A 47,142-nucleotide genomic window follows, 5' to 3' on the forward strand; every position below is an offset into this window, starting at 1 on the left:
TTCCTTGGTGGTGTCGGTGGTACCGGCGATGGTGGTGTTGATGCCAAGGCCCAGTTTCTCGCCTTCCTGCTCCGGCACGCCGACCACGTTGATCATGGTCAGGAATGCGCTGGATTCCTGGATGCGGGTTTCCAGTGTCTGCTCGACAGACGGGGCGACGGTGAATTTCTCACCGGCGTTTTCAACGTTGTTCAGCTCACAGATTTTCTGGGTGAACTGTTTGAACTTCACGCGGGTTTCGTTACGCATTGATGATGCTCCTTAGCAATCGGTGGATACGGTGGTGGTGCCATCGCCACCGGTGGCGGGATCGCGCTTGTGGCTGAAATCTTCCTGGCGTTCCAGCGAGGTTTTCAGGTCGGCCAGCTCTTTCTCTGTGCCTTCCAGCTTGCTGGTCAGTTCGGTGATGGTGGTGGCCTGCTCTTTGAACTGCTTTTGCAGGTCGGCGCTGATGGTGGTGACTTCTTTGGCCACGGCTTCGACGGCCTGATGGACGTCGCTGAACTGCTCGGCGGTGGCCTTTTCGCCCGGGGCCAGCAGCTCTTTGATGCGGCTGAACAGGCTGGGGCCTTTGTCGCCCTTGTCGCTGTCGTCTTCAAATTCGATGACGGTTTCCAGCGCTTCGGTGAACAGGCATTCCTTGTGCTGCTTGCGATCGCCAAGCGGGTTTACCTTCGCTTTGCTGCAGAACTGGAGCATTTCGGTGCCGAGGCTTGCCGGACTGTCGGTGACGGCCAGACCCATGAGGTAGGCGCCTTTTTCGTTCAGGTTCGGGTGGATTTCGACGGAGGTGTAAACCTTCTGGCGATTCTTGTTCAGCTCGACCAGCTCGGGGGTCGGGTCAATTTGCACAAGCAGGGCCAGACGCTTTTCACCTTCCATATCGACTTCTTCGGTCTTGGCGGCGGTGATGTCGCCGTACATCTTGAACTGACCGCTCGGGTCATAGCCCCGGATGTGCTCCATATTGACCCGCGCGCCATAGGTGGACTGGTTGTAGCGCTTGGCCATCTGTTCAATCCATTCACGGGTGATGGTGCGCCCGTCGGTCGTGCCCCCTTCGACGGCGACGCGGAAAAATTTGGACTTAGGCATGAGCTGGGATCCCTTTGGTAATTGGGTTTCTGGTCGGGCTCATGGTCTGGCTTGTGCGCTAGATCCTTCAATCTGTTGCGGGTGTGTGGCGGCCCCACACACCCGCAGGGCCATCCGTTCGGCATTGACGGGCGGTAGGCTGTCGCCATGACTACAGCACCCTTACTTTTCCCCCATATCGAGCCCAGACGGCAGGCCATGCACCTGTTCTTTCAGGGCTATCCGCTCCGCGCCATTGCTGAATTGCTGCAGACTCCGGAGGGGACAGTCTCGACCTGGAAGAAGCGCGACGGCTGGGATGACATCAAACCGATTGACCGGGTCGATTTCGCGCTGGAGGCGCGGTTGTGCCAGCTGATCGCCAAGGAGATGAAGACCGGCGGCGATTTCAAGGAGATTGACTTGCTGGGGCGCCAGCTTGAGCGGGTCGCCCGGGTCAACAAGTACAGCAACGGCGGCAATGAGGCCGATCTCAACCCGAAGGTGGCGAACCGCAACAAGGGGCCGAAGAAGGCGCCCGAGCGCAATGTGGTGGAGCCCGAGCAGCAGGAGCGGCTCATCGAGCGGTTTGAGTCGACGATGTTTGGTTATCAGCGGGTCTGGTATCAGGCTGGCCTTGAGTACCGGATCCGAGATCTGCTCAAGTCGCGCCAGATCGGGGCGACTTACTTCTTTGCGTTCGAGGCGTTTATCGATGCGCTGGTGACTGGCCGCAATCAGATTTTCTTGTCTGCCAGCAAGGCGCAGGCCCATGTGTTCAAGCAGTACATCATCCAGTTTGCCAAGGAGGAGGGGGTCGAGCTGAAAGGTGACCCGATGGTGTTGCCGAACGGTGCGCACCTTTACTTTCTCGGCACCAATGCCCGCACGGCCCAGAGTTACCACGGCAACATCTACATGGATGAGTATTTTTGGATCCATGGCTTTCTTGAGTTCCGCAAGGTGGCGTCTGGTATGGCGATGCACAAGAAGTGGCGCCAGACCTACATTTCCACCCCTTCCAGCCTGTCACACCCCGCTTATTCGTTCTGGTCTGGTGCCAACTTCAACCGAGGCAAGGCGAAGGCTGACCGGGTCGAGATTGACCTGAGCCATACCAATCTTGCCAGCGGCAAGCTGTGCGCCGATGGCCAGTGGCGGCAGATCGTCACAGTTGAGGATGCGGTGCGCGGTGGTTGTGACCTGTTCGACCTTGAGCAGCTGCGCGGCGAGTATTCCGAGGAGGAGTACCGCAATCTGCTGATGTGCGAGTTTATGGATGACACGGCCAGCGTGTTCCCGCTCGCCACGCTGCAACGGTGCATGGTTGACAGTTGGGAGGTGTGGGATGACTACAAGCCCCACGCTCTGCGGCCGCTCGGCAATCGTGCGGTGTGGATCGGTTATGACCCGGCGAAGGGTGGGCAGGGGGATAGCGCAGGCTGTGCCGTGCTGGCGCCGCCCTCGGTGCCTGGCGGCAAGTTCAGGGTGCTGGAGCGCCACCGCTGGCAGGGGATGGACTTTGATGCGCAGGCGCGTGCCATTCGCGCCATGTGCGATTGCTACAACGTGACCTATATCGGCATCGATACGACCGGGATCGGGGAGGGGGTTTATCAGCTGGTGAAGCAGTTTTATCCGGCGGCTCACTCTATCCAGTACAACCCGAGCGTGAAAATCCAGATGGTGATGAAGGCGCAGGATGTGATGAACAAGGGGCGGCTGGAGTTTGACAGCAGTATGACTGACCTGGCGCAGGCGTTTATGAGTATTCGCCGGGCTGTGACCGCTGGCGGCAAGCTGCCGACCTTTGAGGCGAGCCGCTCCGAAGAGGTCAGCCACGCCGACATCGCATGGGCAACCATGCAGGCCCTTCTACATGAGCCGCTGGCAGGCGCCAACGGTACCAATACCAGCATGATGGAGATTTTTTCATGAAAAAGCGCCGCAATCAGCGCACTACCCCGCCTGTGACGGCGACCCAAACGCCCGCCGCTGATGCGATCGAGGCGTTTTCCTTTGGCGAGCCGGTGCCGGTGCTGAGTCAGCGGGAGGTGTTCGATTACCTGGAGGCGATGCACAACGGGCGGTGGTATGAGCCGCCGCTGAGTTTGCAGGGGCTGGCGCGGGTTTATCGTGCCGGGGTGCATCATGCCTCGGCCATTCAGGTGAAGCGCAATATCCTGCGCTCTTGCTTTGTGCCCCATCCCAAACTTAGCCTGACGGCGTTTACCGGTCTGGCGAATGACTATCTGATCTTCGGCAATTGCTACCCCCATGCGGTGCTCAACCGGCTGGGCGGGGTGCTGCGCTATGACCATCTGCGGGCCAAGTATGTGCGGCGCGGGCTGGATCTCGATGCCTATTGGTGGATTGCGCAGCCCGGGAAGGAGCAGCAGATGCCGATCGGCTCGGTGGGCCATGTGATGGAGAGCGACATCAATCAGGAGATTTATGGCATCCCCGACTATGTTGGCGGCCTGAATTCTACGCTGCTGAATGAGTCGGCCACGCTGTTCCGGCGCAAGTATTACGAGAACGGCAGCCATGCCGGGTTCATCATGCACATCACCGACGCGGTGCAGAACGAGGACGACATCAAAAAATTGAAAGAGGCGCTGCGCCAGAGCAAGGGCCCCGGCAACTTCCGCAACCTGTTGCTCTACACCCCGAACGGCAGCAAAGACGGGGTGAAGCTGATCCCGGTGGCCGAGGTGGCGGCCAAGGATGATTTCCTTTCCATCAAGAACGTGAGCCGCGATGACCAGCTGGCAACCCATCGGGTACCGCCCCAGCTGATGGGGGTGATGCCGAACAACACCGGCGGGTTCGGCGATGTGACAAAGGCCGCCCAGGTGTTCGATGTGAACGAGGTGGACAGCCTCAAGGCCAGCCTGCTGCAGATCAACGACTGGGCAGGGGAGGAGGTGATCCGGTTCAATCCCTACAAGCTGGCGGTCGGTGAGACGGCCAGCCATAGCGACCGGCTGATCTGACCCAGCCCCATAGCAAACAACCCCGCCACATGGCGGGGTTTTCTTTTGCCTGGCTACCATGCCACCAGAGCGATTGCGCGGCCCGCTGTTGAGGCGGCGGCGCTGGTCATCCCTTCACCTTCGCGGATCCTGTCACGCGCACCCTGAGCGGCTGGCACAGCCTGCTGCCCCCTGCCAGCACCCAGCGCGCGCAATCGGAACCCCGCCCCGCCTGCCCGCTTTATGTGTGGAAAACCATGCAGATGAACGACGGGGGGAGGGGAGCGGCTCCCCGCGCCAGCACTGGCCGCGCGGGGGATAACGGATCCTTTTTGCGATCTTTCACTTTCCGTCAGATCCTTTCACGCTTTCAGGGGGAGAAGTCAGTCAAGAATTGGAAAGGTTATGGAAAGAGGGGGGCTGTAATGCGGGTGTAATACAAATAGTGTGACCACACCCTGGCGATTACTTTGTCGTTTGCCCTCACCTGTAGCCCCTTGGCCAATGTGAACTAGTTAGCCTTGGCCAAGGGGCGGCAGATGGTTGAGGAGACAGGTAACGCAGTTACGATCTTGATTGATTTTCTACTGACGTTGTATTTCGTCGGGTACTTTGGATTGTTAAGCTTTACTTTTGAACATCCGAAAGCACTTGTTCATAGGCTTTGGGTATCAGAGTGCCATCTGTTAACATAAGCATTATCTTGCTCACAACTGCATATTTCAACTCGCCATCTTTTCCTTTTTTGCAATGCGCCATCAATCCTTGATACTTATTCTTTATTAAAGTCTCCAAATCGTGGCCATTCATCCTCAAATACTCGCGATCCGTTAATAATTTTTTTCCTGATACATATAATAGCTGGGCATCTTTTTTGTTTTCTCTTCCTAGAATTTTATAGATAAAACGGTCAACCAATTCTTGGAGGTGATCGTCGTTATTTAGGCATTCTAGCCAATTAATATCTTGACCACATAAATCAACCATTTTGTACAAATCAGGATTGCTAGTATGCAATAGCAATACTATAGATATAGGATCTAGAGTTATATTCTCGATAGAGTACGCATAATCTGGTGCTAATACAGCGATATGATGTAATGGACGATTTTTCAAATCCCAGTCGATTATACCCCTAACCGTTTCATTATCACTCTGTTTCAACGCCTCTACCTGTCCAATAACCTGAACACAGTTACCAACTCCATTTACTGCCTCAACAAATTCCTTCAGGATAGCATCATCATTTATATTAAGAATTTTTTTAGTTTTCTCGATTATTTGCTGTTCTGGCATTTTGGGGCCCGAACTAACAAAGTTGAGAGAGATTTTTGAATCAACTAATGCTGAACTATGCACAAGTTTCGAAAAAATTGCTTGGTATACATCTGCATCGTATTGGCTTTCCACAAACACTTGTCTGCGGTTTTCTGGATTAATTGAGATTTGAGTAATACCATCAAGAAGTTCGGCTATACCTTCATCTTTTGTAATAGAAAAGATTTTATTGTTGCACAGCATAAATGTACTACTTTCAGGGGAAAGTGCAACTGTCGTTGGAGAGTGAGTGGTAATTATTATTTTCACAGAAAAACGTTCAGAGAATACCTCTAGTACTTTGTACATTTTTACAACCATTTTAGGATGCAAAAATGCGTCAGGTTCATCTAATAATAATAATTTTGGAGCTGTAATAGCAAAAGGCTTATAATATTGGCTGTTAAATAGGGTTAGCGCCAACCAGAGGAGCGTTTTTTCTCCTGATGACAAGACATTGATTGTCACCGGTTTACCTGTATCTCTTTGAATTAGAGTTGCGTTGTAAGTATAACTTAGAGACTGTTCATCTGGTGTAGAAAAATGAAATTTTCCGTCAAATGTTGAAGCAATTATTTCGTTTATTACAACCCAAGGGTTATTTCCAAACGTTTCAACAAACTGCTCATCCGTTAAGTAGGAAACATCTTCTTGTTCATGCTGCGCAAGATAACGATGGTATTTATTTAAACGTTTGCGCTGTATATATTGATTGCAGATTAAAGATAGATTTTGAAACCCAAGTACGCTATGAAAAAACTCTTCAAAGTATATTCTAATTTCATTATGTGTTAGTTCACTGGCTTTCTTACCTAACTGCCGAGAAATTGAATTGCACAGTTTATGAAGATGCGCGTAGGGAATACCACTTTCCATTACTCTGTCATACATCATAGAGGTATCTAGAGAGAGAGGCATATCTAATTGACTATTGACTCGATCATACATCTGGAGAGTAGACGTTATTTTTGTTTGGAATCGAGCATCATTATATTCTTCGCCAAAACTTGGGGTTAATTTTGCTTGCTCCACTAATGTTATTTCTTGAGGTGATAGTTTTTCCCCATTTATTTCTGCAATTGATATGTTATTTTGAATGCTTTCCAAAAGTCGTGTTTTACCACATCCATTCCTACCTGTTAGAACGACGAGGCTATTATGAAAAACAAAGGGTTCTGAAAGAATAAATCCATTATGTTCATTATTACTAACTAGATTAAGGGACACTGCTATCTCCTTATGCAACTTAAGAGTGATTAGATGGATGGCGGTATTAATCCGAAAATAGAGCTTTCCGTATAACTTCGCCACAATATGTAACCACCATGGAAAATCACTTTTAAATCATGTTATTACCCTCACATCCCCACTGTCTAGGTGTATTCTCTGGCCCCTCTCTTTTGGCGCTACCTTTGCTACGTTGCAAAAACACAGCCAAGGAACTGCAATCGAAAGATCCATCAAGCTTCATCCTTTAGAACAAGTCAGGAATGTGATCGAGGCGACATTTATCATATGGTGTTGATGGCCAAGAGATAGGGTGGGGAAGCGTAGAGAGATAAGGGAAAGGAGAGGGGCCTTCTGGTACTCATACCAGCAGTCCCTCACCAGTCACATTACCAACTTATTGTTGTCGGCAGGCGGTGCAGGTGGGGGATCAGCCTGTTCCAGTCGCGGTTGCCGTGGGTGGCGGGCTGCACATGGCGGGTCTTGTCGGCCAGGATGCGCTGGGCGGCGGCCAGGGTCATCGGGTATTCGTGAATGATGGAGTAGTAGGTGCCGGCTTCGCGGTGTTCGGCCACTTCGAGCAGGGGATAGATGCGGCGGGCAGCCCCCATCATGTAATCGGCGGCGCGCCAGAGCCACGCCAGCGAATGCAACTCGTCGTCGGTCAGAACAGTGAGGGGCTGCGGCTGGGCGGCGGTCTCTCGGTCCAGCACATCGAGCACCCAGCGGCGGAACTCCTTGGCCAGTGCGGTGCGGGAGAACATGGCGATCAGATGGGCGCCGCGCAGGGAGAAGATCCGAACCGGGATCGGCATGGGATTTCCCGGGACCGTCAAATTGACGGTCCCGGTCATACCTGGGGTAAATTCGTCCGCATTGCGAGTGTAGATGCGACTGACGGCGTCTTCTCTGGCATAGCCAAGGGCTTGGGCGATCTGGGCGGCGGTCAGCCAGGGTTGGCCGTGATGGGGGATAACGGTGAACTGGATGTCATGGAAGCGGATGCTGTTCATGATGCGTTCCTTTGGGTCAACAAAGTAAACGTCACCAAAAGAGGTGCAAATCTCGGTCTGGTGACGAGCTGAACAGGGTTTGCACTACCGGGACCCAAAGAGACCGGCCAGCCCGAGGGCTGCCCTGCCCAGCCCGCCATAACTGAAATCGCGGGTACAACTGGGCCGCACAAAAAAACACGCCGGCGCGTGTTGTGCGCTTTGGGTTTGGCGGGGTGCAAATCCCGGCAACGGATTTTGCCGTTGCCCGCGCAGTATCGCGCAACAGCGCGACACCAATCAACCCCCAATCAGCCCCAATAAGGCGGGATAAGCCACAATCACCCCGCCCAGCAGCACAACACCGCCGGCAGGGTACCGGTTCTACACAAGGAAGGGGACGTTAGTTTCGGCAGGAAACATACACAGGGCGCCTTAGGCGCCCTTGGTCATTCGCTACTTGGCTGCATCGCGCTTCTCAATAGCATCACGCGCACCTTGGGGTAACTGATCGAACATGGCATTGATTTCATTTGGCCTTGTTATGAGTTCAGCAACTAAGAAGTTAATCATCTTGAACATCATGTGTGCGATTTCTGGGGTGTCCTCTATGTTTAACTCCCCAGGGTGGGCTGCGTTATTGCCAGCTACTCGACAGATATCCAATGCCCTCTGGACCTCGGTAGAAACTCCTTTGGCCACGATGAACTTGATATCGTCATTGATATTCTTGCCTACTGCCCCGAAATGGACCATCAGCTTCTGAAGGCACAACCGTAACAGGGCAGCAGCCCCCCGAGGTGAGCGGCCAACGATATCCCTCGCTTCTTCATACTCGGCTTGGCAATCCTCAGGCAAGTCATGGTGCATCGGTTCAGCCAAGCTACTATTCGGGTCAATCAAACGCTCTTGGTACCAAAATGACTGCAATCCACAATGTGCACAGCTTGATGCCTCAAACTCGGATTGTTGGTAGTAGTTGCCTAAATCGAGCATTAACGTGGTCCAACTCTGAGAGGAATAAACCTGACATCGCGGGCAGTGATAATTTTTTCCATGATAGACTGGCGGGTAGTATTGAGATTTCATATGTCCATTCCATGTGGCGGGTATGACAGTGTTTCATCTAGGGCTTATCGCCTAGGCGTATCGGCTGGAAATTGATGGTCAGGGATAGTGACAAGGTTGTCCACCTGGCTCCCCACACAATTTGATCCGCAGCACACTGGCGGTAGCGGGAGTTAGAACTGCTGGGCTCAGATAGAAAAATGGGCCCGAGCGGGCCCATTTTAGTCAACCGATCAGTTTCAAATCGGCCTTGCGACGTTCTTTCAGTGCGTCATAGAAGTTCTCGTGAGGGCCGACGCTCAGCAGGTAAAGCTGCAGCTCTGCGTCTTTCCAGGAGTAGCCCAGTAGCACCAACTGCCCCTTGAGCTTGAACTTGTGCACCCGCAGGTACGACAAGTCCCCCTTCTTCTGTTCGCCAATCTCGGGGTCATCGATGACCCGGTCGATCTCGTCTTCCACTACTTTCAGGTCATTTGCAGAGAGCTTTTTGAGCTGCTTGCTAAACAGGCCAGACTCAAAAACCTCAATCTCGTTTTGTTCTTCTGACATAGCGGGTTACTTGCCCTTCTTTGACTTGCTCCGCAGCAAGCATCACGTCTTTGATGAAGCTAAAAGGCAGGTCTGGGTTGTCCTCGACCATGCGGCCGATCTTTGACCAGTACTCAATCTGCTTCGGCAAAGAGCGATGTGCAGCAGACGCGTGGATTTTCACGTCGGCGATGAAATCATCGTCTAAGCGTACTGTTTGAGCCATGTTTTTATCCTAGAGATTTGCATCTAACTGATTGAATGATTTAGCGTTTTAGCGTTTTAGCGTTTTAGCGTCGTATGATGTCGTTTTATGAGTATTGGTTCAGATGTTTTATTGGACTATAGCTCGAAGCCCTTTGACTTCACGGTCAACTATAAGCAACAAAATGTTGCATGTAAAGACAAGTTGTCTCACTCTCTTCCCGATAACCTGCATTGTGACCGGTCACAATGCTATGGCTTTAGCCGCAGAGTGGCATTCTCTTTCAGCGCCAACAGTTCACTTCATACCCTTTGTCTTACTCAACGCCCAGGCGCACCCGCACCTTGGCAATCTCTGCGCCGTGGCGCAAGGTGTAACTAGTCACGTGCTATTGACCGCCTTCATCGATCCATTGCCAGATGGCTCGCTTGCGTTCCGCATCGGTCTCATCACTACTGGCCCGATGGCGTGGAGTTAATCCCTCATAGCTCCAGCGGTTCATTGCATTGACGCCCGGCGGATTGTGGCGATAAGGCCGGTAATGTGTTTGTTCCGGCTGGTTTACTGCCTCTGCTGCATGAAGTCCCAACCAGCGGCTGGCATCTTGGCGATTATCAGGGTGCAAGATGTTTACCCAATCGCGGATCTCTTGGGGTGACCACCCTCGTTCGAGTATCAGATCGCATCTGTGGCGTAGGGTTTCCTGGTCAATTTTGGTTGCTGTGCTATTCGTCATTTGACCGTGCTCTCTTGTGCTTTATCAGTGGTTGTTGACTTGGCAAGAATTTGGCCAGTTGGCTTGGTGAAGGTGGATAGCATATTGCATCCTCCATCCAATCCACGGTCTCTTTTAATTCATGCAATGCCACTTCTGCATCTGCGAGTGGTAACTCATTGATAAATTGCAGGTCATCCCCAACTAGCGCCGCCCCACGTACTCGTAGACGCAGCATTTCTTCCCGTTCCGTGTGCGCCGCCCGCAGCCCAGCCTCTACTTCTGCGGTCAGCTGGTCGGCTACCGCATCGCCTGCCCCTGGCCAGTTGCGGGTCACAATCAGCCGATCGCCGACCAGTCGCACATATTGGCCGTCGGCGTTGATGATGCAGCCGTGCTGCAGCAGGCTGGCATTGCTCTCGTCTAGACCCATACGAATCAGCTCCTTAGCCAGAGCGGATCCTTTAACCCCTGTTTTGGATCCTTCCGTACAGTTATTGACAGAACTCCGAGTGGCGCGGCTACCGCCGCTTGACTGCAACTCGCTGCGCTCGCCAAAGACAACCCCTGCACCGCTGCTCTGGTTGGCCTTGGTGCCCTTCTTCACAATCTCCCACCCCTCAAAGCGGGTTTGTGCCAGCTTGTTGAGTTGCTGCGACATAACCCCCATCAGGCGCAGGCGGTCTTCCCCGTAGCGGGTGGCCTCACTCTCCAGTCGCTTTGATAGCTTGATCAGGTGTTCAGCGCGCGGCAGCATGATGCCGCCCATAGCCTTGATGAAGTCGCCCCAGCGGCTACCGTTGACGGCTGCCCTGGCTGTTTCAAGAATCTCGTCCCACTCGACCACCTGATCGCGCAGGCGGCGCAGCTCGCGCCAGACGGTGACTGATGGCCCTCCGACTTGCTGGAACTGGCGGATGCGGTGACGGCTGGCCCATGCGGCCACGCCAGTGGTGGAGGTTTCGACGGCTTCCTCGGCTTCCTCGTCCCAGCCGACCCGGTGGCCGTCGATATTCTTGGCCACATATTTGGCGATGTAGCCGGTGGCCGAGCCCTTGCTCTCGTCGATGATCTCCCACGCTACCCGCGGCTTGATGGCCTTGATGGTGGCTCTGTCGTTGATGTTGATCAGCGCCAGCGCCTTGGCCGCCTTGTTGCGGATGCGGTTATGGTTCAGATAGTCGAGGGTTTCAGTATTCGGCATGCCCAGCTCATGGCGATCGCGCTGGGTAAAGTAGAAGGTGAGCAGCGTCAAAAATTCTTGCTGTTGCTCTGGCTCAACAAAAAACAGCGCATGCCAGTGCGGGGTCGCGTCGTGGTGCGGCTCGGCGATGCGGAACCCGTAAGTGCGCAGGCCCCGGCGAGCAATCGCCGCGCGGAACTGTGCCCACTGGGAGCAGAGCATTTTCTGGGTCTGGGTCGGGGTGCTGCCGTTGTATTTGTCGTTCTGGAAGGTCTTGCCGGTCTTCTGGTTCTGCTTCCATGCGTGGTATTGGCTCGGGGCTGTCAGAGTCACAAAAAGGCCAACGTGCCCCTGTTCCTTGGCCAACTCCTCAAAGCCGCGCATGCGCACCATCAGCTCGCAGCGGCGCACCATCGGGTTTGATACCGAGGCCATCATCGCTTCGAGCAGATCGCACTCCTGCCCCAGCGCCTCATTGACCACCTTGCGGCTCTCTGCCCAGTGGTACTGGGCAGTTTTGCGGGCCAGATGCTCACGGCGGGCGTGATGGCTTGCGTAGGGGCTAACCCCTTTGCGTACCTGTCCGGTGAAGATGGCGATCAGCTCGCAGTAGACATCCCACGCCCTGGTTATGCGGCGGCGCCACCACTGCTCATCCAGCAGACGGATCATGATGGAGGCGGCATTGCCTTCAAACTTGGTCACGAAGGGCGCCAGCGCTGCGCGCTCTCCCTCGGCCAGCTCGCGGCCCAGCAGTTTCACATGATTGGCGATCGGGTCTGTCGGCAGGGGCGGGCAGAAGTGCCATGCCTTGGCTTGGCCTGCCAGCGCCTCCAGCAGTTCGGCAGCGCGCACTGCGCCGTTTGCCGTCATATCGGCCAGTATGGTCTGGCAGCGGCCCGCCCACTCGGCGGCAATCATGTCCCGGCGCAGCTCGTTGCGCAGCTCATGCGGCGGTACAGGGAAGCGCTCGGCAGCCTGCTGGCAAGCCGCGCTCATATTGCGCAGCCAGATCGCAGCACTGCGCGGCTTGGTGGCATAGCGGGCCAGATAGGTTTTTGCCAACGGCTTGGCAACGTGTTGCTCAACCAGGCTCAGGCGGTGATCTGCCCAGGCCATATGCTGCTGATGCTCGGCAGCCAGCAGATTTGGCGGCAGTGTGACCCCGCCAAGGTGACGAATAATCGGCTCGGCCATTACCAGCACTCCCCGCAGACACCGCGCTCATATTGGTGCGGGCGCAGTCTGTCTTTGCAGAAGATGCAGTGCGGCACGTCGCGCATGGTGCGCAGCGCAGGCGAACGGCACATGGCGCAATAGTTGAGCTTTGTCAGACCGGTTGCCAGCCGCACAGGGCGAACAACGGTGAACTCCCCGCAGCAGTCGCACACGGCGCGGTTATTGGTAGTTTGCTGCGAGCCATTGAAGGCAGCAGGCCAGCATTTCTCTACGCAATATGGATAGGTGCGGATGCCCTGACGACCCATCACCGGCTGGCAGACGGCCATCTGGCCGCAATGGGTGCATGGCTCAAGCGTGACTTGGCCGGTTGTGCTTGTTTGTGCTGCATGGCTCATTTTCATCACCCACACAGCCCGTATTTGCTGCTGCACACCTCGACGTCGATCGCCTTGGTGACCAGGTCGTAGGTCTTGCCACCACGACCGGTGCGAGACCATTCAACGGCATCATGGACTGACCCGCCGATCACATTGCCACGCGGGCCGAGCATGCAGGTGCCGCTGTATGCCTCGACATCCACCACGAACGAGCGATGCAGGAGCCTGGCGTTGACCCCCAACTTGAACGGAGTTTTTCTTGTCACCTTGCTGACCACACCATTGACAACATCCTGGTGTGACCAAGCAAGGCCAGCCTTCTTGCGGCGAACCGCCATCGCGCTGTTAACGTCAAAAGGCGAGACGCAAAGCTCTGTCGTTATTGGCTTGAACTGGCGGCGATCAATGTGGCCAACCATCATCCAGTGGATCCAGCGCGACACCATCGCAACCTGCCGCTCCCACTTGGCCACCCGCTCGATCTCTTCCGGCCAACGTGCGGCTATCTCTGCCAGCTCCGGCTTGGCCACCAGAATGCAGGGCATGCAACCAACTCGCTCCATACCCTGGGAATAGAGGGGGTTTGGCTTAACGCCAAAATATCGATAGAGGGCGAACACATCGGCAGCCGTCCACTGATGGATTGGCAGGAAGTTAAACAGGTGGCCGCCGCTGTCGCGCTTGTCCTCAGAGAATCGGTCGTAGGTTGCCCGCTTCTCCGACTCATCCGCCCGAACGCCAGACCACTGAACAACATCCTTCCCGGCGTCAAGCAGGGGGTAAAGCACCTTGTCAAACACCACCTGGATTTTCAGCTCATCGGTGCAGAAGCGTTGACGGCCCAGCGGGAAACCGCCGTGGATCAGCGCCATATCCAGAAATGGATTGCCTGAGCGTTGCAGGGCAGATAAGGCCGCATCAAGCGGGGTGTCGAACACACCCCAGCCCAGCGCCTTGGCGCGATTGCGCCAGAGCTCAGCAAACGCCGTATCAGCCCTGGCCAGCGATGGCATGACGATGCCGCGATAGGCTCCAGCCATCACAGTCTGTTTGCGCTGCCATGCCTTTGTGATCGCCTCACGGCGCTTGTCGAACATCTCTTGCGGGTATTCGGCAGAGACGATTTCAACCGGTGACCCACCCCGTTGCAGGTGTAGGGTTTGCAGGTGCTCCAGGGTTATCGGGTGCTCGTTGCCGGTATCGGCCGCCACAGAACGATAGTTGTGGCCGAGAATTGCTCTTGCCAGCAGCTCGGTTGCGCCTGAGTCTTTACCGCCGCTGTTGTTGACGATGACCTGATGGTCAGTAATACCAAACTCATCGCAGTAACCGCGGTATGCCTTCTCTACCTCTACGACTTTTGCTCTGCTATCGCTGATGTGAAGGAATGCAGGGCGCACGACGCCCAAAGCCTGGGCTGGCCCGCAAGCTGATTGGCGAGTCATTAGATGGCGCCTCCGGTGTGGAGAGTGCGTACTTTGCTGGATGCCGCCTTAACTGAACGGCGGGCCAGACGGCACAGGGTCAGATGGGTTTTTGCCGGAGTGCGCTGGCCGTGCGGGCCGTCGCGGCGCAGGTCGAGCAGGTCACGCTGCAGGTCGCGCAGCTCGTTGCTGGCGTTCAGCATTTTGTTTACCCACACGTCGATCAGCTGTTGATGGCTCATTTGATGGTCTCCCCCAGTCCGTGGAGTGGTTCGCAATCGGCCCACCACTCGGCAATCTCTTTGGCCAGAGCTACTTCGTTGCTACCCAGCGCCAGCCAGTACACTGCGCGGATGGCGCCTAGTGCGAGCAGCTCCATGGTGACATTGCGATTGCGCTTGGCATCGCAGCCCGAGGCGTTGAACTCCTCCTGTGCCACCTCCCAGTGCTTGGTCAGCTGGCTTACTTGGGCAGGGGCTTGCAGATGTGCGGGGCCTGCTTCGCAGTTGCCCAGCTCGTCAACGGGCGGCTCCAGTTCAAACAGGTCTTCAGTCACAGGGCACCTCCTTCCATGTCGCTGTAATCCGGCTCGTCGATGGCAACATGGCCAGCCTCGACACGGATGGAGATCCCCAGTTCGCCGCAGCAGCAGAGCGGGGCAGTGGGCGCCAGTCGCGCTTCGTTCTCGGCTATCCACTGTTTCAGGCAGGCGAGGGTCATGATGGTTTTGCTCATGCTGCTACTCCTTCCAGAACCCGAGCGCGGCCAGACGGCAACAGCTCGATGCGGGCGGCGTGACGCTGGCCACGCAGCCAGCTGTTTTTCACGTTGATGTAGCCGTGGCGCACCAGATAGGCGGCGGCAGCGGCCGGTGATTGGGCGGTGTGCTTGGTGGTGATGGCGATCACTTGGCACCCCCTTGCAGCTCATGGGCAAAGGGCGGCAGGAATATCACGGTGACGTCATGGACAGGCACCTCCAGATCCACGCCGATGATGTGTGGTCTCTTGCCACCCTGCAGGATCTCGAGGCGCTTGGTCAGCTCGGCGTAGATGTCGATCAGGCTCAATTCGTCGGCCAGTTCGGCCAGTGCCTCAAGGCTCGCCTCGATGGCGAGTGAATGGCAGGTGCCCAGCTGGGGGCGGTGGGTATTTATCAGGGAATTGGCGACTTTGCGGATCGCCTGTTCTGCTGTAAGATTGTTCATGAGGTTTACCTCGTTGATTGATTGAAAGCCCCGCTGGTGTTGGCGCACCGATAGCGGGGTTTTTTATTGGCCGTTTCCGACCACTTTTCTTGCAACCGCCAAGCGGTTTTCCAATTCGCTGGCCTGTGCGTTCAGCTCAGACCGGCGTTTATTCTCAAGCTCTGCCTGTTCCAACTCGCTGCGGGTCGGCCCATCAATGCGGCTGGCTGTGCGGTGCCATTCGCGGCGGTGCAGCACAGACCCGTCAAACTCCCGCAGGGTGGCGAGCAGGTCGCCCAGTGCGAGCCGGATCGCCTCCTGTTGGTCAAACTCGAACTGGCCCAGCTCCTGCGATGCCGCCGACGGCGAGATCCCGGCGGCATAACAGATGACGGCTTTGACCCGAGTCGGCAGGCGTGACCAGCGGCTGGCCGCCCCATTGCGGCCGAAGCGGGCGCGCATTTCTGCCAGTGCCACTTCTGCGGCGCTGGTTTGTTGAACGAGCGGAATTACCTTTGCTGTTGCGTTCATGGGGAGGCCCTCCGGTTATGCCTGCAGCAGCTTGGTCAGCCAGTGCGGGCGAGGCTGGCGGCACGGCTGAAAGCGCAGGGCGCCACGGCGGCCCTTGTGGTCTTCCAGATAGCTGCCATCAAATGGGGTGGTGTTGCGCATCACCGGCTCGCTGCTTTCGCTCACGACGGTGGCGCGGGTCATCAGCAGGAGCGCCACGGGGATCAGCCCTGGCTGCTCGGCGCGAAGTCTCATTGGGCAATCTCCTTTTGCTTGCGTTGGAACACTGGCAGCACCACGGACGGGTTAGGCATGGCGCTGGGTGACAGGGTTTCGGTGATTTCAAACAACACCTTGAAGGTGTGGCCGCACTCGACATTGCTGCACTGATAGCGGGCAGAGCCGCTAAGTGGCCCCATATCCCGGCTGGTACGGATGTTTGCGCGGGCGTTGCAGTGGGGGCATTTCAGTCTCATGGTGTTCTCCTATGCGCCCAGGCTGGCGCGCGCAATGTCAGCGGCACAGGCGAGGGTGGGTACTGAGTTGAATTTCTGTTCGACCTCGATGACTTGCAGGAAAAGGTGCTCGATGCCCGCCATCAGCCCACCGACCAGCGCATTGCGATGGCCCTTGGTGACACGGTCACCGCTGAGTACCTGGGTGGCCTGAGCCGTCACCCCGAGGATGTTGGCGCCAGCGTTGAGCGCCTGCTGGGCGCGGGCCTCTGGCTTGATCACCGCATCGGAAGAGGGGAGGCGAACGGCAGTGAGCTGGCAATCAAACAGCAGGCCATCAAACAGGGTGTCGTCGCCGGTGACGCGGTAGATGTTGATCAGGTCCACCGCATGCAATTTGTGTTTGGTCTGGGCAGGATTGAATTTGTTGCGCAGCACGTCAGGACGCATCCCGATAGCGGCGGCGATGTCCTCAAGGTTGTGAGATGCCTTGAATCGATCACAAGCGCTCTCAAATCCGTGGTGTACGCTAGTCTTATGAGTAGACACTTTAACCCCCTGTGCTCAATCGCTACCGTTAGGTCAAGCAGCTGCGCGCTGCTTTGACTTGGTGGTTGCAGGTTTGGCTATGCGGTGACGGGAGTTTTCATGTGCCATATGCAGATAGTTGGACGGCTCTTTAGCCATCTCACGCCAGCGCACCAGATTGACCCACGGCTTGTCCTTTGTGCTCAACTTTGGCAATTGGGGGATGCGGCCATCAGCAATCATTGCCTGAGCGGTACGCACCGGCAGGTCAAACTTGAATTCTTCTCGCAACATCGTCAGGAAGGCTTCCAGCGGAATCGCTGGCAGGACGGAGAGCGCCAAGCTCTGCTTGATGGTCTCCAGCTCGCGCAATACAGCAGCAGCCAACAGGTCGCCGGATTGGTGAGATTCGTCACCTACTGGTGCGGCAGTGCGCCCTATAGGCTGTTTTTTGATGTCTTGTTGCGTCATACTGCGCTCCTATGCGTCCAATTCTTACCTATCAACAGAAAAACACTCTTAATCCCGACGATTGGTGTGTGTTGCTGATTTAAAGTAAGAATATCCAATGACGCAGAGGTGCGCAACTTAAAAGTGTGAATTTGTGATCAGAGGTGTAATTCCATGAAGATTCTTAACGGCACTGCCTTTGACCTGGAAGCGTTCTCCAGCCGAATGAAACAGCTAGTAGGAAGAGAAACCTACAGTTCTTTCGGGCGCAGGGTTGGTGTTAGTGATGCAGTTGTCAGGAAGTATTGCCTCGGTGAGACTATGCCGTCCGTAGCCTTGGTGTCCCAAATTGCTGGGCATGACCCTGCGCTCTTCGTCTGGTTATGCATGGGTATTGGTGAGGTACCCGAGCAGCTGGCAACATCCCCTATCAGCAAACATGCCTCCACTGATGCTGGCGATCAGAGCCATGACAACAGTTCACTTAAAGATGCACAGGCGGCGTACCGCGCTAACGCAGAAGAGATCACCCTCGTCGATAGCTACCACGTATTCGCATCTGCTGGGCACGGCGCCGTTATTGCCGATGAGTTGAAACTCCCTCCCGAGCCGTTCAGAACTGATGAATTGAAAGGCGATGGTCTCAAACCTGAGCGACTGGCAATCATCCGGGCTAAGGGTGATTCGATGGAGCCTACCATCAGCAACAACGAGAAGATCCTGATCAGCCTTTGCAACGGTGAGTCATTGCGGGATGGCATTTATGTTTTGCGCATAGGTGAAAGCCTGCTCGTCAAGCGCCTGCAGTTCGACCCGTTTGGCGGCCTCAAAATTATTTCTGACAACCCTGTTTATGGTGAACAGGTGGTCACAAAAGAACAGCGCCAAGATGTTCATATCGTTGGTCGTGTGGTTCGTGTAGGGAAGAAATTTTAATCATCAGGGGCCAAAAGCCCCTTTTTAACAATAAAAAATCAAGAGGGATAAAAACATGGCCTTGGTTAAGTGCAAGGAGTGCAAAAAAGAAGTAAGCAATTCTGCAAAGGTATGCCCACACTGTGGAATTAAAAACCCTGCCATTACTGCAAAGGATTATATCCTTGGCGCCATAGGGTTAATTGTTATTGTCTTTGCAATAAAGTCATGTGCTGGCGGCGATGAAAAACCAACAGAGTCAAAATCTGCATCCAGTAAAGTTGAAGAGGTTAAGCCTAGAGAGATTGGCGAGGCAAAACCTTACACAGTCATATCTGGCGATATGAAATCAAAATCCAGAAAGGAAACTTTCTTTGTTGCTGCGCCAACAGCAGAAACCAAAGGAGACAGAGCCGCTACAGCCCGCAAGGCGGCTAGCGACATTTTTGATAAAACAGGAATTCCGGTTGTTACCGTATTTGTTGAACAAGATAAGTTGTTCGCAGGAAAGGGTAGCAATCTAGCAAAGGCCACCTACTTTTCTGACTCATGTGGTTTCTCAGGTAAAGACTGCAATGGGATTGTATGGGACGTATCTGCATCCAATGTAACCATCACTGAAAAAGAGTGGGGCGTCTACCGTGATTGGATTAAAAATCGCAGTCGTTATTTAGATAAAAACGGTGACCTTAACGAGGAAAAACTCAAAGCATTCCTCGCCAAAAAATATGGCGTCAAGCCAGACGATATTCACCTGCCTTACCCTTTTATGGATTATGTTGCCGTAAACCCATATGAATCAGCGCAGGACAAACAGGCCGAGATTGATAAGGCTTCAGCCAAGAAAGCTGTCATTGAAGCAAGAATTAAAAAACTGGAGTCACAGTTTAGTGCTTGGGATGGTTCACACCGCACTCTTGAGCGTGCGATAAAGAAAAGCATGAATGACCCTGACAGCTATGAGCATGTTGAAACTACCTATCGTGACCTTGGTGATTCGCTCATTGTCTCCACTACCTTCCGCGGTAAAAATGGATTTGGTGGGGTGGTAAAAAATACCGTCGTGGCTCAGGTCGATCTCGACGGCAACATCTTGAACATCATTTCTGAATGACAGTACGTAAACTCGATGACGGCAAGCCGCGCCCATGGCTTGCCGAAGTCTACCCGCAAGGCCGTGACGGCCCCCGCAAGCGCAAGCGCTTCGCCACCAAGGGCGAGGCGCTGGTCTGGGAGAAGTGGCTGCTCGAAGAGAGCAACAGTAACCCCTGGCTGGTCGCCAATAAGGTGACCGAGGACAAGCGCCGCCTCTCCGACATCATCGAACTGTGGTACCGTCTGCACGGCCAGACGCTGGTTGCCGGTGATCAGGTCAGGCGCAAGCTGGGGCTGATGGCCGGCGCGATGGGTGACCCCTATGCCGTTGACTTCAACAAGGTTCATTTCGCGGCCTACCGCGAGGGTCGGCTCACCGGCTCCATCATCTTTCCCGGGCGATGCCGAGACAGGGCGGCAGGGGCCAAGACCGTCAATGATGAGCAGCGCCTGCTCAATGCGGTGTTCGGCGAGCTGATCCGGTTGGGGGAGTGGACTAACCCCCACCCGTTGACCGGGCTGCGCAAGGTGAAGACCCAAGAGAATGAAATGTCGTTCCTGACGGCGGCCGAGATCGATCTGCTGCTGGCCAGCTGTGCCAAGTCTCGCGTTCCGGCACTGACGACAGTGGTCAAGCTCTGCCTGGCTACCGGCGCCCGTTGGTCTGAGGTACAGGGGCTGACCCGCGCCCAGGTGAGCAAATACCGGCTGACCTTCACCCAGACCAAGAGCAAGCGCAATCGCTCCGTCCCGATTTCACCCGAGCTCTACGACCTGATCCCCAAGCGGGGCCTCTATGAGGGCCGATTGTTCCCCCCATGCTATGACGCATTCGAATACGCCGCCGACAATTCAGGGGTAAAATTGCCCGAAGGGCAACTTTCTCACGTGTTACGGCATACGTTTGCGAGCCATTTCATGATGAACGGTGGTAATATCCTTGTCCTACAGCGCATCCTCGGTCACAGCACTATCACGATGACCATGAGATACGCACACTTTGCCCCCGATCACCTTGATGACGCGGTCAGATTAAACCCTCTGGCCAGCCCTCACTCATAGGCAAAAAATGGCGGCAAAGTGGCGGCAGAATTACGTAAGCATTGCATAACACGGCGCACCACTGCGTCATAACCCTTTGTTTTAACTATAAGTCGTTGAGTTCATTACTATGCCTAAGAAATTTTATGTGTCGTGGGACAACCTGCAACGTGAAGCTCGCCGTCTGGCTCGTCGTCAACTGCCTGCCAACCAGTGGAAAGGGATCATCGCGGTCAGCCGCGGTGGTCTGGTACCCGCAGCCCTGATGGCCCGTGAACTCGGCATCCGCAACGTAGAGACCCTCTGCATCTCCAGCTATGACCATGACAACCAGCGTGAGCTGGTGGTTGTGAAGGGCGCGACCACTGCCGGTGACGGCGAAGGCTGGCTGGTAGTGGAAGATCTGGTGGACACCGGCACAACCGCCAAGGCCATCCGCGATCTCTACCCGAAAGCCAAGTTCATCGCCATCTTTGCCAAACCGATGGGTGAGCCGCTGCTGGATGATTTCGAAGTTGCTATCCCGCAGGACACCTGGATCGAGCAACCGTGGGATATGGCGCTGGAGTTTGTCACGCCAATCTGCGACGAAGAGTAATGGTTTCACAGGGCTCCTTGAAGGAGCCCTGTTTTTTTGTGTATCAATCTGTTGCGGGGTGGCTGACGGGCAGTAAAAGTGGTTAAGATGAACCATTGCCTGATTGAAAGAGACATTATCTTGGACTTGAACGACGACCTTAATCTGACCGAAAAACTGTTCACCCGGGTCAAGAAGGTATTGGAAACTTCCGAGATCTCCAACTCCAGCCCGGCCGAACTGGCCGAGGCCGAGTCAGACGAGATGTTTATTGACGGCTCCATGTCAAAGAGCTGGTATCGCCTGCTGCGCCGCCCATCCTGGGCCTGGCAGGGGGCTGATCCGGTCGAGGTGGAGCAGACCTTGGCCCGCATCGCCATGGCGACCGGCGAGCGCACCCACGACTGCTATCTCGATACCATCAAGGGCTATGTGCCCGGCAACTGGATCTACGAGTGGAGCCAGGTGGCTGGCACCTATTTCAAGCAGGGCCGCGAACTTTGCGAGCAGGGCGATAAGGAGGGGGCTCTCAAGCAACTGCTCAAGGCGGTGCGCTACTACTCCATCGCCAGCTATCCCCATCTGAAAGATGACGAACTGGCGGATCAGGCCCAACTGCTCGGCAACATGGCCTATCGCGAAGCGGGCCGGCTGTTCAAGGTGCCGCTCAAAGAGATCCAGGTGCCATTTCGCGGCAAGAATATTCAGGGCTATCTCCACCTGCCGGCTACCGACAAGCCGGTGCCGCTGGCGATCATCAGCGGGGGGATCGACTCCCTGCAGCTCGATTTTCTCAACTTCTACCTCAAACGGCTCGAACCCAACGGCATCGGCATGTTGTCGCTGGATATGCCGGGTATCGGCTATTCCGAGCACTGGCCGCTGGTGCAGGATACCAGCCGTCTCCATCAGGCGGTGCTGCACTACCTCTCCGAGGTGGCCTGGGTCGATCACCAGCGTATCGCCATGGTCGGTTTTCGACTGGCGGGCAATGTGGCGGCGCGACTGGCCTTTATCGAACCGTTCAAGCTCAAAACCGTGGTCTGTGTCGGGGCCGGGGTCAATCAGGTGTTTACCAATCAGGAGCTGTTTGCCCGATGCCCGCGCATGATGCGGGACAGTCTGGCCAACCGGTTGGGGGCCGATGCGGCCCAGTGGGATACCATGCGCACCAAGTGCCAGGTATTTTCACTGAAAACGCAAGGATTGCTCGGGACTCGCACATCGGTGCCGATATTAAGTATCGGACACAAGAGAGATTTCATCTGTCCCGAGCAGGATGTCCGGGCGTTGGCGTCGGCCAGCCGCAATGGCAAGGCCATCGTGTTTGACAAACAGCCCTTGCTAGAGGTCTATGACCAGGCGCTGGATGAGATTGTCGAGTGGTTGAAACGGCACCTGTGTGCCTGATATTGCGCTAAAAATCTGACGCCATCACCAGGTGGCGCGGCTTGTTTAACAGGGAGGTTAACATGTCTGAAAGAGTGACCTACAAGCGGCTGCTGAGGCAGTTTGCTGCCATTGGCCCCTATCTGCGCGAAGATCTCTGTGAAGAGGGGCGTTACCGCTTCGACTGTTTGTCTGTCTGCGTCAGCGCCAAACCGGCGCCGGACAAGCGGGAGTTCTGGGGTTGGTGGCTGGTGCTGGAGCAGGATGATCACCAGTTCCGCTATCACTATCAGTTCGGTTTTTACAATGCCGATGGCGAATGGCTCGACAAGCCGATCCCCAAAAAGCATCAGGCGGAGGTGGAACGCACCCTCAACCGCTTCTACAAGCTCATCAGTGACAAGTTGGCCGCGCTTGAGTGCCACCTGTCTCCTGCTGAGCAGGTCACCAACGAGTTGACCGTAACGGCTGCCTGATCCCCTGAAGCCCTGCGAGTTGCATCTGTCACTCGCAGGGCTCCAGTTCTCTCTCCTCCTGTTTTTTCTCCTCTTCCACCGCACCATGAATTGCCTTGCAGGGCTCCATGGCCGTGGGTATAAAGATATTCCTTACTTTTTAGCCTTTATGCTCCCATGGAAAACAGAACCATAGTCGTCAAGTTGGGCACCAGCGTGCTCACAGGGGGGTCTTCCCAGCTCAATCGTGCCCATATGGTCGAGCTGGTCAGACAGTGTGCTGCCTTGCACCGTCACGGCCATCGGGTCGTGGTCGTCACCTCGGGGGCTATTGCCGCCGGGCGTGAGCATCTGGGGCACCCGCCACTGGCACCAACCCTGCCCAACAAGCAGATGCTGGCGGCGGTTGGTCAGACCCAACTCATTCGGGTATGGCAGGATCTGTTCAACCTCTATGGCTTGCATATCGGCCAGATGCTGCTGACTCGCGCCGATCTGGAAGATCGCGAACGCTATCTCAATGCCCGCGACACCATGCGCACCCTGCTTGATCACCGGATCATTCCGGTCATCAACGAAAACGACGCGGTAGCGACCGCCGAGATCAAGGTCGGTGACAACGACAACCTCTCCGCCCGGGCCGCCATCCTGGCCGATGCCGATCTGCTGATCCTGCTGACCGACCAGAAGGGGCTGTTTACCGCCGATCCGCGTACCAATCCGGACGCCCAGCTCATCGAAGAAGTGCAGACCATCGACGACACCCTGCGCTCGCTGGCAGGTGACAGTGTCAGCGGTCTCGGTACCGGCGGCATGGCCACCAAGCTACAGGCCGCCGATGTGGCGCGCCGTGCCGGGGTCAACGTGGTGATCGCCACCGGCCAGATGCCGGAGGTGATCGGACGCCTCGCCAAGGGCGAGCGGATCGGTACTCTGTTCCCGGCGCTGGCCTCCCCGCTGGAAGGGCGCAAGAGCTGGATCCTGGCAGGCCCGCCCCCTCACGGCGAAGTGCATGTGGATCAGGGGGCGGTCGCCGCCATGAAGGATAAAGGTTCCAGCCTGCTGCCAAAGGGAATTGTGGCGGTCAAGGGCGACTTCATTCGAGGCGATGTGGTGCGCATCCTCGATCCCAAGGGGGTTGAGCTGGCTCGCGGCATCTGCCGTTACGACCATCTGGAGCTGGAGAAGCTGCGCGGCGTCCACTCGGAACAGATTGAACAGGTATTGGGCTATGGATATGGTTCAGTAGCCATTCATCGAGACGACATGGTACTGCTCTAATCAGGGCGGCACAGCATGAACAAAGGGAAATGAGATGAGTCTGGAGAAAATGGGGCAGGCAGCCCGAGAAGCCGCCTATCAGTTGGCTACCGTCAGCACGGCGCAGAAGAACCGGGCGCTGGCCGCCATCGCCGACGAGCTGGAGGCGCGCAGTGAGCAGATCCTCGCCGCCAATGCGAAAGATATCGCCGCTGGCCGTGAAGCGGGCTTGTCAGAAGCCATGCTGGATCGCCTGCTGCTCAATCCGGCCCGGCTGGCCGGTATTGTGGCAGATGTGCGCAAGGTGATCACGCTGGACGATCCGGTCGGCGCCGAAATGGATAGCCGGGTGCTGGAAAATGGCCTGCGCCTCTCCCGTCGTCGGGTGCCCATCGGGGTTATCGGCGTCATCTACGAGGCGCGTCCCAACGTCACCATCGACATCGCCAGCCTCTGCCTCAAGACTGGCAACGCCAGCATACTGCGCGGCGGGCGCGAGACCTTCCACTCCAATCTTGAGCTGGTGCGGGTGATCCAGCATGCCTTGGCGGCCTCTGGCCTGCCCGAGGCGGCAGTACAGTACATCGATAACCCGGATCGGGCGCTGGTGGCCGAGCTGCTGCGCCTCGACCGCTTTGTGGACATGATCATTCCCCGCGGTGGTGCCGGCCTGCACAAGATGTGCAAGGAGAACAGCTCGATTCCGGTCATCATCGGTGGTTTCGGCATCAGCCACATCTTCGTCGACGAGAGCGCCGATCTGGTGCGCTCTCTGGCGGTTATCGACAACGCCAAGGTGCAGCGCCCCTCCGCCTGCAATGCCCTCGATACCCTGCTGGTACACGAGAAGGTGGCCGCCACCTTCCTGCCGCAGCTGGTGACGCTGATGAACGAGCGCAAGGTGACGCTGGTGGCCGCTCCCAACGCCATGACGCTGCTGGCGGGGGCCGACAACCTGTGCGAGGCGGGGCCGGAAGATTTTGATACCGAGTGGTTGGGACTGACCCTGGGGGTCAAGCTGGTGGCGGATGTGAACGAGGCGCTGGCCCATATGCGCGAGCATAACGCCGGCCACTCCGACGCCATCCTGACCAACGATCTGGCCAACGCCGAGCGTTTCGTCAACGGGGCCGGTTCGGCGGCAGTCTATGTCAACGCCTCGACCCGTTTTACCGATGGCGGCCAGTTTGGGCTGGGGGCCGAGGTGGCGGTCTCGACCCAGATGCTGCACGCCCGTGGCCCCATGGGGTTGACCGAGCTCACCAGCTACAAGTGGGTAGGGCAGGCCGATTACCTTAGCCGCGCCTGATAACCGGTTGTGTCAGAAACAAAAATGCCGACCCTTGGGTCGGCATTTTATTTGGCGGATATCGCGAGGATATCAGGCGCTCGGGTTACTCCCCCTGATAGAGCACCTTGTCACCGGATTTGAGCACATAGCCCTTCCAGGGGAAGAGGGTGTAGCCGCTGCCCTGCCAGGACCAGTTGCCTTCCATACCCTGACGGGCAAGCTGGTGCTGCTCGCCGGTCGGCAGGGTCAGCTCGGCCTTGCTCTGATCGGTGTTGAACAGCACGAACGCACTGCTGGTCTGGCTGGCATCGGTCGGATTGAGCCGGATGCCCTGCTCGAACAGGCGTACGCATTTGCCGGTCAGCGCTGACCACTGATATCCCGCACTGCCGATACAGCCGTGGCTGTCGCGATCGCTGCCAACCAGATGTTGTTCCGGTGTACTGCATGCCGCCAGTAGCAGAGAGGCGGCCATCAGAGTCAAGGTTCGCATGGTTACTCCTGATCCTCTTCGAGGTTGTCCCGTTCGATGACGATGTTGGAGAACCCCAGTTCTTTGAAGTAGTTCTCCCGGTAATCCTTAACGCTCTTCTTGTCGCGCCGGCACACCTGAGCCAGCTGAGCCTCCATGGCGTGGAAGCTGGCAAGATCGATCCCTTCGGCAGCGGCAACCGCATCATAGATGCTGTTGAACTTGTCGTTGGCATAGCCGATCGTTTTAGCCTGCTTCTTGTAGGTGTAGGTAATCTTGAACGCCATGGCGCTATTCCTTTGATTTGGCTTGCTTGCGCTGGACGTAGAGATAGAGGCTCTCTACCTTCTCCCGGGCCCAGGGGGTCTTGCGCAAGAACTTCAGGCTGGACTTGATGCTGGGATTATCGGTGAAGCAGCGGATATTGATCTGCTGCCCCAGCTCTTCCCAGCCATAGTGTTCGACCAGCGCGGTGACGATGGCTTCCAGCGTCAGCCCATGCAGCGGGTTGTTCTTCTGCGAGGCGTTCGGTTGCTCGCTCATGCCTGCTCCGCCAGCTTGGCAAAGGGCTGACCCATGCGGGTGGTGACCCCGTTGGCCAGATGGGGTTCGAAACCGGCCAGCATGCCCGGGCCGAACAGGCAGACCACGGTACTGCCCAGTTTGAACAGACCCATCTCGGCACCTTTTTGCAGGGTAATGGCCTCGTCGCCGGTGTAGTCCCAGCGCACCACCTTTTTCTCTTTGGTCGGCGCAATGTTGCCAGCCCAGATGGTCTCGATGCTGGCCACGATAGTCGCACCGACCAGTACTAGCGCCATGGGGCCATGCGGGGTACGGAAGGTGGCCACCACCCGCTCGTTGCGGGCAAACAGGTTCGGCACGTTCTCGGCGGTGAGCGGGTTGACGGAGAAGAGATCCCCCGGCACGAACACCATGCTCTCCAGCACGCCGTCCAGCGGCATGTGAATGCGGTGGTAATCCTTGGGTGCCAGATAGATGGTGGCGAAGTCGCCATCCTTGAACGGCGCTACCAGATCCTCATAGCCGCCCAGCAGCTCGCGGGCGCTGTAGTCGTGGCCCTTGGCCTGGATGATGCGACCCTGCTGGATGGGGCCGAGCTGGCTGACGGTGCCATCGACCGGCAGCGCCAGAGTCATGGCATCTTCTACCACGGGGCGGATGCCGGGCTTGAGCTCGCGGGTGAAGAACTCGTTGAAGCTCTTGTAGTGGGCCGGGCTCTCGTGCAGCGCCTCGCTCATGTCGACCTGATACTGCTTGATAAAAGCCTCGATCACTTTGGTGGTGATGTTGCCCGCTTCGGCGGCGGCAAACTTGCCGATCAGACGGGAGAGGGCGTGCTTGGGCAGACAGTATTGACCGGCAATTTTCAGGTTGTCAGTAATGCTCATGTTCATCATCAACGTAGGTTAAACAGGGTCACAGGCGCGCTTGCTGGCGACCGTGACGGGCTTCCTGCATGGTTTCCAGGATGCGGTGATAGTTGTGGAAGCGATCGGCGCTGATAGCGCCCGCGTCGACCGCGGCGCGCAGGGCACAGCCGGGATCGTCCTTGTGGGTACAGTCGCGGAACTTGCAGCCACCCAGATAGTCTCGGAACTCGACGAAGCACCAGGTGATGCGGTCGGCTTCCAGATGCCAGAGGGCGAACTCGCGGATCCCGGGGGAGTCGATGAGATCGCCGCCGCTCGGGAAGTGGTAGAGCCGCGCCGTGGTGGTGGTGTGCTGGCCGAGCCCCGAGTTTTCGGAGATCTCGCCGGTGAGCACATCCAGCCCCGGCATCAGGGCGTTGGTGAGCGAGGATTTGCCCACCCCGGACTGGCCGACGAAGATGCTGATCTTGTCGGTGAGCTTGGCTTTCAGCTCATCGAGCCCTTCACCGCTCTCGCAGCTCACCAGCAGCACCTCGTAATTGAGTTTGCGGTAGGTTTCGAGCTGGCGCTCGATGCGCGCTCTGGCGGCATCATCGAGCATATCGACCTTGTTCAGCACGATGAGGGGGCGGATCTCCACATCCTCGGCGGCCACCAGATAGCGGTCGACGATGTTGGTGGAGAACTCGGGCATCACCGCCGAAACGATGATGATCTGGTCGATGTTGGCGGCGATGGGTTTGACCCCGTCGTAGAAGTCCGGCCGGGTCAGTACCGAGTGGCGCGGATGCACCGCCTCGATGACGCCGGCGATGGCGGCATTGAGGCCGGGACGCCACACCACCTTGTCGCCGCACACCAGACTGCTGATGCTGCTGCGCCGCAGGTTGCTGCGGTGGATGGTGCCATCGCTCGCTTCCACGTCCGCGTGCTGACCAAAACGGCTGATCACCACCCCTTCGATGGCCGGGCCAAACAGGGTGTCATCCACCTCTGTGGTGTGCTCTTTTTGCAGCCGACGCTCGCGGTTGGCCTGGACGCGTCTTTGTTGACCCAGATTGAGTTTTGCTTTCTTTGCCACTCGATTCGCCAGTTTATGAACAGATCCAAAGCCAGTATGATACATGCAAATTGGCAAAATTCCGCCATTCCTCCCAACAGAGAGAGTAATCATGACAGTCAGCGCGCAGAACCTGGTATGGATCGACATGGAGATGACGGGCCTCGACCCCGAAGAGAACGTGGTACTGGAGATTGCCACCATCGTCACCGACAAGGACCTGAACGTGCTGGCCGAAGGGCCGGTGATCGCCATCCACCAGAGCGAAGCAGAGCTGGCCAAGATGGACGAGTGGAACGTCAACACCCACACCAAGAGCGGTCTGGTGGCCCGGGTCAAGGCGAGCCAGCATGACGAGGCGAAAGCCGTTGCCGAGACCCTCGACTTCATTCGCCAGTGGGTGCCGGAGCGCACCAGCCCGCTGTGCGGCAACAGCATCGGTCAGGATCGCCGCTTCATGGTCAAGCACATGAGCGATCTGGAAGCCTTCTTCCACTACCGCAACGTCGACGTCAGCACCATCAAGGAGCTGGTACGTCGCTGGCAGCCGGAACTGCTGGATCAGTTCAAGAAGAGCGGCACCCACCAGGCGCTGGACGACATCCGCGAATCCATCGCCGAGCTGCAGTTCTATCGCAGCCACGTCTTCAAGATCTGATTCCCCGGCAAGGGTTTGTCATGCTCTGGCTGCTAAAATCGACAGTTCGGCCAGCTTTTGAGCGAACGCGCGCAACCAGACAAAAAAGCCCTTGCAATTGGAATGACTGCTCTTATAATTCGGCTCCCGTACAGTAGCGCAAGCAACCAAATGCTGTACGGCCTGTTTTAAGGTAGTTGCGGGAATAGCTCAGTTGGTAGAGCACGACCTTGCCAAGGTCGGGGTCGCGAGTTCGAGTCTCGTTTCCCGCTCCAAAAATCTGATGATGATACTGGTGCAAACCAGCCCGATGCGGGAATAGCTCAGTTGGTAGAGCACGACCTTGCCAAGGTCGGGGTCGCGAGTTCGAGTCTCGTTTCCCGCTCCAATCATCAGCCAGCCTCAAGACAACCAAATTGTTGCGGGAATAGCTCAGTTGGTAGAGCACGACCTTGCCAAGGTCGGGGTCGCGAGTTCGAGTCTCGTTTCCCGCTCCAAAAAATTTGTAAGTGATATTCCGATGCGGGAATAGCTCAGTTGGTAGAGCACGACCTTGCCAAGGTCGGGGTCGCGAGTTCGAGTCTCGTTTCCCGCTCCAATCACTTGCAGATGACATTCTGTTGCGGGAATAGCTCAGTTGGTAGAGCACGACCTTGCCAAGGTCGGGGTCGCGAGTTCGAGTCTCGTTTCCCGCTCCAAACATTTGTAAGTGACATTCCGATGCGGGAATAGCTCAGTTGGTAGAGCACGACCTTGCCAAGGTCGGGGTCGCGAGTTCGAGTCTCGTTTCCCGCTCCAATCACTTGTAAATGACATTCTGTTGCGGGAATAGCTCAGTTGGTAGAGCACGACCTTGCCAAGGTCGGGGTCGCGAGTTCGAGTCTCGTTTCCCGCTCCAATATCTCCTTGAAGTTCATCAATCCAATATCTCAGCACACTCATTACCACATCCAGTTGGTAGAGCATGATCCGTGCTTGCCAAGGCTGGGGTCGCGAGTTCGAGTCTCGTTTCCCGCTCCAATCTCTCTTCGAAGTCTTCATCACCCCTTTGAATTGCCCATTACATTGCGCTGCGATGCTTTGTCGTATCCGGCGTTTGCCCGCTTTCTATCTTCCCTGCACATCTCAAGTCATAAGAGCAAAGCTGTATGGCTCGCTAACAGCCTCCCGAAGATCGGGCATACCCCTTTGCGGTCGGCTAACAGACTTGGCAAGGGCTGAATGACAGGCATTGGCTCGGTATAAGTTAAAACCGGGGCATTTAACCAAAATCCATAAATTTGATTTATAGCCGCCGGTTGTGGCCATAAACGGCCCGCAGGCGGGGTCGGCAAGCCCGGCAGGGGATCTGCCGATCGGGAAGGGGAAATCGCGGGCAAAAAAATAGGAGGGCCGATGGCACCTCCTACATGTTCACTGGCGTGGCCTTAGATAACGGTGACGTTCTCGGCCTGCGGGCCTTTCTTGCCCTGGGTCACAGTGAACTGGACTTTCTGACCTTCAGCCAGGGTTTTGAAACCTGCGCTCTGGATGGAGGAGAAGTGAACGAATACGTCCGGACCCTGGGATTGCTCGATGAAGCCAAAACCCTTGGTTTCGTTGAACCATTTTACCTGGCCGGTGCGAATGTCAGACATGTGCAAAATCCTATCAATAACAAAATGAAACTAAGCCCTGTGGGGCTGCATTTGCCTTGCAGCAGGGGTTGGCTCATGACTGACCACGTCTCTTTGTCCCAGTAGCACGCAGAACAATCCCTGTCTAAAGCACAATCGATTGTACGTTAGCGCCGATCCTTGTCAATTTGACCCCTGTCGTTTTTTGAACAAGCTAAAAATATTGTGAAGTCAGTAGCTTATTTGAAGAAATTTGACCGAAAAAAACGGGAGGCCGCAGCCTCCCGTTTTGTTTTACTCCTTGAGGACGAACCCTTCGCCCTGCCGGTCATAGCGATAGATGGCCTGACCGTAGGATCGGATCTCGACCCGCTGAATGCGGCGGCTGTCATCCACCAGAATGAAGACGGAGCGGCCCGATTGCAGGCGGGTCAGCGGCCGATCCGGCCCCTCGATGGCGATCAGGCGACTGAGCTCGGCGCCCGGCAGCTCGAACTTGCGGAAGATGGAGAAGAGGGTCTCGCCAGCCTGCACATCGTGTTGCAGCCAGGTGCCATTGACCTTCTCTTCGACCGGTTTGGCGGCGGCAGGCGCACTGCCCGTGGTGCCATTGCCAACAGTCATGGCTTGCGCCGGTACCGCCAGCGGTACTTCCAGCGAACCGGACGGCGGCGCTTTGGGCCCGCTCGGGGCGGGCTCCCAGGCCAGCACCAGCAGCCAGAGCGGGATCAGGATCAGCAGACCTATGGTGTTCTTGCGCGGCAGCGGGCTGCTCAGCTTGAATTTGCCGGTGCTAGCACTCTGGCTGCGCGGGGCGGGCTGCTGCTCTTTTTTGCCAAATCGTTGGCGCAAGGACTCTGTTGCTGCATTGATACGATGGAGCAGGGATACTTGTGATTCGTCTTTGCGACGCTGCTGGGCTCGTCTGTTATGGCCACGTGGGCGACGGTCCGGGGTGGGCACGGCATTTACCTCTCACTGCATTGCCTGCCATCAGGCAAATTTCGCCGCCTATGGTAAACGGACTCGCCCCCGAGGGGGAGAGTCCTGAGGTGGAAAATTATCAGCTGAGACGAAATTGTCCCAATAATTGCTGCAATTTGTCGGCTGCCTGGCGCAGGGCCTGGCTGGCTTTGGCCGTTTCGGTCGCATCCTGAGCGATGTCGTTGGCCAGTGCGTTGGTTTTTGACAGGTTGCCGGAGACCGTCTCGGAGACCGAGCTCTGCTCTTCGGCGGCTGAGGCTATCTGGTAGGTCATGTCGTTGATGGTGGAGATGGCCTTGTAGATGCTGCCAAGCGCCTCCTCCGCCAGATCCGCTTCCCCCACCGCCTGATGGGTCAGCTGCTGGCTCTGGTTGATGGCGTTGACCGCGTTGGTCGAGCTGTGGCGGATCTTCTCGATCAGCTCCTGAGTATTCTGTACCGCCTGCTGGGTGTTGCCCGCCAGTTTGCGCACCTCGTCGGCGACTACCGCGAAACCGCGTCCCTGCTCACCGGCCCGCGCTGCCTCGATGGCGGCGTTGAGGGCAAGCAGGTTGGTCTGATCGGCAATCCCCTGAATGACGGTGAGGATGCTGGTGATCTGCTCGCTGTCGTGGGCCAGTCCTTCCACCACTTCGGCCCCTTTACCGGCTTCTGCCGCGACCTTGTGCATCGACTGGATCACCTGCTGGAAGCGCTCCTTGCCCTGATCGGCGGCGCTTTGCGCCTGTTTGGCCGAGTCGGCGGTGTTGTTGGCGTGGGTAGCGACCTCCTGACTGACGTAGGACATCTCCTGCACTGCGGTCAGCATCTGCTCCATCTCGGCCTGATGATGCTGCAGGTTGGTGTCGGTCTGGCCGGCGATGCGGTCGGTATCGCCGGCATGGCGATTCACTTCGCTGGCCGTTTTCAGCACATCTCCGAGCAGCCCCTGCAGCTTGTCGATAAAGCGGTTGATCCCCTTGGCCAGATCCCCCAGCTCGTCCACCGAGCGGGTGTTGAGGCGCTTGGTGAGGTCCCCCTCGCCATCGGCAATGTCATCCACCAGGCTGACCATCTGGCGGATGGGGCCGGTGATGCTGCGGGCGATCATCAGCATGGTGACCAGCGCCAGCACCAGCACGACAAAGGCGCCGACCAGCTGTTGGGTCACGGCGGTGCGGTTCATCTCGCCCAGCTGGTTCTCCAGCTGATCGGCTCCTGCCAGTACCACCTGATAGGGCAGGGTGACGATGATGGCCCAGTTGCGGCTCATGCCCGGCACCATGATGGGCACCGAGATGCGAAACGAGTTGTTCAGCTCCTGACGCTGCAGTTCCGGCTTCAGATACTGCTGCCACTGGCTACCCAGCACCTTCTCGGCGCTGCTGCCAAGCAGGCTTGCATCGCCGCTGGTGCCGGTGATGACGCCAGCGGCGCTGACGATCAGGGTTTCCCCCTTGCCGTCATAGATGTTGCTGTTGAGGGACTGGGCCTGACGGCTGATGGAGTCCACCGCCAGATCGAGCGCGGCAATCCCCCTAAACTGGCCATCCACCATGATAGGGGTGGTGATGGTGCTCACCAGCACCTGCTGACCGTTGATATCCACCTTGAAGGGATCGATGAGGCAGGAGCGCCCCTCCCGTTTCGGGCAGGCGTAGTAGTCGTTGGCCGGGTTGCCGAAGCTGTCGGTCTCGCTCTTCTCGATGGAGAGCAGCAGGTCGGTGCCGACCTTGTCCTTGTCGCGATAGAAGTAGGGGACAAAGCGCCCCTTGCTGTCGCTACCGAGGGCGGTCTGGCCAGCAAAGCTGGCATCCTGACTGTCGAAGCCGTTGGGTTCGAAACCGGCGAAGGCGCCGTAGAGCTGGGGCTCAAGGGCGAGCTGGGCCTTGAGCAGGTCGGTGGCCTGCTGACGATCGAGCGGCAGCTTGCCCTGCTGTTGCTGGGCGAAGACGCTGGCCATCTGCTGGGTGTAGGAGAGCCCTTTTTGCAACAGCTGGGTGATGGTGGCCGCTTCGGCGCGGGCGTTGGCACTGACCTTCTGCCATGCCTCCTGCTGCAGGGCTGCGCGGCTGGAGCTGATGGTCAGCTTCTGGGTCTGTTGACCGGAGTACTGGTTGAGCAGGATCAGGATGACCAGGGCTGTCGTCATGGCGATCCCGGCCATGACCAGTATTCGGGTCTGGATTGAACGGAACTGCATCGTCTCTTCCTTGTTCTTGTTGCGTGGGGCGTTGAGAGTTGTCTGGATATCGGCAGGAGGAGGCAGCTCTCCAGCGCTATGCATAGCAAATCGGAAATGGGGATTCTGTTCTGCGATCCCCTTCAAAGATCAGGGGGGTAGGGGGGCGTTGCGCAAATTTAACCCGCTACTTTGCCCTTTGCGGCTTCATGGTTTTCCCATCCGTGATTGTCGGTGCTAAAATGCGACGGTTTTTTTAACGAATTGGCCCAAGGCCCTCTACACAAGGCTTAAAGATGAAAGTCAAAACCCGTTTTGCTCCCAGCCCGACCGGCTTTTTGCATGTCGGCGGTGCCCGTACCGCACTCTATTCCTGGTTGTTTGCAAAGAACCAGGGCGGTGAGTTTGTGCTGCGTATTGAGGATACCGACCTGGAACGTTCCACTCAGGAGGCGATCGACGCCATCATTGAGGGCATGGAATGGCTGGAGCTGAACTGGGATGAGGGCCCCTACTACCAGACCAAGCGCTTCGATCGCTACAACGCGCTGATTGACGAGATGCTGGCCGATGGCCGTGCCTACAAGTGCTACTGCTCCAAAGAGCGCCTGGAAGCGCTGCGTGAAGGCCAGATGGCCAACGGCGAGAAGCCCCGTTATGACGGCAAGTGCCGCGACCACGCCCACGATCACCCGGCCGATGCGCCGCACGTTATTCGCTTCCGCAACCCGACCGAAGGTTCCGTGGTGTTCGATGACCACGTCCGTGGCCGCATCGAGTTCGCCAACACCGAGCTGGACGATCTGATCATCCGCCGTACCGATGGCGCCCCGACCTACAACTTCTGCGTTGTAGTCGATGACTGGGATATGGAGATCACCCACGTGGTGCGTGGTGAAGACCACATCAACAACACCCCGCGCCAGATCAACATCTACAAGGCGCTGAACGCGCCGGTGCCGGAGTTTGCCCACGTCTCCATGATCCTGGGTGACGACGGTGCCAAGCTCTCCAAGCGTCACGGTGCAGTTTCCGTGATGCAGTACCGCGACGACGGCTACCTGCCGGAAGCGCTGCTGAACTATCTGGTGCGTCTGGGCTGGTCCCACGGCGATCAGGAGATCTTCACCCTGGACGAGATGATCAAGCTGTTCAGCCTGGATGCCATCTCCAAGTCTGCTTCTGCCTTCAACACCGACAAGCTGCTGTGGTTGAACAACCACTACATGCGCAGCCTGGATCCGGCTTATGTGGCCAAGCATCTGGCATGGCACATGGAAAACCAGAAGATCGACACCAGCAATGGCCCGGCGCTGGCCGACGTGGTCACCCTGCTGGCCGAGCGCTGCAACACTCTGGTCGAGATGGCCGCCCAGAGCCGCTACCTGTTCGAAGAGTACGAAGCGATCGACGAAGCTGCCGCCAAGAAGCATTTGCGCGGTGTTGCTGCCGAGCCGCTGGCACTGGCCAAGGCCAAGCTGGCTGCACTGGATAGCTGGACCACCGAAGCGCTGCACGAGCTGATTGAAGCCACCGCCGCCGAGCTGGGTCAGGGCATGGGCAAGGTTGGTATGCCGCTGCGCGTGGCCGTCACCGGTCTGGGTCAATCCCCCGGCATCGATGCTGTGATGGCGCTGGTCGGCAAGGAGCGCGTACTGGCGCGTATCGACCGCGCACTGGCTTACATCGAAGCCCGCATGGCTGCCGAGTAAGTTCTGCCGATGTGGCAGGCGAGGGGATAACCCTGCTCTGCCACATGCTGAATAGAAAAAATCCGAAACCACTGGTTTCGGATTTTTTTATGGTCAGTGCACAGGCCGATAGCAAATCGGGGATAAAAAAATGCCAGTCAGCTGACTGGCATTTTTGTTGGCGAAAGCCTGACTTAGTGGCCGTCTACCCAGAAGAACTTGAGGACGAACAGCAGGGCTACCAACAGCACGCAGGGGTTGATTTCGCGCCAGCGACCGGTGCCCGCCTTCATCACGCAGTAGGAGATAAAGCCCACGGCGATCCCCTCGGTGATGGAGAAGCTGAACGGCATCATCACCGCAGTCATGAAGGCTGGTACCGCTTCGGTCAGATCTTCCCACTTCACCCGGGTCAGCTCGGAGCACATCAGCACACCCACATAGATGAGGGCGCCAGCGGCGGCATAGGCCGGCACCATGGCGGCGACCGGAGAGAAGAAGATCGCCAGCAGGAACAGGATGCCGACCACGATGGCGGTCAGACCGGTACGGCCGCCGACAGCAACGCCGGAGCTGCTCTCGATAAAGGCGGTGACCGAGGAGGTGCCCATAAAGGCGCCGCCGACCGAGCTCACGCTATCCACCAGCAGTGCCTGCTTCATGCGCGGGAAGTGCCCTTTGTCATCGGCCAGCTTGGCGCGGTTGGTGACGCCGATCAGGGTGCCGGAGGAGTCGAACAGGTTGACCAGCATAAAGGAGAAGATGATCCCGGCGAGGCTGATGTCGAGCGAGCCCATCAGATCCAGCTGGCCGAACACCGGCTCGATGCTGGGGGGCATGGAGACGAAACCCTTGAAGGTGACATCGCCAAATAGCCAGCCCAGCGCCGTAGTGACCACGATGGCAATCAGCACGGCAGAGTGGACGCCGCGGGCGGAGAAGATACAGATCAGGAAGAAGCCGAGCAGACCCAGCAGGCAGGGCAGGGAGGTGAGGTTGCCCACGGTCACCATAGTCGCGGGGCTGGCCACGACGATCCCGGCGTTGTGTAGGCCGAGCAGGGCGATCAGCAGACCGATACCGGCGGTGATGCCGACCCGCAGGGTGAGCGGAATGTTACCGATCAGCCAGTAGCGCACCCGCAGCAGAGTGAGGATCAACAGACCCATGGCGCCCCAGAAGATGGTGCCCATACCCACTTGCCAGGAGTAGCCCATACCGGCCACTACCACGAAGGCGAAGAAGGCGTTGAGGCCCATGGCGGGGGCCAGCGCGATGGGCAGGTTGGCCAAGAGGCCCATCAGGATACTGCCGATACCGGCGATGAGGCAGGTGGTGACAAAGACTGCCTGGGTGTCCATGCCTGCCGCAGAGAGGATCTGCGGGTTGACGAAGACGATATAGACCATGGTCAGGAAGGTGGTGATGCCGGCGATCAGTTCGGTGCGGGCGTTGGTGCCATGGCCCTTCAGGGCAAACAGACGCTCAAGCAATCCTTGCCCGGCAGCCTGTGTGGGGGCCTGTTGTGGTTGATTCATGTTGGATTCCAATAGGTGACGTGAAATAAGCAGCAGGCGAGCGGGCTCCCATCCGTGCGGGAGTGATGGCCCTGTTTCTGGTGGAGAAGTAACCAGACTCGTCCTGATACCGTGACAGCGCGCACATTTTTACACAGGCGACGCCGTTTACAAACCCCGGATCTGCGAAGCGGATCAATGAATGGAGTAAAAGATCAAACGTTTGCTTTTTCGCCAACAAAAAAGGTTCTCGTCGGAGAACCTTTTTGGCGCAGAGAGGACAGAGATCAGAGAGTTTTGAAGTAGCGCTCCACCAGCTGGGCCAGCACCGAATCGAGCTGATCCTGCACTTCCCCCAGTTCGCGGCCGAAGCGGCGCAGAAAGAGGCTGGCCTGCTCCTCGCTCAGCTTGAGATCGTTGAGAAAGAACTCCTGCTCCGGCAGCTTCTTGTCGTAACGGGGGATCAGCACCCAGCTCACCAGCTCCGGCTCGACCGCTTCGAAGATCTTGGCGGCGGCAACGCAGAAGGTTTCGATGTGTTCCTTGCCATCCGGCCCGAGACAGCCAGGTTCAACCCGGATCTGGATGGTCAGTTTTTTGGTCATTTCAGTACATCCATGCAATGTTATCCGTCTTGGATTGTAAGCCAAAAGGCAACAGAAAGGGGAGCCGGAGCTCCCCTTGTGACGCTGGTCGCAGCTGCGATGGTACGGCTTGTGCCGACCGACCGCTTACTTGGCGATGCGCTTGTACTTGGCGCGGTGCGGCTGGATGGCCTCGGCGCCGTAGGTCTTCTTCTTCCACTCTTCGTATTCGGTAAAGTTACCTTCGAAGAACTCGATCTTGCCCTCATCCTGATAGTCCAGGATGTGAGTGGCGATACGGTCGAGGAACCAGCGGTCGTGGGAGATGACCATGGCACAACCCGGGAACTCCAGCAGGGCGTTCTCGAGGGCGCGCAGGGTTTCGATATCCAGATCGTTGGTCGGTTCATCCAGCAGCAGCACGTTGCCGCCGGTCTGCAGCAGCTTGGCCAGATGCAGACGACCGCGCTCACCACCGGAGAGTTCGCCAACCCGCTTCTGCTGGTCGGAACCCTTGAAGTTGAAGCGGCCGATATAGGCGCGGCTCGGGAACTCGTAGTTGCCGATACGCAGGATATCCTGACCGTCAGCGACCTCTTCGAATACCGTTTTCTTGTCATCCATGCTGTCGCGGAACTGATCGACAGAGGCCAGCACCACGGTTTCACCTAGCGTGATGGCGCCGGAATCCGGCTGCTCCTGACCCGACATCATGCGGAACAGGGTCGACTTACCGGCCCCGTTCGGGCCGATGATGCCGACGATGGCACCCTTCGGAATGGCAAACGACAGATCGTCGATCAGCACCCGATCACCGTAGGATTTGCGCAGGTTGGCCACTTCCACCACCTTGTCGCCGAGGCGCGGTCCGGGCGGAATGAACAGCTCGTTGGTCTCGTTGCGCTTCTGGTAGTCGTTGGTGTTGAGCTCTTCGAAGCGAGCCATACGTGCCTTGGACTTGGCCTGACGCCCTTTCGGGTTTTGACGAACCCACTCCAGCTCTTTCTCGATGGACTTGCGACGGGCCGCTTCGGAACTTGCTTCCTGCGCCAGACGGGCGTCCTTCTGCTCCAGCCAGGAGGAGTAGTTGCCTTCCCACGGGATACCTTCGCCGCGGTCCAGCTCCAGGATCCAGCCCGCCACGTTGTCGAGGAAGTAACGGTCGTGGGTGATGGCCACTACAGTGCCTTCGTAGTCGTGCAGGAAGCGCTCCAGCCAGGCCACGGATTCCGCATCCAGGTGGTTGGTCGGTTCGTCCAGCAGCAGCATGTCCGGCTTTTCCAGCAGCAGACGGCACAGTGCTACACGGCGGCGCTCACCACCGGAGAGGTGCTTGATCTTGGCATCCCAGGCCGGCAGGCGCAGGGCATCGGCCGCGCGCTCCAGCTGGTTTTCCATGTTGTGGCCGCCCTGAGCCTGGATGATGGCCTCCAGCTCGCCCTGTTCGCGGGCCAGCTTGTCAAAGTCGGCATCCGGGTCGGCGTAGGCCGCATAGACCTCGTCGAGACGAGCCATGGCGCGCTTCACCTCGCCAACGGCCTCTTCGACCGCTTCGCGTACGGTCTGCTCCGGATCCAGCTTCGGCTCCTGCGGCAGGTAGCCAATCTTGATGCCGGGCTGCGGACGGGCTTCCCCTTCGATCTCGGTGTCGATGCCCGCCATGATGCGCAGCAGGGTCGATTTACCGGCGCCGTTCAGACCCAGCACGCCGATCTTGGCGCCCGGGAAGAAGCTCAAGGAGATGTTCTTGAGAATATGACGCTTGGGCGGCACTACCTTGCCGACCCGGTTCATGGTGTAAATAAATTGAGCCATTGGCTAATTCTCTTCCTTTTCAGCAGGTTAATGTCTTTGCATTAACAGACTGATGTCGTGGTGGGGCCAGGTCGACACGCCGTCAACCGGGTTCCAAAAAACCCGTCGATTGTAAACCAACGGACGAGGGGGGGCAAAGGCGGCACCCGGCTATGTCCCCCCTTTGCCGCTGCGGTCACGTCTTGCTGCATCAACCGTGCAATTTGGGCATGATGTGGGCTGCCGTTTTGTCCCGGAGCCGTCATGAACCCATCCCCTCAAGCCCCCTCACTGGCTACCTTTCTGTGTGCAATGGGATTGGACGCCACCCTGAGCGAAGCCCTCTGCCAGCGCTTGCCACGGCAGACGCTGCGCGCCGGTCAGGCGCTGTTGGCGCAAGGGGACAAACAGGAGGCTGCCTTCTATATCGAAACGGGCATCGCCCGTGCCTGCCATTACACCCGGGACGGGCAGGAGCGCTGCAAGGAGTTTTACTTCGAAGGGGAGCTATGTCTGCTCTATGACAGCTGGCTCACCGGGTCGCCAGCGCGCTACCAGCTGGAAGCGCTGACGGAGCTGCAGGTGGTGCGGGTGCCAATCGCCCTGCTGGATGAGCCCGTCTGGCAGCCGGTCAGCATGGCCCTGCTGCGCCAGCAGCTCGGTTACAAGGAGCGCAAGGAGGCGTTTTTGCTGCTCCACTCCCCCGAAGAGCGTTATCGGGAGCTCTGCCACACCTTCCCCCACTGGCCTGCGCGGCTCACTCAGGTGCAGCTCGCTAACTACATCGGCATCAGCCCGGTCACCCTGTCACGGATCCGCCGCCGCATTAACACGGGTTAATGCCGCCCACCAGCCATCCCCTCATGCTGCGCCATCTAAACGAAGGATGAAGGGGGGATGATGTCGCTGTTTCTGTGGTCGCAACTGGTGGTGAGCCTGGCCTTGCTGCTCGATCTGTTGTCGTTTCAGCTGCGGGATCGCCGCAGGATCCTGGCCTGTCTGGCCCTCTCTTGCGCGCTCAATGCCGGTCACTTTGCCCTGCTCGGGCAGTGGTCGGCCGCCAGCCTGTTGCTGCTGGCCAGCGTGCGCTTTCTGGTGAGCATCTGGCTGGTTCGCCGCATCTTGATGTGGTTTTTCATGGGGTTGGCCTGTGCGGCTGCGCTGGCGACCTATCAGGGCGTACTCTCATTGAGCGGGCTGCTGGCGAGCTTGCTGCAAACTAGGGCCGCGTTTTGCCCGGATGATCGCCAACTGCGGCGCTGGATGCTGCTCGGTACCCTCTGCTGGCTGGTCAACAACCTGCTGGTGGGCTCTCCGGTCGCTGCGCTGATGGAGGGGCTGTTTCTGGTTAGCAATCTGGTGGGGTACTACCGCCACTATGGCTTCTGCTATTGGCAACGTGGTCGCCATCACCGTGGCCACTGCAAGGTGAGGGGGCCGTCTTCCGATCGGGCGAGTCCCTGATTTCCTGCTCAGGGCTGCTTGTGGCCAGCGAAGTAGAGTACCCGTTTAACATACTCCCGGGTCTCGTCATAGGGCGGTATACCGCCATAGCGCTCTACCGCCTTCTCACCTGCGTTGTAGGCTGCCGAGATCCGTACCCAGTCGCCATCGAAACGGCGATCCAGCCACTTGAGATAACTGACACCACCCTTGATGTTCTGTGCCGGATCAAAGGGTTGAGTGACACCAAAGCGTTGCTGGGTTTCGGGGATCAGCTGCATTACCCCCTGCGCATTCTTGGCGGAGACGGCGCGGCTTTCGAGGTTGGATTCGGCAATGGCAATGGCCAGTACCAGCCGCACATCGACCTGATGGCGCTTGGCGGCGTGGCGCAGCATGGTGGCCAGCTTCTGTTTGCCCGGTGACTGGCGTGCCAGATAGGCCTCGACATTGAACGGTGTGCTGGGCAGGGCAAAATAACTCCCTTGTCCGCCGCGCATGCCGACACCGCACTGATCGCCCATGGGGGCATTGCCGATCCGCGGATTGTAGTAGCGGCTGGCCTGCTGGTTGCCAAGGCGCATCGCCATGGCGAGATAGCTGTTGGCCATTTTCGCGCTGCGCACCGAGGCGGGGCCGGTGGCGAGCAGACGCCCGATCCGGAAGTAACCTTCGGGATTGCCGGTGCTGGCGGCTACGCAGTAGAGGGCAATCGCCTTTTGCAGATTGCCGCTGTGCTGGGCTGCCTGCCCCTGTCTGAGCGCTGTCATTGCCCTGGGGGCTTGTCTGAAATCCCTGCCCTGTGCCGTCTGCGGAATGCCCGCCAGTAGCGACGACAAAAAAAGCAGCAAAAACAGTCCGTTTTCGCTGATCTTCCCCATCGTTTATCTCCTGCTTGAGTAGAGAAGATATAGAGGAACATGGCTGCCATCGCCATGAAACCAGTGGATCCTGTTGTTATAGCGGGGGGATTTCAGAGAGCAAAATGGTATGGAACTAACGGCATTGCGAGAGTTTCATACCATTTTTCATCGGGTTAGAAGTCGTGGTGATACTCCTGCTCATCCAGGTCGGCGGGAGGAAGCGCGCGATAGAGGCTGCCAATTTCGCTGACAACCCAGAGCGAAAGCAAGATTAGCATGCTGATAAGGGGAAGCAGGGTGTGGTTCTGGGTCAGGGCATAGGCCGCGATGGCGGCGCCAATCAGGAGAAGGGTTCGGATCATGAGGTGGCTCCTTGTCGTCATGGGGACGTTGCGTGGCCACGGACAGAGCGCCTGGGGTCGGGAGTGTCTCCCGGGTGGCACGAAGCGAAGTGATTATATCGCGTCATGCTGCTGCCGGTCCGTGGTGTCATCACACTTTCCATAGTCATGGGTTTCGTATCGAGTTGGGCCCCGCCACATGCGGGGCCTGTGGTTGTGTAACGGTTAGAAGAAACCGCCGTTGTTATCGTCACTGTCGGTCCAGCCGCCACTCTGGCTATCGTCGTCGAGAAAATTGCCGCCATCATCGGGAGGTGAATCCCAGCCATCCCAGCGTACCGGTTCCGCATCGACCGGATTGGCGATGGGCGCTGGCTCTATGATGTCGATGATCTCCTCGGGCCGGTTGCTGTGAAACAGTCCGCCGATCATGTCGGCCAGCATGACACCGCCGGCAACCCCGGCTGCGGTTTGCAGGGCGCCGCCGAGAAAGGAGCTGGTGCGGGAAGTGGGTTGGGCAGGCGCTGTTGCCGGTGGCGGCGTGAAGCGCGGGGGTGGAGTGCTCTCGCCACCAAACAGGCCGGAGAGAAAACTGCCGCCGCTCGAACTGCTCTGGCTGGCCTCCAGCTCCTTGATCCGCTCGTTGAGGCGGGTAAGGGCAGCCTGCTGGATCAGCAGCGCCTGGGTCATGTAGTAGGGGGCATCGGGCTGCTCTGCCAGATGCTGGCGGATCAGTTGCTCCGCTTGTTGGTCTCGCTTGCTATCCCTGGCTTGCGCTTGCTTGAGGCGGTCGAACAGTCCATCGATCAGACCCTGTTCCTGTTGTTGCATCTCAAATCCTCGCTATGGTGCGCAGACAGTGCGTTCAGCCATCCTAAAACGCGTGGCAAGCCAGTGGTACCGGATTAACTCATCGGCGACCAAGTGCTGCGACTCGGCAATTTCACGTGCCGGGTTGGTAGTAGTCGAGATACCAGCGCACGAACGCGGCGACTCCCTCCTTGATGGAGGTGGCGGGGCGCAGGCCGGTGAGGGTGTGGAGGGGCTCGCTGTCGGCCCAGGTGGCGTGCATGTCGCCCGCCTGCATCGGTAGCATCCGCTTGATGGCGGGTTTGCCGAGGGCCTCTTCCAGCGCCTCGATAAAATCGAGCAGCCGCACCGGCTGACCATGACCGATGTTGAGGATGCGGTAGGGCGCTGCGCTCTCGGCCGGGCTCTGCTCGCTGGCGTGCCAATCGGGATTGGGGCGGGGCGGCTGATCGGCCACGGCGAGGATCCCCTCGACGATGTCGTCGATAAAGGTGAAGTCGCGGCTGAGATCGCCGTGGTTATACACATCGATAGGCTCACCCGCGAGGATGGCGCGGGTGAATTTGATGATGGCCATGTCGGGCCGACCCCAGGGGCCGTAGACGGTGAAAAAGCGCAGCCCTGTGGTGGGCAGGCCATAGAGCGCGGAATAGGCGTGAGCCATCAGCTCGCCGCTCTTCTTGGTGGCGGCGTAGAGGGAGACCGGGTGATCCACCGGCTGCTCGGTGGTGAAGGGCATCTGGTCGGTCAGACCATAGACCGAGCTGGAGGAGGCGTAGAGCAGATGCTGGATGCCGTGCTGGCGGCACCCCTCCAGCACCGTCAGCATGCCGGTGAGGTTGCTGTCGGCGTAGGCAAACGGGTTTTCCAGCGAGTAGCGCACTCCCGCCTGAGCGCCCAGATGGATCACCCGCTCGAAACCATGACGGGCAAAGAGAGCCGCCATCGCTTCGCGATCCGCCAGATCGACCCGCTCGAAGTGAAAATGGGGGAAGCCAGCCAACTGTGCCAGCCGCGCCTTTTTCAGACTCACCTCGTAGTAGTCGTTGAGGTTGTCGATGCCCACCACCCGATGACCTGCTGCGCAGAGCCGGCTGGCCACGTGAAAACCAATAAAACCGGCGGCCCCGGTCACCAGCCAGTTCATGGTTGCACCTGCGCCAGAGGGAGGTGCGGCCGGCCGATGGCGTAGTAGCAAAAGCCCTGCTGGTGCAGGCGAACCGGATCGTAGAGGTTGCGCCCGTCGATGATGACGGGGTTGGCGAGCAGGCTCTTCATCCGGGCAAAGTCGGGGACGCGGAAGGATTGCCACTCGGTACAGATGAGCAGGGCATCGGCACCCTCCAGCGCCTCTTCCTGTGTGGCGCAGAGCCGCAGGTCGGGCCGCTCGCCGTAAAGTTCACGGGCGCGGGCCATCGCCTTGGGATCAAACGCCTGCACCCTGCCACCAGCGGCCCAGATAGCGGCCAGCAGCGGGCGGCTCGGCGCTTCGCGCATGTCGTCGGTGCCGGGTTTGAACGCCAGCCCCCACAGGGCAAACGTGCGGCCGCGCAGATCCTGGCCGAAGTGACTCAGCAGCCGCTCGGCCATCTTCTGTTGCTGGCGCTGGTTGACCTGCTCGACCGCGGCCAAAAGTGGGGTATCGCAGTCGACGCGGCGGGCGGTGTGCAGCAGGGACTGGATATCCTTGGGGAAGCAGGAGCCGCCATAGCCGCAGCCCGGGTAGAGGAAGTGGTAACCGATGCGGGGATCGGCCCCCATCCCCTGACGCACCGCCTCGATATCGGCCCCCAGCTCTTCGGCGAGCGCCGCCATCTCGTTCATAAAGGAGATGCGGGTGGCCAACATGGCGTTGGCGGCGTACTTGGTGAGCTCGGCACTGCGCAGATCCATCACCACGATCCGGTCGTGGCTGCGGTTGAAGGGGGCGTAGAGGGCGCGCAACTGCTCCAGCGCCGCCTCGCTGTCGCAGCCGATGATGATGCGATCCGGCCGCATGCAGTCGCTGACTGCCGCTCCCTCCTTGAGAAACTCGGGGTTGGCGGCCACGTCGCACTCAAGAGCCACACCACGCTCGGCCAGCTGCGCCTGAATGTGCTGCCGCACCTGCTGCGCCGTGCCGACCGGCACAGTGCTCTTGGTCACCACCAGCTTGGGGCGGCTCATCAGCCGGCCTATGGTATCGGCCACCGCCAGCACATGTTGCAGATCGGCAGAGCCATCCTCATCTGCGGGTGTGCCTACTGCGATCAGCAGCAGGTCGGCGTGCTCAACTCCGACTGCCGGATCGGCAGAGAAGTACAGACGACCGCTGGCCAGATGGCTCTCGACCAGCGGGGCCAGCCCCGGTTCGTAGAAGGGAATTTGGCCCTGCCGAAGCGAAGCGATCCGCGCCTCATCCACATCGATGCAGCAGATCTGATGGCCCACCTCGGCCAGAACGGCGGCCTGGACCAGCCCGACATAGCCTGTGCCAAAAATGGTGACCTTCATGGAAAACGCCTCTTGCTACGGATGGGATGCGGGGTATCAGAGGGCGGCATGCTGCATCTTGGTGCAGAGAGTGTCAATGCCGGATGACAGGCACCAGAATGGGGCGTGCAGCCCCCTTGTTGTGATCATTTTCACAAAAAATAGACTGGGCCTCATAACGAAGCCCTGCCGACAGGGCTCGCAGCCTGCCGAATAGGGCAGGCGACAGACACTCTCTCTTTACTTCGCTTGGATACAGGTTATGGACAACACCTCGACTCGTACTGCGCATCCCGTCTATGAGGATGTGCTGGCCCTGCTGACCGCGGCAGGCTTTGTTTCACTCGGTATCTTCCTGTTTCATCAGGTGGGCCTGCTCACCGGGGGCACCGCCGGGCTGGCGCTGCTGTTGCAACAGGTGACGGGCATCAGCTTTGGCCTGCTCTTCTTCGGTATCAATCTGCCCTTCTATGCGCTCGCCTGGCTCAGAATGGGACCTCGCTTTACCCTCAATACCTTCGTCTCGGTGGCGGCAGTCTCCTACATGACCGATCACCTCAACGGTGTGTTGCAGATCGGCAAGATTGAGCCCCTCTATGCGGCGCTGATCGGCGGCACCCTGATAGGTATGGGGCTGCTTATCATGTTTCGCCACAAGTCGAGTCTGGGGGGCTTCAACATTCTGGCGCTCTTTATTCAGGATCGCTTTGGCATCCGGGCAGGCAAGCTGCAGATGGGGCTCGATTGCGCCATCGTCATCGCCTCGTTCTTCGTGGTGCAGCCCTGGATTCTGGCCCTCTCCATCGTGGCGGCGGTTATCTGTAATCTGGTGTTGACACTTAACCACAAGCCGGGGCGTTACCAGATCGCCTGATCGAGGCTCGCCCGTCAGGGATAGAGAGTCTGCCGCGCACCACTTGTCAGCGGTGCCGGCAGCTGCCAGCGTGCCCTGATTTGCTCGAATTTCCCCTTCCGCTCCAGCTTGTCCAGAATCTGGTCAAAGGCGGCCAGCTGCGCCTCGTTCATCCTCGTTTTGTTGAAGCCCACCTGATAGTTGGCCTGATGGGTTATCTGCAGGGGTCGGATATCCTGATGGCTGCCGCTCGCCAGGTGGTAACGGGCCACATCCACATTGGAGAAATAGAGCTGGTAGCGGCTGCTTCGTGTCAGCTTTTGCAGGCTGCGGATCGAGTCCGTGGTATTGAGCCGGATATGGAGTGGCACATTTCCCTGCTGCTGCAAGCGGCGATCCAGCTCCTCCAGTAGATACTGGCTGAACGAGTTGCGGGTGACCCCGACGATGGCGCCAGAGAGCGTCTCGCGGGTCAGTGCCGGTTCAGGGGATTCGGAGTGGACGAAAAATCCCCAGCTGGCGGCGCCGAGGGGGTGGGAAAAACGCAGGCTTTGCTCCCGTTCCGGACTTCGGGCGAGCGGAAACATGCCGTCCAGCTCGCCCACCTCCAATAGCTTTCGTGCCCTGAGGTTGGGGAGCTGGGTGATGGTGCAGCCGTCAGGCCACTCATGACAGACGGCATCGACCATCTCCACATAGGCACCGACCAGATGCTTGCTCTGGTCTGTGAAGCTGTAGGGGGGAAACTCCTGTACCGCCAGCTGGAGCGGTCTGGCATGGGGGGCGAGGCTGACAAGCAGAGCGAGAAGAGCGAACGGGTGGCGCATCGTGGAGCCCCGGGTTGCTGTGACTTGCCTTGAGTATGACGGGGATCCCGGCGCCGTGTGGCGGGGCCGGGATCTCGCCGGCCTGTCAGCCTTGTTCCGGTTCGGGTGTCGCCAGAGGCAGATGGCACGCCACCAGATGACTGCTCTCATCCTTCCCTTCGAGGGTTGGCGCCACGTTTTTGCAGTGCTCCGTGGCATGGGGGC

At 58.0% G+C, this 47,142-nt stretch carries 53 protein-coding genes and 7 tRNA genes; 22 read left to right on the forward strand and 38 right to left on the reverse strand.

The features are described 5' to 3' along the window. Both AACS24_RS21810 and AACS24_RS05455 read right to left on the reverse strand, forming a co-directional pair. Positions 1-249, reverse strand: a 249-nt coding sequence (locus AACS24_RS21810; protein ID WP_258223113.1) for a phage major capsid protein, P2 family, incomplete at its 3' end; no start/stop codon positions are given. A 12-nt stretch (positions 250-261) separates the two neighbouring features. Further along, the gene (locus AACS24_RS05455; protein WP_108572609.1) at positions 262-1,095 is read right to left on the reverse strand and encodes a GPO family capsid scaffolding protein; all 834 of its coding nucleotides are present in this window, start codon (positions 1,093-1,095) and stop codon (positions 262-264) included. A gap of 147 nt (positions 1,096-1,242) precedes the next feature. Between AACS24_RS05455 and AACS24_RS05460 the strand changes: the two genes are divergently transcribed. Together AACS24_RS05460 and AACS24_RS05465 are read left to right on the forward strand one after the other, a co-directional pair. Continuing rightward, positions 1,243-3,012 carry a terminase ATPase subunit family protein gene (locus AACS24_RS05460; RefSeq protein WP_108572610.1) on the forward strand — a complete coding sequence of 590 codons (1,770 nt, stop codon included), beginning with the start codon at positions 1,243-1,245 and terminating at the stop codon, positions 3,010-3,012. Beyond that, entirely contained in the window at positions 3,009-4,070 is a 1,062-nt protein-coding gene (locus AACS24_RS05465) for a phage portal protein (RefSeq protein WP_108572611.1), read from the forward strand. The genes AACS24_RS05460 and AACS24_RS05465 overlap by 4 nt, the downstream gene beginning before the upstream one ends. 606 nt (positions 4,071-4,676) lie before the next feature. On the opposite strand, the gene AACS24_RS05470 is transcribed toward AACS24_RS05465, so the two are convergent. From AACS24_RS05470 to AACS24_RS05560, 19 genes are all read right to left on the reverse strand, one after another. Next, positions 4,677-6,593: an ATP-binding protein gene (locus AACS24_RS05470; protein WP_219927755.1), complete on the reverse strand. Its 1,917-nt coding sequence runs from the start codon at positions 6,591-6,593 to the stop codon at positions 4,677-4,679. Positions 6,594-6,982: 389 nt separating this feature from the next. Beyond that, a complete protein-coding gene (locus tag AACS24_RS05475) occupies positions 6,983-7,606 on the reverse strand; it encodes a P22AR C-terminal domain-containing protein (RefSeq protein ID WP_108572612.1) in 624 nt (207 codons plus the stop codon). A 435-nt stretch (positions 7,607-8,041) separates the two neighbouring features. Beyond that, on the reverse strand, positions 8,042-8,674 hold the full coding sequence (locus AACS24_RS05480) for a DUF4145 domain-containing protein (RefSeq protein ID WP_108572614.1): 633 nt from the start codon (positions 8,672-8,674) through the stop codon (positions 8,042-8,044). A gap of 204 nt (positions 8,675-8,878) precedes the next feature. Continuing rightward, on the reverse strand, positions 8,879-9,202 hold the full coding sequence (locus AACS24_RS05485) for a type II toxin-antitoxin system RelE/ParE family toxin (protein WP_108572615.1): 324 nt from the start codon (positions 9,200-9,202) through the stop codon (positions 8,879-8,881). Then, on the reverse strand, positions 9,177-9,407 hold the full coding sequence (locus tag AACS24_RS05490) for a TA system antitoxin ParD family protein (protein ID WP_005308760.1): 231 nt from the start codon (positions 9,405-9,407) through the stop codon (positions 9,177-9,179). The genes AACS24_RS05485 and AACS24_RS05490 overlap by 26 nt, the downstream gene beginning before the upstream one ends. A 367-nt stretch (positions 9,408-9,774) precedes the next feature. Then, the gene (locus tag AACS24_RS05495; protein WP_146181460.1) at positions 9,775-10,122 is read right to left on the reverse strand and encodes a hypothetical protein; all 348 of its coding nucleotides are present in this window, start codon (positions 10,120-10,122) and stop codon (positions 9,775-9,777) included. Next, a complete protein-coding gene (locus AACS24_RS05500; RefSeq protein WP_108572616.1) occupies positions 10,112-12,481 on the reverse strand; it encodes a replication endonuclease in 2,370 nt (789 codons plus the stop codon). Before AACS24_RS05500 ends, AACS24_RS05495 begins: the two co-directional genes overlap by 11 nt. Next, the gene (locus tag AACS24_RS05505) at positions 12,481-12,792 is read right to left on the reverse strand and encodes a hypothetical protein (RefSeq protein WP_258223114.1); all 312 of its coding nucleotides are present in this window, start codon (positions 12,790-12,792) and stop codon (positions 12,481-12,483) included. Before AACS24_RS05505 ends, AACS24_RS05500 begins: the two co-directional genes overlap by 1 nt. Before the next feature lie 74 nt (positions 12,793-12,866). Continuing rightward, the gene (locus AACS24_RS05510; protein ID WP_108572617.1) at positions 12,867-14,288 is read right to left on the reverse strand and encodes a phosphoadenosine phosphosulfate reductase domain-containing protein; all 1,422 of its coding nucleotides are present in this window, start codon (positions 14,286-14,288) and stop codon (positions 12,867-12,869) included. Continuing rightward, complete coding sequence (locus AACS24_RS05515; RefSeq protein ID WP_108572618.1) at positions 14,288-14,509, reverse strand: hypothetical protein; 222 nt, start codon at positions 14,507-14,509, stop codon at positions 14,288-14,290. The genes AACS24_RS05510 and AACS24_RS05515 overlap by 1 nt, the downstream gene beginning before the upstream one ends. Then, complete coding sequence (locus AACS24_RS05520) at positions 14,506-14,823, reverse strand: hypothetical protein (RefSeq protein ID WP_108572619.1); 318 nt, start codon at positions 14,821-14,823, stop codon at positions 14,506-14,508. Before AACS24_RS05520 ends, AACS24_RS05515 begins: the two co-directional genes overlap by 4 nt. Further along, the gene (locus AACS24_RS05525) at positions 14,820-15,002 is read right to left on the reverse strand and encodes a hypothetical protein (RefSeq protein WP_108572620.1); all 183 of its coding nucleotides are present in this window, start codon (positions 15,000-15,002) and stop codon (positions 14,820-14,822) included. The genes AACS24_RS05520 and AACS24_RS05525 overlap by 4 nt, the downstream gene beginning before the upstream one ends. Next, positions 14,999-15,175 (reverse strand): hypothetical protein, encoded by a 177-nt coding sequence (locus AACS24_RS05530; RefSeq protein ID WP_181364321.1) that lies wholly within the window; start codon positions 15,173-15,175, stop codon positions 14,999-15,001. The genes AACS24_RS05525 and AACS24_RS05530 overlap by 4 nt, the downstream gene beginning before the upstream one ends. After that, positions 15,172-15,474, reverse strand: a complete 303-nt coding sequence (locus tag AACS24_RS05535) for a hypothetical protein (RefSeq protein WP_108572621.1) — start codon at positions 15,472-15,474, stop codon at positions 15,172-15,174. Before AACS24_RS05535 ends, AACS24_RS05530 begins: the two co-directional genes overlap by 4 nt. A 63-nt stretch (positions 15,475-15,537) precedes the next feature. Beyond that, positions 15,538-15,984 (reverse strand): hypothetical protein, encoded by a 447-nt coding sequence (locus AACS24_RS05540; RefSeq protein WP_108572622.1) that lies wholly within the window; start codon positions 15,982-15,984, stop codon positions 15,538-15,540. A gap of 15 nt (positions 15,985-15,999) precedes the next feature. After that, positions 16,000-16,218, reverse strand: a complete 219-nt coding sequence (locus tag AACS24_RS05545) for a hypothetical protein (RefSeq protein ID WP_108572623.1) — start codon at positions 16,216-16,218, stop codon at positions 16,000-16,002. Then, positions 16,215-16,439, reverse strand: coding sequence for an ogr/Delta-like zinc finger family protein (locus tag AACS24_RS05550; RefSeq protein WP_108572624.1), 225 nt, complete (start codon positions 16,437-16,439; stop codon positions 16,215-16,217). The genes AACS24_RS05545 and AACS24_RS05550 overlap by 4 nt, the downstream gene beginning before the upstream one ends. Positions 16,440-16,448: 9 nt before the next feature. Beyond that, positions 16,449-16,967, reverse strand: a complete 519-nt coding sequence (locus AACS24_RS05555) for a phage regulatory CII family protein (RefSeq protein ID WP_108572625.1) — start codon at positions 16,965-16,967, stop codon at positions 16,449-16,451. Between the two features lie 33 nt (positions 16,968-17,000). Further along, positions 17,001-17,417, reverse strand: a complete 417-nt coding sequence (locus AACS24_RS05560; RefSeq protein ID WP_108572626.1) for a hypothetical protein — start codon at positions 17,415-17,417, stop codon at positions 17,001-17,003. Positions 17,418-17,570: 153 nt separating this feature from the next. Here AACS24_RS05560 and AACS24_RS05565 point away from each other — a divergent pair, with 153 nt between their 5' ends. From AACS24_RS05565 to AACS24_RS05600, 8 genes are all read left to right on the forward strand, one after another. Then, complete coding sequence (locus AACS24_RS05565; RefSeq protein ID WP_258223115.1) at positions 17,571-18,332, forward strand: S24 family peptidase; 762 nt, start codon at positions 17,571-17,573, stop codon at positions 18,330-18,332. Positions 18,333-18,387: 55 nt separating this feature from the next. Continuing rightward, complete coding sequence (locus tag AACS24_RS05570; RefSeq protein WP_108572627.1) at positions 18,388-19,425, forward strand: DUF4875 domain-containing protein; 1,038 nt, start codon at positions 18,388-18,390, stop codon at positions 19,423-19,425. Further along, the gene (locus AACS24_RS05575; protein ID WP_108572628.1) at positions 19,422-20,468 is read left to right on the forward strand and encodes a phage integrase; all 1,047 of its coding nucleotides are present in this window, start codon (positions 19,422-19,424) and stop codon (positions 20,466-20,468) included. Before AACS24_RS05570 ends, AACS24_RS05575 begins: the two co-directional genes overlap by 4 nt. A gap of 109 nt (positions 20,469-20,577) precedes the next feature. Then, positions 20,578-21,045 carry a xanthine phosphoribosyltransferase gene (gene gpt / locus AACS24_RS05580; protein ID WP_033114875.1) on the forward strand — a complete coding sequence of 156 codons (468 nt, stop codon included), beginning with the start codon at positions 20,578-20,580 and terminating at the stop codon, positions 21,043-21,045. A 120-nt stretch (positions 21,046-21,165) separates the two neighbouring features. Next, complete coding sequence (gene frsA, locus AACS24_RS05585; protein WP_033114955.1) at positions 21,166-22,434, forward strand: esterase FrsA; 1,269 nt, start codon at positions 21,166-21,168, stop codon at positions 22,432-22,434. 62 nt (positions 22,435-22,496) lie between these two features. After that, positions 22,497-22,889 (forward strand): sigma factor-binding protein Crl, encoded by a 393-nt coding sequence (gene crl, locus AACS24_RS05590; protein ID WP_033114874.1) that lies wholly within the window; start codon positions 22,497-22,499, stop codon positions 22,887-22,889. A gap of 156 nt (positions 22,890-23,045) precedes the next feature. Next, entirely contained in the window at positions 23,046-24,149 is a 1,104-nt protein-coding gene (proB, locus tag AACS24_RS05595; RefSeq protein ID WP_108572629.1) for a glutamate 5-kinase, read from the forward strand. Positions 24,150-24,183: 34 nt separating this feature from the next. Beyond that, positions 24,184-25,437, forward strand: a complete 1,254-nt coding sequence (locus AACS24_RS05600; protein ID WP_108572630.1) for a glutamate-5-semialdehyde dehydrogenase — start codon at positions 24,184-24,186, stop codon at positions 25,435-25,437. Positions 25,438-25,522: 85 nt separating this feature from the next. On the opposite strand, the gene AACS24_RS05605 is transcribed toward AACS24_RS05600, so the two are convergent. From AACS24_RS05605 to rsgA, 5 genes are read right to left on the reverse strand one after another with little or no spacing between them, the layout of a single operon-like run. Beyond that, positions 25,523-25,912, reverse strand: a complete 390-nt coding sequence (locus AACS24_RS05605) for a hypothetical protein (protein WP_041210445.1) — start codon at positions 25,910-25,912, stop codon at positions 25,523-25,525. A 2-nt stretch (positions 25,913-25,914) separates the two neighbouring features. After that, positions 25,915-26,178 carry a DUF2960 domain-containing protein gene (locus tag AACS24_RS05610; protein WP_042031708.1) on the reverse strand — a complete coding sequence of 88 codons (264 nt, stop codon included), beginning with the start codon at positions 26,176-26,178 and terminating at the stop codon, positions 25,915-25,917. A gap of 4 nt (positions 26,179-26,182) precedes the next feature. Next, on the reverse strand, positions 26,183-26,434 hold the full coding sequence (locus tag AACS24_RS05615; RefSeq protein WP_040065094.1) for a VF530 family protein: 252 nt from the start codon (positions 26,432-26,434) through the stop codon (positions 26,183-26,185). Next, on the reverse strand, positions 26,431-27,303 hold the full coding sequence (asd, locus tag AACS24_RS05620; protein WP_026034874.1) for an archaetidylserine decarboxylase: 873 nt from the start codon (positions 27,301-27,303) through the stop codon (positions 26,431-26,433). Before asd ends, AACS24_RS05615 begins: the two co-directional genes overlap by 4 nt. A gap of 28 nt (positions 27,304-27,331) precedes the next feature. Beyond that, a complete protein-coding gene (rsgA, locus tag AACS24_RS05625) occupies positions 27,332-28,366 on the reverse strand; it encodes a small ribosomal subunit biogenesis GTPase RsgA (protein WP_071914490.1) in 1,035 nt (344 codons plus the stop codon). 91 nt (positions 28,367-28,457) lie between these two features. Here rsgA and orn point away from each other — a divergent pair, with 91 nt between their 5' ends. The 8 genes from orn to AACS24_RS05665 all read left to right on the forward strand — a co-directional run bounded on the left by orn (position 28,458) and on the right by AACS24_RS05665 (position 29,880). Beyond that, on the forward strand, positions 28,458-29,003 hold the full coding sequence (gene orn, locus AACS24_RS05630) for an oligoribonuclease (RefSeq protein ID WP_108572631.1): 546 nt from the start codon (positions 28,458-28,460) through the stop codon (positions 29,001-29,003). A 178-nt stretch (positions 29,004-29,181) separates the two neighbouring features. Continuing rightward, positions 29,182-29,257: transfer RNA gene (locus AACS24_RS05635), tRNA-Gly, on the forward strand. Between the two features lie 37 nt (positions 29,258-29,294). After that, positions 29,295-29,370: transfer RNA gene (locus AACS24_RS05640), tRNA-Gly, on the forward strand. A 33-nt stretch (positions 29,371-29,403) separates the two neighbouring features. Next, positions 29,404-29,479 (forward strand) — tRNA-Gly (locus AACS24_RS05645). Positions 29,480-29,504: 25 nt separating this feature from the next. Beyond that, positions 29,505-29,580: transfer RNA gene (locus AACS24_RS05650), tRNA-Gly, on the forward strand. A 24-nt stretch (positions 29,581-29,604) separates the two neighbouring features. Next, a tRNA-Gly gene (locus tag AACS24_RS05655) sits at positions 29,605-29,680 on the forward strand. A 24-nt stretch (positions 29,681-29,704) separates the two neighbouring features. Beyond that, positions 29,705-29,780, forward strand: a tRNA-Gly gene (locus tag AACS24_RS05660). Positions 29,781-29,804: 24 nt separating this feature from the next. Further along, positions 29,805-29,880: transfer RNA gene (locus tag AACS24_RS05665), tRNA-Gly, on the forward strand. 529 nt (positions 29,881-30,409) lie between these two features. Here AACS24_RS05665 and AACS24_RS05670 read toward each other — a convergent pair. From AACS24_RS05670 to AACS24_RS05680, 3 genes are all read right to left on the reverse strand, one after another. Continuing rightward, positions 30,410-30,619: a cold-shock protein gene (locus AACS24_RS05670; RefSeq protein WP_005297820.1), complete on the reverse strand. Its 210-nt coding sequence runs from the start codon at positions 30,617-30,619 to the stop codon at positions 30,410-30,412. Positions 30,620-30,892: 273 nt separating this feature from the next. After that, complete coding sequence (locus AACS24_RS05675) at positions 30,893-31,561, reverse strand: LysM-like peptidoglycan-binding domain-containing protein (protein WP_108572632.1); 669 nt, start codon at positions 31,559-31,561, stop codon at positions 30,893-30,895. Between the two features lie 100 nt (positions 31,562-31,661). Further along, the gene (locus AACS24_RS05680; RefSeq protein ID WP_181364322.1) at positions 31,662-33,764 is read right to left on the reverse strand and encodes a methyl-accepting chemotaxis protein; all 2,103 of its coding nucleotides are present in this window, start codon (positions 33,762-33,764) and stop codon (positions 31,662-31,664) included. 275 nt (positions 33,765-34,039) lie between these two features. Between AACS24_RS05680 and gltX the strand changes: the two genes are divergently transcribed. Further along, the gene (gene gltX / locus AACS24_RS05685; RefSeq protein WP_108572634.1) at positions 34,040-35,455 is read left to right on the forward strand and encodes a glutamate--tRNA ligase; all 1,416 of its coding nucleotides are present in this window, start codon (positions 34,040-34,042) and stop codon (positions 35,453-35,455) included. Positions 35,456-35,628: 173 nt separating this feature from the next. Here gltX and AACS24_RS05690 read toward each other — a convergent pair whose 3' ends face one another. From AACS24_RS05690 to ettA, 3 genes are all read right to left on the reverse strand, one after another. After that, positions 35,629-36,972, reverse strand: a complete 1,344-nt coding sequence (locus AACS24_RS05690; RefSeq protein WP_108572635.1) for an NCS2 family permease — start codon at positions 36,970-36,972, stop codon at positions 35,629-35,631. A gap of 266 nt (positions 36,973-37,238) precedes the next feature. Further along, the gene (locus AACS24_RS05695) at positions 37,239-37,556 is read right to left on the reverse strand and encodes a hypothetical protein (protein ID WP_005349395.1); all 318 of its coding nucleotides are present in this window, start codon (positions 37,554-37,556) and stop codon (positions 37,239-37,241) included. A gap of 126 nt (positions 37,557-37,682) precedes the next feature. Further along, positions 37,683-39,350: an energy-dependent translational throttle protein EttA gene (ettA, locus tag AACS24_RS05700; protein WP_005358378.1), complete on the reverse strand. Its 1,668-nt coding sequence runs from the start codon at positions 39,348-39,350 to the stop codon at positions 37,683-37,685. 243 nt (positions 39,351-39,593) lie between these two features. Between ettA and AACS24_RS05705 the strand changes: the two genes are divergently transcribed. After that, positions 39,594-40,169 (forward strand): Crp/Fnr family transcriptional regulator, encoded by a 576-nt coding sequence (locus AACS24_RS05705; protein WP_108572636.1) that lies wholly within the window; start codon positions 39,594-39,596, stop codon positions 40,167-40,169. A gap of 57 nt (positions 40,170-40,226) precedes the next feature. After that, entirely contained in the window at positions 40,227-40,793 is a 567-nt protein-coding gene (locus AACS24_RS05710; RefSeq protein ID WP_181364323.1) for a YgjV family protein, read from the forward strand. 8 nt (positions 40,794-40,801) lie between these two features. Here AACS24_RS05710 and AACS24_RS05715 read toward each other — a convergent pair whose 3' ends face one another. From AACS24_RS05715 to AACS24_RS05735, 5 genes are all read right to left on the reverse strand, one after another. After that, the gene (locus tag AACS24_RS05715) at positions 40,802-41,653 is read right to left on the reverse strand and encodes a lytic transglycosylase domain-containing protein (protein WP_108572637.1); all 852 of its coding nucleotides are present in this window, start codon (positions 41,651-41,653) and stop codon (positions 40,802-40,804) included. Positions 41,654-41,808: 155 nt separating this feature from the next. Then, positions 41,809-41,997 carry a hypothetical protein gene (locus AACS24_RS05720; protein ID WP_108572638.1) on the reverse strand — a complete coding sequence of 63 codons (189 nt, stop codon included), beginning with the start codon at positions 41,995-41,997 and terminating at the stop codon, positions 41,809-41,811. Positions 41,998-42,201: 204 nt separating this feature from the next. Next, positions 42,202-42,807, reverse strand: a complete 606-nt coding sequence (locus AACS24_RS05725) for a DUF2076 domain-containing protein (RefSeq protein WP_108572639.1) — start codon at positions 42,805-42,807, stop codon at positions 42,202-42,204. Between the two features lie 112 nt (positions 42,808-42,919). Then, the gene (locus AACS24_RS05730) at positions 42,920-43,933 is read right to left on the reverse strand and encodes an NAD-dependent epimerase (protein ID WP_108572640.1); all 1,014 of its coding nucleotides are present in this window, start codon (positions 43,931-43,933) and stop codon (positions 42,920-42,922) included. Continuing rightward, positions 43,930-45,279, reverse strand: coding sequence for a UDP-glucose dehydrogenase family protein (locus AACS24_RS05735; RefSeq protein WP_108572641.1), 1,350 nt, complete (start codon positions 45,277-45,279; stop codon positions 43,930-43,932). The genes AACS24_RS05730 and AACS24_RS05735 overlap by 4 nt, the downstream gene beginning before the upstream one ends. Before the next feature lie 241 nt (positions 45,280-45,520). On the opposite strand from AACS24_RS05735, the gene AACS24_RS05740 reads away from it, so the two are divergent. Further along, the gene (locus AACS24_RS05740; protein WP_042031690.1) at positions 45,521-46,132 is read left to right on the forward strand and encodes a YitT family protein; all 612 of its coding nucleotides are present in this window, start codon (positions 45,521-45,523) and stop codon (positions 46,130-46,132) included. A gap of 14 nt (positions 46,133-46,146) precedes the next feature. Here the strand turns inward: AACS24_RS05740 and AACS24_RS05745 are convergent, their stop codons facing one another. Then, a complete protein-coding gene (locus AACS24_RS05745) occupies positions 46,147-46,938 on the reverse strand; it encodes a substrate-binding periplasmic protein (RefSeq protein ID WP_108572643.1) in 792 nt (263 codons plus the stop codon). Positions 46,939-47,142: the final 204 nt, after the last annotated feature.

The organism is Aeromonas sp. HMWF016 (genome assembly GCF_963878195.1).
GTDB lineage: Bacteria > Pseudomonadota > Gammaproteobacteria > Enterobacterales > Aeromonadaceae > Aeromonas > Aeromonas lacus.

Bases quoted from the DNA above. Each gene is read 5' to 3' on its own strand.
- ettA (WP_005358378.1), bottom strand. From the start codon at position 39,350: ATGGCTCAATTTATTTACACCATGAACCGGGTCGGCAAGGTAGTGCCG.
- AACS24_RS05495 (WP_146181460.1), bottom strand. From the start codon at position 10,122: ATGACGAATAGCACAGCAACCAAAATTGACCAGGAAACCCTACGCCAC.
- AACS24_RS05720 (WP_108572638.1), bottom strand. From the start codon at position 41,997: ATGATCCGAACCCTTCTCCTGATTGGCGCCGCCATCGCGGCCTATGCC.
- AACS24_RS05485 (WP_108572615.1), bottom strand. From the start codon at position 9,202: ATGTCAGAAGAACAAAACGAGATTGAGGTTTTTGAGTCTGGCCTGTTT.
- AACS24_RS05745 (WP_108572643.1), bottom strand. From the start codon at position 46,938: ATGCGCCACCCGTTCGCTCTTCTCGCTCTGCTTGTCAGCCTCGCCCCC.
- AACS24_RS05490 (WP_005308760.1), bottom strand. From the start codon at position 9,407: ATGGCTCAAACAGTACGCTTAGACGATGATTTCATCGCCGACGTGAAA.
- AACS24_RS05510 (WP_108572617.1), bottom strand. From the start codon at position 14,288: ATGACTCGCCAATCAGCTTGCGGGCCAGCCCAGGCTTTGGGCGTCGTG.
- AACS24_RS05615 (WP_040065094.1), bottom strand. From the start codon at position 26,434: ATGAGCGAGCAACCGAACGCCTCGCAGAAGAACAACCCGCTGCATGGG.
- gltX (WP_108572634.1), top strand. From the start codon at position 34,040: ATGAAAGTCAAAACCCGTTTTGCTCCCAGCCCGACCGGCTTTTTGCAT.
- AACS24_RS05730 (WP_108572640.1), bottom strand. From the start codon at position 43,933: ATGAACTGGCTGGTGACCGGGGCCGCCGGTTTTATTGGTTTTCACGTG.
- asd (WP_026034874.1), bottom strand. From the start codon at position 27,303: ATGAGCATTACTGACAACCTGAAAATTGCCGGTCAATACTGTCTGCCC.
- orn (WP_108572631.1), top strand. From the start codon at position 28,458: ATGACAGTCAGCGCGCAGAACCTGGTATGGATCGACATGGAGATGACG.
- AACS24_RS05690 (WP_108572635.1), bottom strand. From the start codon at position 36,972: ATGAATCAACCACAACAGGCCCCCACACAGGCTGCCGGGCAAGGATTG.
- AACS24_RS05475 (WP_108572612.1), bottom strand. From the start codon at position 7,606: ATGAACAGCATCCGCTTCCATGACATCCAGTTCACCGTTATCCCCCAT.
- AACS24_RS05545 (WP_108572623.1), bottom strand. From the start codon at position 16,218: ATGAGACTTCGCGCCGAGCAGCCAGGGCTGATCCCCGTGGCGCTCCTG.
- AACS24_RS05600 (WP_108572630.1), top strand. From the start codon at position 24,184: ATGAGTCTGGAGAAAATGGGGCAGGCAGCCCGAGAAGCCGCCTATCAG.
- AACS24_RS05695 (WP_005349395.1), bottom strand. From the start codon at position 37,556: ATGACCAAAAAACTGACCATCCAGATCCGGGTTGAACCTGGCTGTCTC.
- AACS24_RS05670 (WP_005297820.1), bottom strand. From the start codon at position 30,619: ATGTCTGACATTCGCACCGGCCAGGTAAAATGGTTCAACGAAACCAAG.
- AACS24_RS05535 (WP_108572621.1), bottom strand. From the start codon at position 15,474: ATGAACAATCTTACAGCAGAACAGGCGATCCGCAAAGTCGCCAATTCC.
- AACS24_RS05525 (WP_108572620.1), bottom strand. From the start codon at position 15,002: ATGAGCAAAACCATCATGACCCTCGCCTGCCTGAAACAGTGGATAGCC.
- AACS24_RS05465 (WP_108572611.1), top strand. From the start codon at position 3,009: ATGAAAAAGCGCCGCAATCAGCGCACTACCCCGCCTGTGACGGCGACC.
- AACS24_RS05740 (WP_042031690.1), top strand. From the start codon at position 45,521: ATGGACAACACCTCGACTCGTACTGCGCATCCCGTCTATGAGGATGTG.
- AACS24_RS05505 (WP_258223114.1), bottom strand. From the start codon at position 12,792: ATGGCCGTCTGCCAGCCGGTGATGGGTCGTCAGGGCATCCGCACCTAT.
- gpt (WP_033114875.1), top strand. From the start codon at position 20,578: ATGCCTAAGAAATTTTATGTGTCGTGGGACAACCTGCAACGTGAAGCT.
- AACS24_RS05735 (WP_108572641.1), bottom strand. From the start codon at position 45,279: ATGAAGGTCACCATTTTTGGCACAGGCTATGTCGGGCTGGTCCAGGCC.
- AACS24_RS05565 (WP_258223115.1), top strand. From the start codon at position 17,571: ATGAAGATTCTTAACGGCACTGCCTTTGACCTGGAAGCGTTCTCCAGC.
- AACS24_RS05715 (WP_108572637.1), bottom strand. From the start codon at position 41,653: ATGGGGAAGATCAGCGAAAACGGACTGTTTTTGCTGCTTTTTTTGTCG.
- AACS24_RS05460 (WP_108572610.1), top strand. From the start codon at position 1,243: ATGACTACAGCACCCTTACTTTTCCCCCATATCGAGCCCAGACGGCAG.
- AACS24_RS05680 (WP_181364322.1), bottom strand. From the start codon at position 33,764: ATGCAGTTCCGTTCAATCCAGACCCGAATACTGGTCATGGCCGGGATC.
- AACS24_RS05455 (WP_108572609.1), bottom strand. From the start codon at position 1,095: ATGCCTAAGTCCAAATTTTTCCGCGTCGCCGTCGAAGGGGGCACGACC.
- AACS24_RS05575 (WP_108572628.1), top strand. From the start codon at position 19,422: ATGACAGTACGTAAACTCGATGACGGCAAGCCGCGCCCATGGCTTGCC.
- proB (WP_108572629.1), top strand. From the start codon at position 23,046: ATGGAAAACAGAACCATAGTCGTCAAGTTGGGCACCAGCGTGCTCACA.
- AACS24_RS05540 (WP_108572622.1), bottom strand. From the start codon at position 15,984: ATGAACGCAACAGCAAAGGTAATTCCGCTCGTTCAACAAACCAGCGCC.
- AACS24_RS05500 (WP_108572616.1), bottom strand. From the start codon at position 12,481: ATGGCCGAGCCGATTATTCGTCACCTTGGCGGGGTCACACTGCCGCCA.
- AACS24_RS05610 (WP_042031708.1), bottom strand. From the start codon at position 26,178: ATGGCGTTCAAGATTACCTACACCTACAAGAAGCAGGCTAAAACGATC.
- AACS24_RS05550 (WP_108572624.1), bottom strand. From the start codon at position 16,439: ATGAGACTGAAATGCCCCCACTGCAACGCCCGCGCAAACATCCGTACC.
- AACS24_RS05480 (WP_108572614.1), bottom strand. From the start codon at position 8,674: ATGAAATCTCAATACTACCCGCCAGTCTATCATGGAAAAAATTATCAC.
- AACS24_RS05605 (WP_041210445.1), bottom strand. From the start codon at position 25,912: ATGCGAACCTTGACTCTGATGGCCGCCTCTCTGCTACTGGCGGCATGC.
- AACS24_RS05725 (WP_108572639.1), bottom strand. From the start codon at position 42,807: ATGCAACAACAGGAACAGGGTCTGATCGATGGACTGTTCGACCGCCTC.
- AACS24_RS05560 (WP_108572626.1), bottom strand. From the start codon at position 17,417: ATGACGCAACAAGACATCAAAAAACAGCCTATAGGGCGCACTGCCGCA.
- AACS24_RS05710 (WP_181364323.1), top strand. From the start codon at position 40,227: ATGATGTCGCTGTTTCTGTGGTCGCAACTGGTGGTGAGCCTGGCCTTG.
- AACS24_RS05570 (WP_108572627.1), top strand. From the start codon at position 18,388: ATGGCCTTGGTTAAGTGCAAGGAGTGCAAAAAAGAAGTAAGCAATTCT.
- AACS24_RS05705 (WP_108572636.1), top strand. From the start codon at position 39,594: ATGAACCCATCCCCTCAAGCCCCCTCACTGGCTACCTTTCTGTGTGCA.
- AACS24_RS05515 (WP_108572618.1), bottom strand. From the start codon at position 14,509: ATGAGCCATCAACAGCTGATCGACGTGTGGGTAAACAAAATGCTGAAC.
- crl (WP_033114874.1), top strand. From the start codon at position 22,497: ATGTCTGAAAGAGTGACCTACAAGCGGCTGCTGAGGCAGTTTGCTGCC.